This is a genomic window from Rhodopseudomonas faecalis (genome assembly GCF_003217325.1).
GTDB lineage: Bacteria > Pseudomonadota > Alphaproteobacteria > Rhizobiales > Xanthobacteraceae > Rhodopseudomonas > Rhodopseudomonas faecalis.
Map to the genome: position 1 here is coordinate 1 of NZ_QJTI01000001.1, position 56,996 is coordinate 56,996.

The window sequence follows — 56,996 nt, forward strand, 5'->3', positions numbered from 1 at the left end:
ACAACTTCAGACCTCACCAGGCCCTCGGCGGCAAAACCCCCAAGGACTTCGCCACCAACAAAACCATTCGATCAACGAATTAGTGAACTCGCACAATTGCGAGCGTAGCGAAGCAATCCAGGTGCCGGGCACTGGGTTTCTGGATTGCTTCGTCGCTGCGCTCCTCGTAATGACGGGTAGATGTCTGATTTCAGCAATGGATGTCATTTCTTGTTGCAGTGCTCGCCGCGCATTCACCTCTCCCCGCGTGCGGGGAGAGGTCGTCCGGCGAAGCCGGGCGGGTGAGGGGGCGCCTCAGCTCGTCGCAGCGCTGCTGATGTAGCAACGCCCCCTCATCCCGACCTTCTCCCCGCACGCGGGGAGAAGGAGCGCGCCGCCTTTGCGGAGACGCATCGAACTACCCCGATCGTCGCAAAGGGGCACGCGCGACCTTGATTGCACCGTCATGACGACCCCACTTTGTGTTAGCCTTCGGGTAACCGCAGGGAGGTCTGCATGCGATCCGTCGTTGTCACCGGCGCGTCCACCGGGATCGGGCACGCCACCACAAAGCTGCTGCTGCAGCGCGGTTTCCGCGTCTTTGGCAGCGTGCGCAAAGAAGCCGACGCCGAACGGCTGAGCCATGAGTTCGGCGCCGCCTTCACGCCGCTGATCTTTGACGTTACCGACGAAGCGGCGATCAGCGCCGCCGCCGATCAGGTGCGATCGGCGCTCGATGGCGAGCGGCTGGCCGGGCTGGTCAACAATGCCGGCATCGCGGTTGGCGGGCCGGTGCTAGAACTGTCCGCGAGCGAATTCCGCCGCCAGTTCGAGGTCAATGTGATCGGGCCGATCCTCGCCACCCAGGCGTTCGCGCCGCTGCTCGGCAGCGATCCGACGCTCTCCGGCGCCAAGGGCCGGATCGTGATGATGAGTTCGGTCGCCGGCCGGTTCGGCAATCCGCTGATGGCAGCCTATTCCGCCTCAAAGCACGCGCTGGAAGGGCTGTCGGACGGGCTGCGCCGCGAGCTGATGCTGTTTGGCATCGACGTCATCATCCTGGCGCCGGGCGCGGTCAAAACGCCGATCTGGGCCAAGGCCGAGCACGACGATATGGCGCGCTATGCCAACTCACTTTATCGGCCGGCGATGGAGACCATGCGGGCGCTGCTGCCGCAGATGGACGCCAGCGGCCTGCCGCCGGAGACGATCGCTGAGGCGGTGCTTGAGGCGCTGACCGCCGACAAGCCGAAGGTACGGCGCACGCTGACGCCGTCGCCGCTGTACCATCTGGTGATGCGCGTACTGCCGACCCGGCTGATCGACAAGCTGATCGCCAAGCGCATGAAGCTGCAGCCGCCGTCCCCATAGCCTGCGCGGGTGCGGCGCTGCTGCGCCTCGGCCCGCGACCTTGGCGGCACGCCTGGTCGCCGATAGGATCAAGGCGGGACAGGATGGGCTTGGATGGAGCGCCTCACAGCGAGCGAAACGGCAGTGCCCAAACTGCCGATCCGGATAGCGGCGGCGGCTTCGGTCGCCGCGCATCTGGCGTTGCTGGTGCTGGTGGTGTCCGCCGGGGTCTATCCCTATGATCAGGCCGGCTCGCAGGCCATCCTCGCCGAAATCGTGACGCCGGACGCCGCGCCGCCGCCTCAGGTCGCCGCGCAGCAGGACCAGCAGTCGCTGGCGCCGCCCGAGCCACAAGCACCCGCAGAGCCGCCGCCACAACAGCAGCAGGCGGCCGCACCTCCGCCTGAGGCGGCCCGCCAGCAGGCGCCACAGGCCGAGCAGCAGCCACCCAGCCCAGCTCCGGCGGCACCGGCGCAGGCGCCGCCCGAGACGCCGCCCTGGCCGCCGTTGGGCGCGCAGGCACCCGACATCACCGAGCGGTATCAGGTGATGCTCGGGCTGCCGAGCACCGAGCTGCCGCCAGAGCCAGCCGAGACCGGCGGCGGCGAGGCGGCCGAGAGCGCTCAGATCACGCGCAGCGTCGTCGACAAGTTGCGCGCCCATCTGCGGCGCTGCGCGACGCTGCCGGGCGGGGTGGCGCGATCCGACAAGGTGCGGATCGTGATGCGGATTGCGCTGACGCCAGACGGCCGGCTGGCGTCGCCACCCGCGCTGATCGAGGCCTCGGCTTCAACCAAGGGGCCGGCCTTGATGCAGGCTGCCAGCAAGGCGCTGCAGGACTGCCAGCCCTATGCGATGCTGCCGCGTGAAAAAAATCGGGAATGGCGGGTGCTCGATCTCAGCTTCACCCCGGCCGACTTCAATGGCTGAGCGCAGCTGGACAGCGCGCCGCGCCATTGTCGTTGCGAGTGTCGGGGCGTAGTTTCGGCGCTCGCGTCGCCGCGTCATGCACGCGATGCCAAATGTCTCGCCGCAGGAATCTTCCCATCATGCCGCTCGATCGTGGATTGGCTCCCAGCTCCAGCGCGGATCGCCAGGTCGCTGAGGCTGCGCCGCTGGCCATTCACCGCGTCGAGCGCGTCGAACTGCCGTTTCGCGCGTTTACATGGCCGTTTGCCGAGCAGCGCCGCGACGAGATCGCCGCGCATTTTGCCGAGCAGCAGAAGGCCAAGCCCAAAATGTGGAACGGCCGGGTGCTGTTCGGGCGCGACCCGGTGATCGCCGAGGGCTGCTTTCGCGCCGCCTGCTTTGAAACCGGCTTTGCCGATTTCCTGGCCTGGCGCGATTGGGGCTTTCCGGATCTGTCGGTGTTTAACGGCTTTGGCATGGGCGCGCTGCGCAGCCGGGATGGCGCGTTCGTGCTCGGTGAGATGGCGGCGCACACCGCCAATGCCGGACGATTGTATTTTCCGGCCGGCACGCCCGACCTCAATGATCTGCGCGACGGCGCGCTCGATATGGCCGGCAGCATCCGCCGCGAATTGCTGGAGGAGACCGGGTTCGGCGCCGACGACTATCAGGCGGCGCCTGGATTCGACTGCATCCCGGCGGGGCCATTGATCGCCTTCATCCAGCGGTTCGATGTCGATCTGCCGGGGGAGGCGCTGCGCGCCCGCATTCTGGACAATCTCGCTCGGCAGCGGCAGCCGGAGCTGAGCGACATCCGCCTAGTCCGTTCGCCCGCGGACTTCACCGCGGCGATGCCGCCGTTCGTCACCGCCTATCTCGCCGCGCAATTCGCCTGACGCCGCGTTCGGAAACGCTGGCATCGCCGCCGTGTGCCTTGTACCGTCAGGGCAGGAACCGGAGGCGTCCCGTCATGTCGGACACGCGCAAAACGTCGCTCGCGGCCAAGCTCAAACCCTATGTCGCGCCGTTTCGCGTCGATGGCTCGACGCGGTTCCATCTGAAAGCGCACAAGACCAATGAGAAGGGCGGGCTCGACAAGGAGCAAGCCGCGCGGATCATTGAGGCCAACCGCAAGCGGCTCAATGATTTTCAGGAGATGCTGTACGCCCAGGACCGCTGGTCGCTGCTGCTCATCTTTCAGGGCATGGATGCCGCCGGCAAGGACACCGCGATCAAGAGCGTGTTCGAGGGTGTCAATCCGCAGGGCTGCGAGGTTTATTCGTTCAAGACGCCGACCGTGCACGAACTCGACCATGATTTTATGTGGCGCGCGGCGATGAGCCTGCCGCAGCGCGGCCGGATCGGCATCTTCAATCGCTCGTACTACGAGGATGTATTGGTGGTGCGGGTGCATCCCAAAATCCTCGCCGGCCAGCATTTGCCGCCATCGCTGATCACCAAGAAGATCTGGCGCGAGCGCTTTGCCGACATCTCGTCATTTGAGCGCTACCTGACCCGTAACGGCACCGTGGTGCTGAAATTCTTCTTGAACGTGTCCAAGGAGGAGCAGCGCCAGCGCTTCCTCAGCCGGCTGGAAGACCCGGCCAAGAACTGGAAATTCTCGATGGCCGACGTCGAGGAGCGCAAGCTGTGGCACCGCTATCAGGCCGCTTATCAGGATGCGATCGCGCACACCGCGACGCCGGAAGCGCCGTGGTACATCGTGCCCGCCGATCACAAATGGTTTGCGCGGGTGGTGATCGGTTCGGCGATCGTGTCGGCGCTGGAAAAGCTCGATCTGCATTTCCCGAAAACCGATCACGGCGATCTGTTGGAATACCAGAAGGTGCGCGCAGCGCTCGAGCAGGAAGGGCGCAGCGTCAAGCGCAATGATAAGTGCAAAGAGCAGGGCGATAGCAGCCCGCCGCCGCGCAAAGTCGACAGCGCCGCGCCAGCGCAGGCTGCCTCGCGCCAGCGCAGCACTGCCAAAGTGGGGCGGGTGGCCAGCACGAAGGGCGCGGCTGCGGCCAAGCCGCGATCACGCGCGCGCAAAGACTGATACCAACGGAAATTGATACCAACCACTCCGCACGTCATGGCCGAGCGCCGTCCCGGCCATCCACGTCTTTGATCTTGCGGCGCTTTCAAGACGTGGATGTCCGCGACAAGCGCGGGCATGACGAGTCAATGGTAGGAGCCGTTGGTATAACGTCTCAGCACGTCGTGAGCGGCCCGCCGTGGCGGGCCGCAGATCAGGTCAGACGTCGCTGTGGGCGTGCACGCCGAGTTCGCCGCGCGCGGTGATGCCGAGCCGGGCGAACAACTGACGGTCCTTGCTGTCGCCCGGATTGGGCGTGGTCAGCAGCTGCTCGCCGATGAAGATCGAGTTGGCGCCGGCCAGGAAGCACAGCGCCTGCATCTCGTCGCTCATCGCGGTGCGGCCAGCGGCGATACGCACGTCGGACTTCGGCATCATGATGCGCGCCAGCGCGATGGTGCGCACGAATTCGAACGGGTCGATCGGCGTCGCGGTTTCCGCGATCGGCGTGCCTTCGATCGGGATCAGCATGTTGATCGGCACGCTCTCCGGATGCTGCGGCAGGTTGGCGAGGGTGCGCAGCATCTCGACGCGGTCGGTCGGCTTTTCGCCCAGGCCAAGAATGCCGCCGCAACACACTTTGATGCCGGCGTCATGCACCTTGTTTACGGTGTCGATCCGGTCGGCGAAGCTGCGGGTCGAGACCACGTTCGGATAGAATTCTTCCGAGGTGTCGATGTTGTGGTTGTAGTAATCGAGGCCGGCGTCTTTGAGTTGCTTGGCCTGGTCATCGGTGAGCATGCCGAGCGTCACGCAAGCTTCCATGCCGAGCGCCTTCACGCCCTTCACCATCTCGATCACCGGAGCCATGTCGCGCTCCTTGGGCTCGCGCCAGGCCGCGCCCATGCAGTAGCGGGTGGCGCCGGCGTCGCGCGCCGCCTTGGCGCTCTCGATCACCTTCTTCGGGTCCATCAGCTTGGAGGCGGGCAGGGCGGTGTCGTGATGGGCGGACTGGCTGCAATAGCCGCAATCCTCGGCGCAGCCGCCGGTCTTGACGTTGAGCAGCTGATTGCACTGCACTTCGTTCGGATTGAAGCTCTGGCGGTGAATGGTCTGCGCCCGGAACATCAGGTCCGCGAACGGCGCGTGATAGATCGCCGCGGCTTCCTCGCGGGTCCAGTCGTGGCGGATGGTCGGGGTGGCGTCGGCCAAGGCCGGCATGTCGATCGAGTTCAAGCGGGGCTCCCTCGCGGCGATGGTGCGGTTTACCGTCAGCCATAGTGGGTTTCCGGCCTCGGAGAAACCCCAATTCCCAAGGGAAATGGCCGCCCGGCGCATGGTTTAGGTCAGGTGTTCTGACGCTTTACCGCGCGCCAGCCGCCCGTTTTTGCCGTTGCGGATCGCTGCGATTGTCGTTTACAAGAATTGTTGAGGCGCATCGCGTCGGGCAACGAACCGTCAACGGTTCTGTCGGACGATGTGCCGTGAAGGTGTAGGCAATGCTGATTCGCAGCGCACAGACTGAATTCGACGCGGAGACGGTGACCACCGTCGGTTCCGGCGCGATTTCGGCTGCGACCCTGGCCTCCCTGCTGCTTGGCGGGCTGCTTCTTATTCGCCCCTGAGGGCCGTCTGGGCGATCACGCCTGGGCACTCAGGGGATTTGCACCATCCTCCATCCAGCCTGTTTTAGCGCCCGCCACGGTGCGCATCCGATCAAAGGAATTTTGCATATGACCGCCCAGACGACGTCATCGAACGACCGCGTCATCATTTTTGACACCACCTTGCGCGATGGCGAGCAGTGCCCCGGCGCCACCATGACTTTTGAAGAAAAGATGGAGGTCGCCAATTTGCTGGACACCATGGGTGTCGACGTGATCGAGGCCGGCTTCCCGATCGCCTCCGATGGCGACTTCGAGGCGGTTTATGAAATCGCCAAACGCACGAAGAATGCCGTGGTGTGCGGCTTGTCGCGCGCCGGCGCCAAGGACATCGACCGCTGCGCCGAGGCGATCAAGCCGGCCAAGCAAGGCCGCATCCATACCTTCCTGTCCACCTCGCCGTTGCACATGAAGTACAAGCTGCAGATGGAAGCAGCGCAGGTCTATGAATTGGTGATCTCCTCGGTGACCCGCGCCCGCAACCACACCGACAATGTCGAGTGGTCGAGCGAGGACGGCACCCGCACCGAATTCGACTTCCTGTGCAAGTGCGTCGAGGCCGCCATCAAGGCCGGCGCCACCACCATCAACATCCCCGACACCGTCGGCTACGCGGTGCCGGAGGAGTATTACAACCTGATCAAGAGCGTGCGTGAGCGGGTGCCGAACTCCGACAAGGCGGTGTTCTCGGTGCACTGCCACAACGATCTGGGCTTGGCGGTTGCCAACTCGCTGGCCGGCATCAACGCCGGTGCCCGGCAGATCGAATGCACCATCAACGGCATCGGCGAGCGCGCCGGCAACGCCGCGCTGGAAGAAGTGGTGATGGCGATCAACGTGCGCAACGACAAGTTGAAGTACTTCACCCAGATCGACACCACCATGCTGACCCGCGCCTCCAAGGTGATATCGGCGGCGACCTCGTTCCCGGTGCAGTACAACAAGGCGATCGTCGGCCGGAACGCGTTCGCGCATGAGAGCGGCATCCATCAGGACGGCATGCTGAAGAATGCGCAGACCTACGAGATCATGCGGCCGGAAACGGTCGGCGTGAAACAGACCTCGTTGGTGATGGGTAAGCACTCCGGCCGCCACGCCTTCATCCATAAGCTGGAGGAGCTGGGCTACAAATTGGCGCAGAACCAGTTGGAAGATGCCTTCGTGCGTTTCAAGGCTTTGGCCGACCGCAAGAAGGACATCTATGATGAGGACATCGAGGCGTTGGTCGATCAGGAGATCGCGCAGTCGCACGATCGCATCCGCTTGCAGTCGCTGACCGTGATCGCCGGCACCCATGGCCCGCAGCGCGCCACCATGAAGCTGAATGTCGAAGGTCAGGTGAAGATCGAAGAGGCCGAGGGCAATGGCCCGGTCGACGCGGTGTTCAACTGCATCAAGGCGCTGGTGCCGCATCAGGCCAAGCTGGAGTTGTACCAGGTGCACGCCGTAACCCAAGGTACAGATGCCCAGGCCGAGGTGTCGGTTCGGTTGTCTGATGACGGTCGTTCAGTTACCGCGCGTGGGTCCGATCCTGATACGCTGGTCGCCTCGGCGAAAGCCTATTTGGGCGCGCTGAACAAGATCGTCAGGAAGCGCCAGCGCGACCTGGCGGCGCCTGCGGCCGCGGCGAGCTGACAGTGTCGAATGGTCGCAGCAATAACTAGCGAGACGCAGCGCTTCGGCGCTGCGTTTTTTTTCTGCACTGCAGTAGGAACGAAAAGCCCCTGCTAACGGGCAATGGTATTTGCAAGCGAGTGTCTGTAAGAGTGCGAACGAGTTGGAGCGGGTAGGGCCGCTCCAAAGCTGACTGGGAGGTCAAATGCGCAAGTTGATTTTGGCCGCGGCGTCGGTCGCGGTTCTGGCCATGGTGGCGCCGGCGGCGGCGCAGCAGCCGATCGTAATTAAATTCAGCCACGTGACGGCACCGAACACCCCGAAGGGGCTGGCTGCCGACAAGTTCAAGGAACTGGCGGAGAAGTACACCGAGGGCAAGGTCAAGGTCGAAGTCTATCCGAACTCCCAGCTCTATAAGGACAAGGAAGAACTCGACGCGCTGCAGCTCGGTGCGGTGCAGATGCTGGCGCCGTCGATCTCGAAGTTCGGCCCCGCGGGCGTCAAGGAATTCGAGGTGTTCGATCTGCCCTATATCCTGCCGGACATTGCGGCGCTGCGTAAGGTCACCAACGGCCCGGTCGGCGCCAAGCTGTTCAAGCTGCTGGACGCCAAGGGCATGACCGGTCTCGCTTATTGGGACAACGGCTTCAAGATCATGAGCGCCAACAAGAAGCTGATCGCGCCGGACGACTACAAGGGTCTGAAGTTCCGCATCCAGTCGTCGAAGGTGCTGGACGCCCAGTTCCGCTCGCTCGGCGCGATCCCACAGGTGATGGCGTTCTCGGAAGTGTACCAGGCGTTGCAGACCGGCGTGGTCGACGGCCAGGAGAACACCCCGTCGAACATGTACACCCAGAAGATGCACGAGGTGCAGAAGTACACCACCGTGACCAACCACGGCTACATTGGCTACGCGGTGATCGTGAACAAGAAGTTCTGGGACGGCGTGCCGGCTGAGCTTCGCACCCAGCTCGACAAGGCGATGGCCGAAGCCACCGAATACGGCAACAGCCAGTCGCAGAAGGAAAACGACGAAGCGCTTGAGGAGATGAAGAAGTCCGGCAAGACCGAGATCATCACCCTGACCGCCGAGCAGAACGCCGCGATGCGCAAGGCGATGGCGCCGGTCTATGACGAAGTCGGCAATCGCGTCGGCAAGGCGCTGATCGAGGAATTCCTCAAGGAAAGCGGCGGCGGCCCGGCCAAGTAAGTCATCAACGACGGAACGCCCGCGGCTAACAGCGGGCGTTCCGGTCCTGGCACCGATCACTGCCTGATGGCTTTGCCATCCCGGCGTCCACGACCGTCATAATAAGCCGCTTCGCCTGCCGACCGGCCGATCCACACGGGGGGAATAAATGTTGATGCGCATCCTCGACCGGCTTGAGGAAATATTGATCGCCACCATGATCGGCGGCGCCACGCTGCTGATCTTCATCGCGGTGATGCACCGCTATCTGGTCGGTGTGCCGTTCCTCTATCCGATCCTGTTCCCGATCGACCTGTCCTGGGCGCAGGAACTGTGCATCTATATGTTCGTGTGGATGGCGAAATTCGGTGCCGCCTATGGCGTGCGCACCGGCATCCATGTCGGCGTCGACGTGCTGGTCAACATCATTCAGCCGCGCATCCGCAAAATGGTGATCCTGTTCGGATTGTTCTGCGGCGCGCTGTTTACTTCGATCATCGGTACTATGGGCGCCAAGTTCGTCTATGGCCTGATGGGCACCAACCAGACCTCGCCGGATCTCGAGGTGCCGAGCTGGATCGTCTATCTGTGCATTCCGCTCGGGTCCTATCTGATGTGCTTCCGCTTCCTGCAGGTCGCCTACCACTTCTGGCGCCACGACCATCTGCCGCATCATGATCACAGCCATGTCGAGGGGGTCGACGACCCGCATATGCCCGGTTCGGCAGCGGCGGCGGCGGAGGCGGTGCGATGAACACCGCAATCATTTTCGGGCTGCTGATTGCCCTGATGCTGACCGGGATGCCGATCTCGATCGCGCTCGGTCTCACGGTGCTGTCGTTCGTGTTCCTGTTGACCAATGTGCCGATCGAGGCGGTGTCGCTAAAATTGTTCACCGGCATCGAGAATTTCGAGATCATGGCGATCCCGTTTTTCATCCTGGCCGGCAGTTTCCTCACCCATGGCGGCGTCGCGCGCCGCATGATCAATTTCGCGACCTCGATGGTCGGCCATTGGCATGGCGGCCTCGGGCTTGCCGGCGTGATGGCCTGCGCGCTGTTCGCGGCGGTGTCGGGCTCATCGCCGGCCACCGTGATCGCGATCGGCTCGATCATGCTGCCGGCGATGGTGAAGCAGGGCTTTCCCAAGCGCTTTGGCGCCGGCGTCATCACCACCTCGGGCGCGCTCGGCATTCTGATTCCGCCCTCCATCGTGATGGTGGTCTATGCGGTCGCCACCGGCGGCTCGATCGCGCTCGATCCGGCCGGCAACCGCGTGTCGTCGGCCTCGGTCGGCCAGCTGTTCATGGCTGGCGTTATTCCCGGGCTGATGCTGGCTTCGCTGCTCGGCCTCACCACTTTCTACCGCGCCTGGAAGCATAATTATCCGCGGCTGCCGAAGGCGAGCTGGGCGGAGCGGTTCGATGCGTTCCGCAAGTGCATCTGGGGGCTGCTGCTGATCGTGATCGTGCTCGGCGGCATTTACGCGGGCCTGTTCACGCCGACCGAAGCGGCGGCGATCAGCGCGGTCTATGCGTTTGTGATCGCGGTGTTCGTCTATCGCGACATGGGCTTGCGCGACGTGCCGCGGGTGCTGCTCGGCTCCGCCAATATGAGCGCGATGATCCTGTACATCATCACCAACGCGGTCTTGTTCTCGTTCCTGATGGCCAACGAAAACATCCCGCAGCAGATCGCCAATTGGATGTCGTCCGCTGGCGTCAACTGGGTGGTGTTCCTGCTGGTGGTCAACGTCTTGCTGCTGCTCGCCGGCAACGTGATGGAAGCGACCTCGATCGTGCTGATCATGGCGCCGATCCTGTTCCCGGTGGCGGTGCAGCTTGGCATCCATCCGGTGCATCTCGGCATCCTGATGGTGGTGAACATGGAGGTCGGCATGTGCCACCCGCCGGTGGGGCTCAATCTCTATGTCGCCTCAGGCATCGCCAAGATGGGCATCACCGAGCTCACCGTCGCGGTGATGCCGTGGCTGTTGACCATGATCGCGTTCCTCGGCCTGGTCACCTATGTGCCAGAACTGTCGCTGTGGCTGCCGCGAACGCTGGGGCTACTCTAGCCCGTGGCACAACCTTACGAGGGACTGAACGGCGCATTACATCTTGGTAACAGTGCGCCGTCTGTCCAATCGTTAAGTTGAACGGCCCGGGCAGGGCGACCATCTTCGAAGCACCTTCAAAGGAGGTTTGCTATGAAGAAAGCTCTGCTCGCCGGTGTCGCCGCTGTGATGCTCGCCGGCTCCACCGCGGCGGTCTACGCTGAGCCGTGGTCTCACCGTCACCATTCCCGCATGTCCGTGGAAGATCGCGCGGCCTATGCCGATGCCCGCATTGCCGCGGTCAAGGCCGGGCTCAAGCTGACGCCGGATCAGGAAAAGCTGTGGCCGCCGGTTGAACAGGCTGTGCGTGATCTGATGAAGCAGCGCATCGAGCGCAGCAATGCCCGCATGCAAGCCCGCAGCGACGCCGAGCGCGACGGCAAGACCGTCGATCCGGTGGCGCGGCTGCGCGACCGCGCCGACGCCATGGCGGCCTCCGCCAGCGCGATGAAGCGCGTCGCCGATGCCGCCGAGCCGCTCTACAAAACCCTCGACGATGGCCAGAAGCGCCGTTTGGCGACGCTGACCCGCAAGGAGGGGCGGCAGATGTTCCGTGACCACTGGCATCACGGCGGCTGGTTTGATCGCGACAAGGACCGCGACAACGACCGTCGTCCGGGTCGCGACGAACAACGCGACGGCTCCGGCCGGCTGTAACGGCCGCGGATGCGTGGCGCTGGCGGCGCCGCGATTGTGATCGCAGCCGCGTCGCAATCGCCGCCGCCCGTGCCGATCGGCCATGACTGGCGCCGAACGTCTGGTTTTGCAGCGTTTTTCGCTGCTGCCTCCGCACCCGGCGCCGCTCGCCAAGCGGGCCGTCCACAGCACCGGACGGCTCCGCAATTTTTCTTCCGATTTTTGTCAGAAAAAGCGTTCGGCTTGCTGGACATCGGGGGGCACCTTTGTTACACGAACGCCGTCCCCGAACGGACTTCCGGACGTGGCTCCGGGCGCATAGCTCAGTTGGTAGAGCAGCTGACTCTTAATCAGCGGGTCCTAGGTTCGAGCCCTAGTGCGCCCACCAAATATCCCGCAAATCGACAATCCGATGAAAGTTAGTCCCCTCCAGGGGACGCTTGTCGTTTGTGCCATTGCGTGCCGCCTGGATCAGGCGGTGCGTGGCATTGTTGTTGGGCGATCGCTGCGACGGCGCTGATGTGAGGCATGCCGATCGTCATGCCGTGTTTGATGGCGGCTCGCGTTGACGAGGCGAGGGCGGGCAATGTCGCCCGTCATCCATCGCCTGAGCTTTAGTCATCAGCACCACCTCGCCACCTAAGCCGCGCTGCTAACAGCCCCGCACGCGCCGTCGGCGGCCATTGGCGGTCGGCACGGGTGTCCGCCGCGGCAACCGCGCGCGGCTATAGATTGCCTGATCTGCCGAGCCGCTGCCCGCTGCGCGCCGCTGTTCGGCCCGGGAACCCTCTTGTTCCGGTGCGGGTGGTCCGTCACAATGCCTCGTCTTCATGTGACGAGCGCCTCATGCCGACGCTTCGAGCTCTGTCGATCGCCCTGGTGCTGGCCTTAGGCGTGGCCGGGGCCGCGCGTGCCGGCGAGCGTCAGGTGTCGTTTGCCAAGGGCGCCACCACGGCGCTGGTGTCCGGCAAGATCGTCGGCCGCGATGACGCCAGCTATCGGATCAACGCCGGCACCGACCAGACGCTGCGCGTGCAATTGAAGGCGTCGAACCGGTCCTGCTACTTCAATCTGTTCGCTCCGGGCGCCGCGGAGGCCGCCCATATCGGCTCGACAGCCGGCGACCAATTCAGCGTCGATCGCACCAGGCCCGGCGCCTACCGCGCGCAGGTCTATCTGATGCGCAATGCCGCGCGCCGCCAGCAGAGCTGCAGCTTTCGGCTGACGATTGAGCTGACGCCCGCGATGTCACCAGGCGGGACCGGCAGCGATCATCGCAATTGCGGGCAGAGGCCGGCGACGCCGACCTGTCTCTGACCCCGACGGTGCAGCGCCGATGGTGATGGAAACCCCAAAACCCGGATCGCCCACCGTGCAAGGCGTGGCCGCGCTGTTTCAGATCGAGGGCGAGAGCTATCTCGACCGCGCGCAGACGCGGCAGGCGGTCGCGGCCGGCGCAAGGCTGTCGGTCAGCTATTTTTTGATGAACGCGGCGGCGACGCTGATCGCCGGCTATGGGCTGCTGGCCAATTCCGAAGCGGTGGTGATCGGCGCGATGCTGATCGCGATGCTGTATGGCCCGATCCTCGGCATCGGCCTCGCGCTCGCCGAACTCGATGTCCGGCTGCTGGTCGGCGCGCTGTTGACCGAAGTGCTCGGCGTGGTGTGGGTGGTCGCGATCGGCATCGGGGTCGGCTGGCTGCATAACAACGTGCCGATCAGCGAGCAATTATTGGCGCGCACCACGCCCAATCTGCTCGATATGATGATCGCGTTGGTTGGCGGCGCGGCCGGCGCTTACGCGACTGTGGCTAAGCGCATCAGCGGCGCGGTGGTCGGCGTCGCGATCGCGACCGCGCTGTGCCCGCCCTTGACCGCGTGCGGCATCCTGATCGCGCATGGCTATCTCAATCTCGCGGGCGGCGCGTTCCTGCTGTTCCTGACCAATCTCACCGCGATCGCCGCCGCGGCGATGGCGGTGTTCCTGATCCGCGGCCATCGTGCGCGGCCGAGCGGGGCGTCATTCGGCGCCACCTGGTCGGCGCGGTTGGTGCCGCTGGTGGTGCTGCTGATCCTCAGCGTCTATCTGGTCGATGCGCTGCGCAAGAACATTGATGACAGCTCGCTGCGCAGCAGCGTGCAGCGCGTGCTGGAAGAGGGCCTGCGCGCTCAGCCCGGCGCGCGCGTGATCGAAGTGCGGCTGACCACCGAATCCGGCAGGCGCAATGCGTTCGCGGTGGTGCGCTCGCCCGAAGCCCTGACGGCCGACATGGTGGCGCATCTCAACGACAAGCTCGACAGCATGACCGGGCGCCAGATCCTGCTGCATGTCCGCACCGTGCCGGTGCAGGAGATCACCCGCGACGGGCCGGTGTTCGTGCGCTCGCCGTCGATCAGATAGCGCGTGGCGCTCAGCGCCGCGCACGTTCAATGATGAATCGGGAACGCTGGCGGCGCGAGAGGCGCGAGAACAGAGCCGCAGTTCCGGTCCGGCGGCGCTGCGATGACAAAAATTGTTGTGCTGCCGGCCGCGCGGCCGCGAAAGAAATCTGCTGCCGCTTAAGCGCCATGGCAAACGGCTTTCCAAACTTCTCCCCCTGTATTGACGCTTGAGATCGCGCCCGCTCTGTTGCGCTGGAGCAGGCCGATTTCGCCTGCCGATGACAGAGAAGAGTGAGAGAGATTGTGAGCGTTGCGGAACTAATCGACTTTGACGAACGGCCGGCAACGGGCGTGATCGACTTGATCGGCAATACCCCGCTGATCGAGTTGACGCGGTTCGATACTGGCTGCTGCCGGCTGTTTGCCAAGCTTGAGGGCCAAAATCCCGGCGGCTCGATCAAGGATCGCGCGGCGCTTGCGATGATCAGCGCGTTTGAGCGTGACGGCCGGCTGCGGCCGGGCGGCACGCTGGTCGAAGCGACCGCGGGCAACACCGGGCTCGGGCTTGCGCTGGTCGCGGCGCTCAAGGGCTATCGCCTGATCCTGGTGATCCCCGACAAGATGAGCCGCGAGAAAGTGCTGCATCTGAAGGCGATGGGCGCCGAAGTGGTGATGACCCGCTCCGATGTCGGCAAGGGCCATCCGGCCTATTATCAGGATCTCGCCGCGCGTATCACCGCGGAGACCCCTGGCGCGGTTTATGTCAATCAGTTCGAGAATCCCGCCAATCCGCTGGCGCATGAGAGCGGCACCGCGCCGGAAATCTGGCGGCAGATGAACCAGCGCGTCGATGCCGTGGTGTGCGGCATCGGTTCCGGCGGCACCATGACCGGCATCGGCCGGTTCTTCGCGCGCGTGTCGCCGACCACCGAGATGGTGCTGGCCGATCCACGCGGCTCGGTGCTGGTCGATGTGGTCGAAGGCCGCGCGCCGGGTCCGGTCGGCAGCTGGCTGGTGGAAGGCATCGGCGAGGATTTTGTGCCGGACAACGCCGATCTTGAGTTGGTGTCGCGCGCTTATGCGATCTCGGACGCGGAGTCGTTTCATGCCGCGCGCGAATTGCTGCGGCGTGAGGGCGTGCTGGCCGGCTCGTCGTCCGGCACCATGCTGGCGGCGGCGCTGCGTTATTGCCGCGAGCAGAAGACGCCCAAGCGCGTGGTGACGTTGATGCCGGATGGCGGCAACAAGTACTTGTCGAAGATGTTCAACGACACCTGGATGTCGGATCAAGGATTTGTCGAGCGGCGCCAGCTAGGCGATCTGCGCGATCTGATCGTGCGCCGCCATGATGAAGGCGCGTCGATCACGGTCGGGCCGGACGACACGCTCAACCACGCTTATTCGCGCATGAAGCTCTATGAGGTGTCGCAGCTGCCGGTGCTGGCAGGCGATCAGGTGGTCGGCATCATCGACGAATCCGATCTGTTGCTTGCCACCATCGCCGATCCGGCGAAGTTTGCGGCGCCGGTGCATAGCGCGATGAGCGCACGGGTTGAGACCGTGCAGGCCTCCGAATCGTTCGAGAGCCTGATGCCGGTGTTCAACCGCGGCCATGTCGTGGTGGTGGTCGATGGCTCGCGCTTCCTCGGTCTGATCACCCGGATCGACCTGATCAATCATTTGCGGAACAAGGTTTCTTGAGATGGATAAGGCAATTCACATTCGGCCGCGTGGCATCAACACCAGGGCGGTGCATGGCGGTCAGCAACGCGACCCTTCGACCGGCGCGGTCACCACGCCGATCTATGCGACGTCGACCTTTGCGCAATCGGCGCCGGGCGTGCATCAGGGCTATGAATATGCTCGCTCGCAGAACCCGACCCGCGCGGCGTTCGAGGCGGCGATCGCCGACGCTGAGCACGGCCATGCTGGTTTTGCGTTTGCGTCCGGGCTCGCGGCGGAAGCGGCGCTGTTGGAACTGGCCGGGCAGGGCAGCCATATCGTTGCGTCCGAAGACGTCTATGGCGGCAGCTGGCGGCTGTTCCATCGGGTGCGCAGCCATTCGGCGGGGCTGAGCGTCAGCCATGTCGATCCGGCTGATCTCGATGCGCTGCGCGCGGCATTGCAGCCCAACACGGCGTTCATCTGGATCGAGACGCCGAGCAACCCGACGCTGCGGCTCGCGGATCTGGAAGCGATCGCCGCGATCGGCCGTGAGCGCGGCGTGCTCACCGTGGTCGACAACACCTTTGCCTCGCCCGCGGTGCAGCGGCCGCTCGATCACGGCATCGATATCGTGGTGCATTCGGTCACCAAATATGTCGGCGGTCACTCCGACATCGTCGGCGGCGCGATCGTGGTGCGCGATCCGGAATTGGCGCAGCGGCTGAAATTTTTGCAAAACGCCACCGGCGGCATTCTCGATCCGTTTTCCAGCTTCCTGGCGCTGCGCGGCATCAAGACGCTGCCGCTGCGGCTCGAGCGGCACAGCGCCAATGCGCTGGCGCTGGCGCGCTGGCTGGAGGCCCATCCCAAGATCGACCGGGTGGTCTATCCCGGGCTCGCCAGCCATCCCCAGCACGCGCTGGCGCGGCGGCAGATGCAGGGCGGCGGCGGCATGGTCGCGGCCTATCTCAAAGCCGATGATCAGCAGACCGCGGCGGTGCTGAGCCGGTTCCGGCTGTTCACGCTGGCGGAAAGCTTAGGCGCAGTCGAAAGCTTGGTTGGGCAGCCCTGGACCATGAGCCACGGCTCGCTGCCGGAGCAGGACCGGCGGCAGCGCGGCATTTTGCCCAATCTGATCCGGCTGTCGGTCGGCATCGAAGATGTCGAAGACCTGACCGACGATCTCGAACAGGCGCTATCGATCCTGTAATCGCGCTGTTCGCAGCGGCCGCGCGCTGATGCGCAGCCGCTGCGTTGTGCGGTCCGTCATGCGCTGCCGCAAATGATTGCGGCGGCGGTTGCCGTATAAGCTCGCAGGTCACAGACCTTGCTGAGGACCGCATTGTGCATATCGATCTCAACCCAAAACTGGATTTCCGCGACGTTCTGATCCGCCCGAAGCGGTCGGTGCTGTCGTCCCGGTTCGAGGCCAATATCACCCGCAGCTTTCGCTTCCGCTATGCCAGCTGCGGCTGGACCGGCTTTCCGCTGATCGCCTCCAATATGGATACCATCGGCACGCTGCAGATGGCCAAGGCGTTCCAGCCGTTCAATGCGCTGGTGGCGCTGCATAAGTTCTATCAGCCCGAGGCGCTGATCGCGGCGCTGCGCGAAACGCCTGAGCCGAATTTCTTCATCACGGTGGGTACCGCCCCCGGCGATTGGGAGCGGCTGGCGGCGGTGAAGAAAGAGATTGCGGTGCCGATGCTGAACATCGACGTCGCCAATGGCTACACCGAGAATTTCGTGAAATCGGTATCAAGGCTGCGCGACGACAATCCCGATGCCATCATCATGGCCGGCACGGTGGTCACCGCCGAGATGGCCGAGGCGCTGATCCTCGCCGGCGCGGATATCGTCCGGGTCGGCATCGGCTCGGGCTCGGTGTGCACCACGCGCGATCTGACCGGGGTCGGCTATCCGCAATTATCGGCGGTGATCGAATGCGCCGATGCCGCGCACGGGCTGAAGGGCCATGTCTGTTCCGATGGCGGCTGCACGGTGCCGGGCGATCTTGCCAAGGCGTTCGGCGGCGGTGCGGATTTCGTGATGCTGGGCGGCATGCTGGCCGGCCATGCCGAATGCGGCGGCGAAATCCAATATCAGCAGCAGGGCGGCGAGCGCGTCGCCAAGACCATGCTGTTCTATGGCATGTCCTCGGAAACCGCGATGAACAAATATCACGGCGGTGTCGCCGATTATCGCGCGGCCGAGGGCAAGACCGTCGAAGTGCCGTATCGCGGCGAGGTCAAGCGCACGCTCGACACCATCGCCGGCGGGCTGCGCTCGGCGATGACCTATATCGGCGCCGAAAACCTCAAAGAAGTGCCCAAGCGCACCACCTTTATTCTGGTCAATGCGCAGCGCAACACGGTGTTCGACCGCTAGCGCCGCGGGCGCCGACTCTCGGCTATGCGTCTGTAAATCAACAGGAAACGACCCGCGATTAGCCGCTTTCGCGCGGGCGGCGCATCGCCGGAGCCGGCCGGCTCTGCCGTGCAGGCCGTGCAGGGCGGCTGCGGCACCGAAGTCCTTGTTCTCGCCGCCGCCGCGTGGTTTGGGATGTGCAATCCCTTCACACGAGTTCATACCCATGCACACGCAAAAGCTCGGCACCTATGTGGCCGCGCTCCAGGATTTGGATAAGCAGGACCGGCTGCGGCGGCTGTCACCGCGCGCCGGGCTCGATTTTGGATCGAACGATTATCTGGCGCTGGCCAGCGCGCCGCGCATGCGCCAGGCGCTGCAAAGGGCGCTGGAGGCCGGCACGCCGGTCGGCGCCGGCGGCTCGCGGCTGCTCGGCGGCAATTGCCCGGAGCATGAGAGCCTGGAGGCCGCGGCGGCAAAATTCTTCGGCGCCGACACCGCGCTGTATTTCGGTGGCGGCTATGTCGCCAATTTCGCGGTGCTGACCACGCTGCCGCAGCGCGGCGACCTGCTGCTGATGGACGATCTGGTCCATGCCAGCATGCATGAAGGCGCGCGCGCCGGCCGTGCCGAGGTGCGGATGAGCCGGCACAATGATCCGGCCGCCGCCGAGGACAATATCCGCGACTGGCGCGCCAAGGGCGGCGTCGGCCGGGTCTGGATCGCGATCGAGAGCGTGTACAGCATGGACGGCGATCTCGCGCCGCTCGCCGACTATATCGAGCTGGCCGATCGTCACGATGCCTTTCTGATGGTCGATGAGGCGCACGCCACCGGCGTGTTCGGCGAGCAGGGCCGGGGCCTGACCGCCGGCTATGAGGGCCGCGAAAACCTGGTTGTGCTGCACACCTGCGGCAAGGCGCTCGGCGCCTCCGGCGCGCTGGTCACCGCCAACGGCGTGCTGCGCGACTTTTTGGTCAATCGCTGCCGGCCGTTCATCTTCGCCACCGCGCCGTCGCCGTTGATGGCGGTCGCGGTCGAGGAGGCGCTGGCGATCCTGCGCGAGGAGCCGGAGCGGCAGCAGCAGCTCGCGGCGCTGGTCGACTACACCCACCGCGAGTTCTTGAGCCGCTTTGGGCAACTGCCGTCGCAGTCGCAGATCGTGCCCTATATCGTCGGCGACAATGCGCTGGCGATGTCGCTGGCCGCGGCGTTGCAGCAGCGCGGCTTTGACGTGCGCGGCGTGCGGCCGCCGACCGTGCCACCCGGCACCGCGCGGCTGCGGCTGTCGCTGACGCTGAACGTCACCCAGCAGGATGTCGGCGCGTTGCTGGATGCGCTCGCCGAGGAAACCCGCGGGGCAGCGCAATGACCAAGCTCGTGGTCACCGGCACCGACACCGGCATCGGCAAGACCGTGTTCAGCGCCGGGCTGACGGCGCTGCTCGGCGCCGATTACTGGAAGCCGGTGCAATCCGGGCTCGATGAGGAAACCGACTCTGAGCTGGTGGCGCGGCTCGCCGCGCTCGCGCCCGGCCGCGTGTTGCCGGAGCGCTACCGGCTGCGCACCCCGGCTTCGCCGCATCAATCCGCGGCGATCGACGGCGTGCGCATCGATGTCGAAGCGCTGACGCCGCCGCTAGGCGGCGAGCGGCCGCTGGTGATCGAAGGCGCGGGCGGGCTGATGGTGCCGCTCACTGACCGCGATCTGTTCATTGATGTGTTTGCGCGCTGGCGCCTGCCGGTGGTGCTGTGCGCGCGCACCGCGCTCGGCACCATCAATCACACGCTGCTGTCGATCGAAGCGCTGCGCGCCCGCCAGCTTGAGCCGATCGGCGTCGCCTTCATCGGCGACAGCCATCCGGAAACCGAGCAGGCGATCTGCGATCTCGGCCAGGTGCGGCGGCTCGGGCGGCTGCCATGGCTGTCGCCGCTCGATCCGAGCACGCTGCGCACCGCCTTTGCCGCCGCCTTCAACAAGGATGATTTCGTCTCATGAGTGCCACCCGCTCGCCGATCTGGCACCCCTTCACCCAGCACGCGCTGCACGGCGCGATGACCAAGATCGTGCGCGGCGAGGGCGCCTATCTTTTCACCGAGGACGGCCGCCGCATCATCGACGCGATCTCGTCCTGGTGGGTGGTGACGCACGGCCATTGCCATCCAGCGATCGTCGCGGCGATCCAGCAGCAGGCGCCGCTACTCAACCAGATCATCTTTGCTGGCTATACCCACGAGCCGGCCGAGCAGGTGGCAAAACTGCTCCTGAAGCTGACGCCGCCCGGCCTCGACCACGTGTTCTTTTCCGACAGCGGCTCGACCAGCGTCGAAGTGGCGCTGAAAATGGCGCTCGGCTACTGGCACAATATCGGCAAGCCGCGCTCGCGCGTGGTGGTGATGCAGCATTCCTATCATGGCGACACCATCGGCACGATGTCGGTCGGCGAGCGCGGCGTGTTCAACGCGCCCTATGGACCGCTGCTGTTCGACGTCACCGCGATTCCGTTCCCGGAGGAGGGCTGCGAGCAGCAGACCTTGGCGGCGCTGCAACAGGCCTGCGAGCAGCACCAGCCGGCGGCGTTCATCGTCGAGCCGCTGATCCTCGGCGCGGGCGGGATGCAGATGTATTCGCCGCCGCTGCTGCGCGAGATGAAGCGGATCTGCGAGGCTGCCGATGTGCTGTTCATCGCCGATGAGGTGATGACCGGCTGGGGCCGCACCGGCGCGCTGTTCGCCTGCGAACAGGCCGAGGTGGTGCCCGATATCGTGTGCTACTCCAAGGGGCTGACCGGCGGTGCGGTGCCGCTCGCGGTCACGCTGTGCCGCAGCGCGATCTATGACGCGCATTATTCGACCGACCGCTCGCGCACCTTCTACCATTCCAGCTCCTACACCGCCAATCCGGTGGCCTGCGCCGCGGCGCGCGCCAATCTGGAGCTGTGGCAGGACCCGCAGCTCCGCCAGCGGCCGCAACAGGTCGCTGCCATGCAGGAGCAGCGCATCGCCGCGTTCCGCGACGATCCGCGCTTTGCCAATGTGCGCCGCACCGGCACGATCACCGCGCTCGATCTGAAAGTGCCGGATGGCGGCTATCTCGCCGGCGTCGGGCCGACGCTGCTGGCGTTCTTCCAGAGCCGGAACCTGCTGCTGCGCCCGCTCGGCAACACCATCTATGTGATGCCGCCTTATTGCGTCACCGAGGGCGATCTCGACGAGATCTACGACGCGATCAGCGCCGCGGCCGATCACGTGCGCGCGAAAACCGGCTAGCCGGAACCCATGACGCGGTGAGATGGCCGCGGTGACATCGCCGCGTCACGCTCCTGCGTTATCGGGGCGGCTGATGGCGCAGGCCCGCTGCGCTGCAATGTCAGAGCCTGTTGGCCAGAGAGTTGCATCGCATCCGGCGGGTGGGTGGGCCTTAGCAACTTAACGCCGTTGTCGGCGTTGAATGGCCTCACCGATGGGGAGTAGCCTGCATGACAAGAGTGCTGAGCCTGCGTGATCAGGAGGCGGTTTGCCGCGAGCGTGCGCAGCGTGATGGCGAGCGGCGGGCGTTCTGGTCCGCCGAGGCTGAAGCTTGGCAGCGCGTGGTGCGCGACGAGATCGCTGCGGCGTTTCGCGGCGGGCTGCGCCGCGGCCCGGAACTGGAGAGGATGGCGTGAGCACTGGCCGGATCGCAATGGCCGCCGCCGTGGTGGCGCTCGGGCTGCTGACCTCGCCCGCGATCGTGCGGGCGGCGCCGCCGACCGTGGTGCCGTCGCCGGGCTATGATCTGCGGCTGCAAGAATCGCGGCGGGCGCGCGCCGCCGAGCATTATGCACCGTCTTATTACGGCGCGCCGGTGCAGGTGGCGCCGCGCGCGACCCGGCCGCCGGATCGCTGGAAAAGCCGGCCGCGCCGGCTCTATTGAGAGATTTGCGGTAAGTTGGTAGGTTTGGGCGCCGCGTAGCGCCTGGCGTTGGCCGTCTTCGGCGCGCGATCGATGGCGTGCGCGCCACCGCCGCTCAATCTCCGAGACATCCCCGATTCCTGTCCTCGATTTCAGCCAGTAGCCGACGCCGTCGTGGCGATGCGGCTGGTACGCGCCTTGGCGGAGCGGCCTTGCGCCTATCGACCGCGGGAAACCAAGCGCTAATCACGATTGCGCGTAGCAGGGCGGGGATTTGCGCGATTCCACTCGCCTTTTGTTCCCATTTTGCGCCACGATCTCGGCCTAGCATGGTCACGAATGGTGCTTTGCAGGAAGCACCTGCAACCTTTGAAATCCGGTGCGGTTATTCGACAATCGGACTATCGAAAGGACATCGATCGAAAGGACTGCGCGATGTTGAAGAAAACTGCTGTTGTTGCGACCATGGTCGGTGCGCTGGCGCTGGTGACGCAGCCTGCCGAGGCGCGTCGCGGTTGGGGGCCGGGCCTCGCCGGCGGGCTCGCAGTAGGTGCGATCCTCGGGGCGGCGGCCGCGTCGAGCGCCTATGCCTATGATCCGTACTACTACCGTCCGCGCTACTATCGGCCGGCGTATTACGGCTATGGCCCGCGCTATTATCGCCCGGCCTATTCCGGCTATTATGGCGGCTATTATCGGCCGCGTTATTACCGGCCCGCTTACTACGGCTATTACGGCCCGCGCTACTATCGTCCGTATCGTCCGTCCTATGGCTATTACCGCTATGGTGGCGGCTATGGCTACTATGGCGGCGGCCCGGTGATCTCGGTCGGCTTCCCCGGTTACGGCTGGGGCTGGTGATTAGGCATCGTGATCAGGCCTCTTGATCAGGCCTCTTGATCAGGCCTTTTGATCAGGCCTTTTGATCAGGCCATGGCTGTGATGCCGCGCGGTGCGCCGGGCGGCATCAGCCGGATGACTTGATCCCTGCTGGCCTGATCTTGACGGCTTGATCCAGCAGCCGACCGAGGCCAAGTGAGGCGAGGGAGGGAGCGCGGCGCGCAGCCGCTGCGCTTACGCAGAACGCGCGCTGCCGGAAGCGGCACTGCCAGGCGGTTCGTTGCCACGGAGCGCCTGCGCAAGGCGCTCGCGCAGCGTCTCCAGCGAATAGGGTTTGGGCAGCAGCACAAAGCCTTCTTCCAGCGCCGTGGTGGAACGGTCGCTGTAGCCCGAGGTCAGCACCACGGGCAGCTGCGGATAGCGGCTGCGCACGATCCGGCCGAGTTCAAGGCCGCTCAAGCCCGGCATCACGATATCGGAAAACACCAGCTTGATATCGCCGCGGCTCTCCAACAGTTGCAGCGCGGCTTCGGCCGAGTTCGCCAGCACCACGGCATAGCCGCATTGCTCGGCATAGTCGGTCGCCACCGCCGCCACGTCGGGATGATCCTCGACCAGCAGCAGCGTGGCAACGGGCGCGCGCTGCGCCGGCACCGGCGGCGCGGCTGCCGGATCGTCACGCGCCGGCGGGTCATAGCAGATCGGGAAGGTCAGCTCGAAATGCGTGCCCATGCCGAGCTCGCTGCGCAGCGTGATCTGTCCCTTGGATTGCTGCACAAAACCGTAGATCTGGCTGAGTCCGAGTCCGGTGCCGCGATCGACCGGTTTGGTGGTGAAGAACGGCTCGAACACCTTGTCGCGGATCTCTGGCGAGATGCCGGTGCCGGTATCGCCAAATTGCAGCACCGCAAGCTCATCGCCCAAAATGTCGTCGCTCTCGGTCAGCGGCCGCCGCCGGCCGATCGAGATGGTGATGCGGCCGCCATCGGGCATTGCGTCGCGGGCGTTCAAGGTCAGGTTCAGCAGCGCGATCTCGAACTCGTTGGGATCGAGCCGCGCCACCACCGGCGCCGGCGGCTGCTGAATGATGATGGTGATATTGCTCGGCACTGATTGCCGCAGCACGTCGCTAAAGCGCTGCACCCGGTCGCCGAGATCGATCGGCACCGCGTCCATGGCGTTGCGCCGCGAGAACGATAGCAATTGCCGCGTCAGGCTGCTGCCTTTGCTGACCGACTGCTCGATCATATCGATCGCGCGCTGCTCCTGCGGCGAACTCGCGGTGCGGCGCAGCTTGCGGGCCGCGCCGCCGACCACCATCAGCAGATTGTTGAAATCATGCGCGACGCCGCCGGTCAGCCGGCCGAGCGATTCCAGGCGCTGCGATTGCTTGAGCGCGTCCTCCGCGCTTTGCCGCAGCCGGGCCTCCTCATACATGCGCCGGGTGCGTTTCAGCGCCAGCGCCACCAGCGCCAATAGCGCGGCGGTGGCCGGAATGCCGAAAATGAGCTGGTTGCCGATCACCGCCAGCCATTTGGCGCGGATCGCCTCGGTCTCGAGGCCCGCCACCACATAGACCGGCAGGTCCGGCAATTTGCGATAGGCCAGCTTGCGCTCGCGGTGATCGATCGACGAACGCACCGTCAGGATGCCTTCCAGACTGCCTGCGCGCATCAGTTGCGACAAGTCGGCGCTCGGGCGCAGCTGGCCATTGCCGTCGAGCGCCGGATAGCGCGCCAGAATGGCACCGTCCTGGTGGATCAAGGCGGCGTAGCTGCCGCGGTCGCCGCTGATCTTGGCGTAAAACCCTTCAAAATATTCCGGCAGCAGCGAGGCCTGCACCACGCCGGCAAACTCGTTGCCGGGCGCGATCCGGCGCCGGCTGACGCTGAAGAACGCCGCGCCGCCATAGGGCGCGCGTGGCTGCAATATCGGTCCGATAAAGGTGCCGACGTCGCGGTTGCGGTGAATGGCAAAATAGTCGCGGTCGGCGAGGCTGACCGAGGACGACGGGTAGCTGAGCGTATCGACCAGAGCGCGGCCATTGCGGTCCAGGATCCACAGCGACTTGACCTGTTCGGAGGAGGCCGCGATCCGCTTCAGGCGCTGATGCAGCAATTCGCCACGCTGCAAGAGCTCGTCGTCGCTGAGATCCCGGATCATTTCGTTGATCTCGGCGATGCTGTGTTCGACCGACTCGAACACTTTCAGCGCGTGTTCGGTGAGCACGTCCCGGGTCTGGGCGATCTCGCGATCATTGGTGGCTTCGTTGCTGCGATAGGTCAGCCAGGACGCATAAGCGAACAGCGCCACCGGCAACACCAGCGATGCCGCAAACACCACCCGCAGCAGTCGAATGGAATCCCGCTGCGCCTTCAGCATCGTCTACGCCGTTCGAAATACCTGACCATCAATCCCCGGCGAGCCACCGCCAGCCTGCGGCAAGCGGGCCTTTTTACAGTCGGGTGTGAGTCCCGGTTTGTCAACGCCGCGGTATTGACGGTCCCTCGGGATGGCGGCCGCGCGGCAAACGGCTCTATCGTTCCTGTTCCCCATGCATTACAAGCGATAGGCTGCTCCGTCAGCACACTAGGTTTGGCCACCAAAGGATTGACCATGCGCCGGTTTGCCTTCGTCCTGAGCCTCGCGCTCGTGCCCCTGATGAGCGGATCGCTAAAGGCCGCTGACGCCGACAAAGGCAAGATTATCGCGGAGCGCTGGTGCACGTCCTGCCATGTGGTGTCGGATACGCAGCGCAAGGGAACTGACGCCACGCCGTCATTTGCGGCGATCGCTGATCAATCCGGTTTTGACGCCGACAAGCTGGCGTTCTTCCTGCTCGATCCGCATCCGATCATGCCGAATTTCGCACTGAGCCGCGCCGAAGCTGCCAATCTCAGCGCCTATATCGCGACTTTCAAGCGCCGCTGATCGCGTCGGTCGCCGCCGCGCGACATAAGCGCGCGAGCCGCTCCAGCCGTTCCGCCGCCCTTGCGGAACGGCACGTCTCGAATCAGCCACTCGACGCAAGTGAGCCGGACGGTTTCCCGGCATCCTCCGCCCGCCAATGGCTGATTGCGGGTGCGAGCTTGTCCAAAAGTCCCTTCTATACCGCCGACCACAGCGCGTTCCGTGACGTGGTGCGGCGCTTCGTCCAAAACGAGATTGAGCCTTACGCCACCGAATGGGACGAGGCTGGCGGGTTTCCGCGCGAGCTGTACCAAAAGGCCGCGGCGATCGGTCTGCTCGGTCTCGGCTTTCCGGAGGAATATGGCGGCACCCCGGTCGATCCGTTCATGTGGATCGTCGCGGTGCAGGAACTGGCGCGGGCCGGCGCTGGCGGCGTCGCCGCCAGCCTCAATTCCAGTTCGATCGGCGCGCCGCCGATCGCGCGCGCCGGAACGCCGGAACTGAAAGCCAAGGTGCTGCCGGAAATTCTGTCCGGCCAAAAGATCTCGGCGCTGGCGATCACCGAGCCGTCTGGCGGTTCGGATGTCGCCAATCTGCGCACCACCGCTAAGCGCGACGGCGATCATTACATCGTCAACGGCGAGAAGACCTTCATCACCTCAGGGATGCGCGCCGACTACATCACCGTGGCGGTGCGCACCGGCGGCGAGGGGCCGGGCGGCGTCAGCCTGCTGCTGATCCCCGGCGACACGCCGGGCCTGACACGCACGCCACTGAAAAAGATGGGCTGGTGGGCGTCCGACACCGCGACGCTGCATTTTGACAATTGCCGGGTGCCGGTCGGCAATCTGCTCGGTCAGGAGGGCATGGGCTTCCTGATCATCATGATGAACTTTAACAGCGAGCGCATCTCGATGGCGGCCGGCTGCATCGCCGCGTCGCAAGTGTGCCTCGACGAAGCGATCGGTTACGCCAAGCAGCGCGTCACCTTTGGCAAGCCGCTGGTGAAGCATCAGGTGATCCGCCACAAGCTGGTCGATATGGCGCAGCGTATCAACGCCTCGCAGGCGATGCTGGAGTTGCTGGCGTGGCGGCTGTCGCAGGGCGAGAACCCGATCGCCGACATCTGCATGCTGAAGAACCAAGCCACGCAGACCATGGCGTTCTGCGCGTCCGAGGCGGTGCAGATTTTTGGCGGCACCGGCTACATGCGCGGCGTCAAGGTCGAGCGCATCTATCGCGACGTCAAGGTCAACGCCATCGGCGGCGGCGCCGAGGAGATCATGAAGGATCTCGCCAGCCGGCAGATGGGGCTTTAGCCCCAAGGGAGTCATTCCGGGGCGCGCGTGCAACGCGCGAACCCGGAATCCCGAGGTGAAGGACAACATCGAAGAAAGCTGAGATTCCGGGTTCGCGCGCCTTCGGCTCGCGCCCCGGAATGACAAGGGAAGAGACGCATGCTGTTCACCCAAGACCACGAAGAACCCCGCCGCATTCTGCAGAAATTCATCGCCTCGGAAATCAATCCGCATGTCGATGAATGGGAGAAGGCGCAGATCTTTCCCGCCCATGAGCTGTTCAAGAAGCTCGGCGATCTCGGCTTTCTCGGGCTGAACAAGCCGGTCGAATATGGCGGGCAGGGGCTCGATTACTCCTACGCGCTGATGATGGCCGAGGAGCTTGGCACCATCAATTGCGGCGGCGTGCCGATGGCGATCGGCGTGCAGACCGATATGGCGACCCCGGCGCTGGCGCGCTTTGGCTCCGACGAATTGCGTCGCGAATTCCTGGTGCCGGCGATTGCCGGCGATCAGGTGGTCAGCATCGGCGTGTCCGAGCCGAGCGCCGGCTCCGACGTCGCCTCGATCAAGACCAAAGCGGTGTCCGACGGCGATGATTACGTCATCAATGGCGGCAAGATGTGGATCACCAACGGCACCCAGGCCGATTGGATCTGCCTGCTCGCCAACACCAGCGAAGGGCCGAAGCATCGCAACAAGTCGCTGATCTGCGTGCCGATGAAGTCCAAGGGCGTCACGGTGGCGCGCAAGCTCGACAAGATGGGCATGCACTCATCCGACACCGCGCAAATCTTCTTCGACAATGTCCGGGTGCCGAAGCGCAACCGCATTGGCGAGGAAGGCTTTGGCTTCATGTATCAGATGGTCCAGTTCCAGGAGGAGCGGCTGTGGGGCGCCGCCGCCTGTATCAAGGCCCATGAAAAGACCATTCAGGAAACCATCGAATACACCCGCAACCGCAAAGCGTTCGGTCAGAGCCTGCTCGACAATCAGGTGGTGCATTTCCGGCTCGCCGAGCTGCAGACCGAGGTCGAGCTGCTGCGCTCGCTGGTGTACCGCGCCGGCGAAGCGCTGGTCGCCGGCAAGGATGTCACCCAGCTCGCCACCATGGCCAAGCTGAAAGCCGGCCGGCTCGGCCGCGAGGTGCCCGATGCCTGCTTGCAGTTCTGGGGCGGCATGGGTTTCATGAACGAAACGCTGGTGAGCCGGTCCTATCGCGACTCGCGGCTGACCTCGATCGGCGGCGGCGCCGACGAGGTGATGCTCGGTATCCTGTGCAAATTCATGGGCACGCTGCCGGACCCGCGGGCCAAGAAGGCCGAGAAGTGATCGAGCGACGACCGCGAGCGTAACCGAACCTCTCCCCGCAAGCGGGGAGAGGTCGGATTGCGCAGCAATCCGGGTGAGGGGGCGTTGCCATGGGGCTCGACCTCGCGGAGATGCCCCCTCATCCCTGCCTTCTCCCCGCAAGCGGGGAGAAGGAGCGCGCCGTGCGCCGAGGCTGCGGCCTCGGCTACTAAGACCAAGCGACAGACAGGGAACACCGCACCATGATCACGCTCTATCACTGCCAAGCCGCGCGCTCGTTCCGGCCGCTGTGGATGCTGGAGGAACTTGAGCTGCATTATGAGCTGAAAATGCTGCCATTCCCGCCACGGGTGTTCGCCAAGGATTATCTGGCGATCAATCCGCTCGGCACCATCCCGTTCATGATCGACGGCGACACCAAGATGACGGAGTCGACCGGCATCTGCCATTATCTCGGCACCCGCTATGGGCCGACGCCGCTCACGGTCGATCTCTCCGAGCCCGATTACGGCGCCTATCTCAACTGGCTGTTCTTCAGCGATGCGACCCTGACCTTCCCGCAGACCCTGGTGCTGCGCTACGGCGCGCTCGAGCCGGCCGACCGCCGCCAGCCGCAGGTGGTCGAGGACTACACCAAATGGTTCTTGGGCCGGCTGCGCGCGGTCGAGACCGCCACCGGCAATGCCGAATGGCTGTGCGGTGGCCGCTTCACTGCCGCCGATATTGCGATCGGCTATGCGCTGCGGCTCGCCGATACCATCGGCCTTGGCCAGCATTTTGGTCCGAATGTCGCCGCCTATTGGCAGCGGCTGCAGCAGCGCGACGGCTATCGCCGCGCGGTGCAGGCCGAGCAGAGCGAGGCAACGCGGCAGGGTGTCGCGCGCGGCTTCTGAACCGGCGCGGCTTTGCCCGGTGACAACGGGTCGGTTTTCTGTATTCTCAGCGGGCCCCACAGAGGGCCGCAGCAATACGGAGACAGGCGACAGCAAACGCCTTCCTGAGGGACGACCCATGAGCGAGATGTCATGCCCGGGCTCCGGGCATTTGATGCTGATCAGCCCGGAACGGCTGTTTTATGCCGGGCTGCTGGGCCGGCCGCGCCGCCGTGCGGTTGGCGGTTTTGGCATCTACACCGCGATTGCCGGCGAGTTGCGCGTCACCATCGAAGGTCTGCCGACCCAGACCGGCGTGATCGCGATCGTGCCGCCTTATCACGCGCACACCATCCAATCCGACCATCTCACCATCACCAATCTGGTGATCGAGCCCGAAACCATTGCGCCCGGCGCGATGGCGTCGCTGGCGGCCGCCGATCAGCACATGCAGCACAAGCTCGCGGTCCGGATTCGCGCCGCCTATAGCGAGCTCTTGGCCACCCGCCGCCGCGACGGCTTCACCACTGCGGAATTCGACGCGATCTTTTTTGGCGAGCCATTGCCGCGCCGCGATCTTGATCCGCGCATCGCGCGTGCGATCGCCTGCATCAGCGAATTTTCCGGCAATGCGGTGACCGCGGCCGATTGCGCGGCGCTCGCCAATCTGTCGCAGTCGCGCTTCCTGCATCTGTTCAAGGACGAAACCGGCATTGCGTTCCGCGCGTTCCGGGCCTGGAAGCGGGCGCGGCATATGCTGCATTTCGTCAATGAGGACATCAACCTTGCGCATCTGGCGCAGGACATCGGCTATCCGGACTCCACCCATTTCAGCCATTCGATTCGTCGCTTCTATGGGCTGAAGCCGCGCGCGATTTTCTCCGGCTCGCGCGACCTGGCGATCTATCGCGGGGGCCAGTCGGTGGCCGAGCGCGGCGCAATGCGGCAGGGGCGGGCGTAAGCGTCGCAGCGGGTAGCGGCTGAACGCAAGAAGCCGGCGGCGCGGCTTCGCATCATGCACGGGCAATCGAAACGGAGTGTTCCCGGCATGAGCGACAAAGCCGTCATCACCTGCTCGCTGAACGGCGTGCTGACCGACCCCAAGCAGCACCACGTGCCGGTGACGCCCGAGGAGATGGCGCGCGAGGCCAAGGCCGCGTTCGACGCCGGTGCCACCGTGATGCACATCCATCTGCGTCAGCAGGCGCCGAATATGGGCCATCTGCCGACCTGGGATTTGACGGTGTCGCGCGAGGTGCAGCAGGCGATCCGCGAAGCCTGTCCGGGCGTGATCATCAACCACACCACCGGCACGGTCGGGCCGCGCTTTGAGGGCGCGCTCGCTTGCGTGCGCGAAACCAAACCGGAGATGGCGGCCTGCAATGCCGGCTCGCTGAACTATCTCAAGGTCAAGGCCGACAACAGCTGGGCCTGGCCGCCGATGATGTTCGACAATCCGGTCGAGAAAGTGCAGCAGTTCCTCGACGTGATGAAGGAAGCCGGCACCATTCCGGAATTTGAATGCTTCGATGTCGGCATCGTGCGCTGCGTCGGCATGTATCGCCAGACCGGCATGTATTCAGGGCCGCTCGAGTACAATTTCGTGATGGGCGTCGCGTCCGGCATGCCGGCCGATCCCGAGCTGCTGCCGATCCTCTTGAAGCTGAAAGCGCCGGACGCGCATTGGCAGGTCACCGCGATCGGCCGCGCCGAGATCTGGCCGCTGCACCAGCGCTGCGCCGAACTCGGCGGCCATCTGCGCACCGGGCTGGAAGACACCTTCTATCAGCCGGACGGCACTAAGGTGACCTCCAACGGCCAGTTGATCGAAACCATGGCCAAGCTGGCGCGCCAGGCCGGCCGCGAGATCGCCAGCCCGACTGAGGCGCGGCAGATTTTTGGGCTGTTGCATTAGCGATCGCGCAACGCACCGTGATCGCCCAACCGCATCGATCACTCGGGCAGCCGCAAGAGCTGCCGGCAGCACAGGGGAAACGGACATGAGCAATCTCGAAGCGACCGGCGGTGTGCCGGGGCCAGGGCGGATCGGCCGGGTGGCGATCGGCGACATTTTGCGCAAATCAGCGCGCCGCTTTCCGGACCGGATCGCGCTGACCGAAGGCGCCCGCCAGGTCAGCTATCTTGAAGTCGAGCGCGACGCCAATCGCTTTGCCAATTATCTGGTGTCGCGCGGTCTGAAACCCGGCACCAAGATCGCGACCATCTGCAACAACTCGGTCGAGTTCGTCAAAGCGCTGTTCGGCATTCATCGCGCGGGGCTGGTGTGGGTGCCGATCAACACCATGCTCGGCACCTCCGATATCGAATACATCCTCGGTCATGCCGAGGTGAAATTCGCGCTGATCGACGATTATCTGTACGGCATCCCGGATCGCCGTGCGCTGCTGGAAAAGCTCGGCATCGACGCGGTCGGCATCGATCTTGCCGGCAAGGCCGCGGCGTTGCAGCTCGGCAGTTTTACCCAGCTGATCGAAGGTCAGTCAGAGATCGAGCCGGAGATCGCGTTCGACGAGCGTGATCTGGCGATGATCATCTACACCTCGGGCACCACCTCGCGGCCGAAGGGGGCGATGCACTGCCATCTCGCCGTCACCATGGCGGTGATGAGCAACGCCATTGAGCTGCATCTCGACCGCAATGATGGCATCACCGGGCAATTCCCGCTGTTCCACTGCGCCGCCCATGTCATGCTGCTGTCCTATTTCGCGGTCGGCGCCAAGGTCGCGCTGATGCGCGGCTTTGATCCGCTGGCGTGCCTGGAGGCGATCCAGCGCGACCGGCTCACGGTCTTCATCGGCCTGCCGCTGATGTATCAGGTGCTGCTCGATCATCCGCGCCGCAAGGATTTCGATTTGTCGTCGCTGCGCTGCTGCATCTACACCATGGCGCCGATGCCGCGGCCGCTGCTCGAGCGCGCCATTCAGGAGCTGTGCCCGAACTTCATGCAGCCGAGCGGCCAGACCGAAATGTATCCGGCGACCACGGTGTCGCAACCCGATCGACAGCTCAAGCGCTTTGGTAATTACTGGGGCGAGTCGACCATGGTCAACGAGACCGCGATCATGGACGACGAGGGCAATCTGCTGCCGCCCGGCCAGGTCGGTGAGATCGTGCATCGCGGCCCGAATGTGATGCTCGGCTACTACAAGGATATCGCCGCGACCGAAGCGTCGCGCAAATTCGGCTGGCATCACACCGGCGATCTCGCCTTGGTCGATGAACATGGCGAGGTGCTGTTCCTCGATCGTAAGAAGGACATGATCAAGTCCGGCGGCGAGAACGTGCCCTCGGTGAAGATCGAGGAAACGCTGCTGGCCCATCCTGCGGTGATGAATGCCGCGGTGGTCGGCCTGCCGCATCCGCAATGGGGCGAGGCGGTGTCGGCGTTCGTCAAGCTCAAGCCGGGGGCTTCCGCGACCGAAGCCGAGATCATTGAGCATTGCCGCGATCAGCTCGGCGGCTTCCAGGTGCCCAAGCTGGTGCGGATTGTCGCGGAGATGCCGATGACCGCGACCGGCAAGCTGCGCAAGGTCGAGCTGCGCAACGAATTCGCCGACTATTTTGCGACGGTGCAGGCGTGAGCACGATCACAGCGTCATTCGGGGGCGCGCTCTTTTCCCTCCCCCTTGTGGGGAGGGTGGACCGGCGTAGCGCAGCGAAGCCGGGCCGGGTGGGGGAGACCAGGCAGTGCCTTTGAACCCCCACCCCGGCCTCCGCGGAGCCTGTGCCCGGACGGCGCTAAGCGCCGATCCGGGTGCTCGGCCGACCCTCCCCGCAAGGGGGAGGGATGCCACGGTCGTCATGACAAGGACAATCCAATGGCACTGATTGAATCCACCATTGCTCCCGGCGGCGCCGCGTTCAAGGCGAACCGCGACGGCATGCTGGCGCTGATCGCGCGCATCCGTGATCTTGAGGAGCGGGCGCGCAAGGCCTCGGCGGCCTCGGCCGAGCGCTTTCACAAGCGCGGCCAGCTATTGCCGCGCGAGCGGGTGGCACTGCTGCTCGATCCCGGTACGCCGTTTCTCGAATTGTCGACGCTCGCCGGCTACATGTTCGACAATGGTGATCCGTCCAAAAGCGTGCCGGGCGGCGGCGTGATCGCCGGCATCGGCTTTGTGTCCGGCATTCGCTGCATGATCAGCGCCAATGATTCCGGCATCGATGCCGGCGCGCTGCAGCCGTTCGGGCTCGACAAATCGCTGCGCGTGCAGGAGATGGCGCTCGAAAACAAGCTGCCCTTCGTGCAACTGGTGGAAAGCGCCGGCGCCAATCTGATGCGCTACCGCGTCGAGGATTTTGTGCGCGGCGGCAACATCTTTCGCAATCTGGCGCGGCTGTCGGCGGCCGGGCTTCCGGTGGTGACGGTGACGCACGGCTCATCGACCGCGGGCGGCGCCTATCAGACCGGGCTGTCGGACTACATCGTGATGGTGCGCGGCCGCACCCGGGCGTTTCTGGCCGGACCGCCGCTGCTCAAGGCCGCGACCGGCGAAATCGCCACCGAGGAAGAACTCGGCGGCGCCGAGATGCACACGTCGATTTCCGGCCTTGGCGATTATCTCGCCGAGGATGATCGCGACGCGCTGCGCATCGCGCGCGACATCATGGCCGGGCTGAATTGGGACCGGCCGGAGCCGGGGCCGAGCGGATCGTTCAAGCCGCCGCGCTATGACGCCGAAGAACTGCTCGGCATCATGCCGATGGATCACAAGCGGCCGGTCGATATGCGCCAGGTGATCGCGCGCATTGTCGATGATTCCGATTTCACCGAGATGGCGCCGAATTATGGTCCGGCGACGGTGTGCGGCCAGGCACGCATCGAGGGCCACGCGGTCGGCATCATCACCAATAACGGCCCGCTCGATCCGGCCGGCGCCAACAAGGCGACCCATTTCATTCAAGCGTGCTGTCAGTCGCAAACGCCGTTGCTCTATCTCAACAACACCACCGGCTACATGGTCGGCAAGGCCTATGAGGAAGCCGGCATGATCAAGCATGGCTCCAAGATGATCCAGGCGGTGACCTCGGCGAACGTGCCGCAGATCACGCTGTATTGCGGCGCCTCGTTCGGCGCTGGCAATTACGGCATGTGCGGCCGCGGTTTCCATCCGCGGTTCTGCTTCTCCTGGCCCAATGCCAAGACCGCGGTGATGGGCGGCGAGCAGGCGGCGAAAACCATGGCGATCGTCACCGAGGCCGCCGCGGCGCGGCGCGGCGTGCCGGTCGAGCAGGATAAGCTCGAAAAGATGCAGAAGAGCATCACCTTCATGTTCGACGGGCAGATGGACGTGTTCGCCACCTCGGCGCGCGTGCTCGATGATGGCGTGATCGATCCGCGCGACACCCGCGCGGTGCTGGCGGAAACGCTGGCGATTTGTCGTGAAGCGGAAGCGCGCAGGCCGGCGCGCATGCAATACGCGGTGGCCCGGCCATGAGTGGTGCAGCCGTGACGAAACCTTCGCCCTTTCGCAAAATCCTGATCGCCAATCGCGGCGAGATCGCGCTGCGGGTGATGCGCACCGCGCGCCGGCTCGGCTATGGCGTGGTCGCGGTCTATTCCGATGCCGACGCCGGCGCGCTCCATGTGCGCGAGGCCGATGAGGCGGTGTGCATCGGCGGCGCGTTGCCGGCGCAGTCTTATCTGCGCATCGACGCGATCATCGCCGCCGCGCGCCAGGCCGGCGCTGATGCCGTGCATCCCGGCTACGGCTTTCTGGCCGAGAATGAGGACTTCGCCGCGGCGTGCCGCGACGCCGGGCTGGTGTTTATCGGGCCGTCGCCGCAAGCAATCGAGGCGATGGGCAACAAGGCCGGTGCCAAGGCGATCATGCTCAAAGCCGGGGTGCCGTGCGTGCCCGGCTATCAGGGCGAAGACCAGAGCGACGGCGCAATGCTGGCGCAGGCGCAGCGCATCGGCTTTCCGGTGATGATCAAGGCGGTCGCCGGCGGCGGCGGCCGCGGCATGCGGCTGGTCGCTGACGCTGCTTCGTTTCCGGACGCGCTGCGTAGCGCGCGCTCCGAGGCGCAGGGCGCGTTCGGCGATCCGACTGTCATTTTGGAGCGCGCGATCATCGAGCCGCGCCATATCGAAATTCAGGTGTTTGGCGATCGCTATGGCAACGCCATTCACCTTGGTGAGCGCGATTGTTCGGTGCAGCGCCGCCATCAAAAGCTGATCGAAGAGGCGCCATCGCCCGCCGTGTCGGCCGAGCTGCGCGCCAAGATGGGCGAGGTAGCGGTCGCAGCCGTTAAGGCGCTCGGCTATGAGGGCGCCGGCACGCTGGAATTTCTGCTCGATCAGCAGGGCGAGTTCTATTTCATGGAAATGAACACCCGGCTGCAGGTCGAGCATCCGGTCACCGAGGCGATCACCGGCCTCGATCTCGTTGAGCTGCAATTGCGGATCGCGGCCGGCGAGCCGTTGCCGCTAAAACAGCAGGACGTGCGCTTTCATGGCCATGCCATCGAGGTGCGGCTGTGCTCGGAAGATGCGACGCATGATTTCATGCCGCAATCGGGCACCATGGTGCGCTGGCAGATGCCGGGCGAACTGCGGGTCGAGCACGCGCTGCGCTCCGGCGCGGAGATCCCGCCTTATTACGACTCGATGATCGCCAAGATCATCGCCCATGGCGCGAGCCGTGATGAAGCGCGGCGCCGGCTGCTGCATGGCCTCGACACCACCATCGCGTTTGGCGTCGCCACCAACCGCGCGTTTCTGGCTTCCTGCATCCGCCACCCGGCGTTTGCGGCGGGCGAGGCCACCACCGGCTTCATCTCCAAACATCGCGCAGAACTGTTTGCGGCGGCGCCGGATGATGAGGTGCCGGCGAGCGCGGTCGCGGCCTTGCTCTGGTATCTCACCGATGGCCACGCGCCGCGCTGGCGCCAGGGCCGCTCGCTGGCCGCGACCTTTCCGGTGCGGCTGCGGCTTGAGATCGACGGTGACGCGATTGATCTCGCCGTGCATCGCGAGCGCGACGGCAGCTATCTGGTGCACAATGGCGAGCGCAGCGTCAGCTTTGATCTCGATGCCTGCAGCGATGGCGAGCTGCGCTTCCGCGCCCGCGGCCTGTCGGAATCGGCGGTGTTTTGCCGCGACGGTGATTGGCTCTATGTGCAGCGGCTTGGCGTCACCACCACGATCCGTGATCTGACGAGGGCGGCGCCGGCGCGCGCCAGTGCGGGCGGCGGCGATGGCCGGGTGCGTGCCGCGATGAATGGCCGGGTGGTTGCGGTGCTGGTCAAGGCCGGCGACCTTGTCAGCGCCGGGCAGCCGGTGCTGACGCTGGAAGCGATGAAGATGGAGCACGTGCACGCCGCGCCGATTTCGGGCATCATTTCGGCGATCGATGTCGCCGAGGGCGAGCAGGTCTCCACCGGACGGATCGTCGCGGAGATCGAGGCCGAGCCGTCGCGCGGCGAATCTGCGACGTCGCCTGCGGCGTGAATGAAGGCAATCAGCAAAAGCGAGCTCAGCATGAGTGATGAGACTGTGGTGATCGAAATGCGCGAGCAGGCGCTGTGGATCACCATCAACCGGCCCGACAAGCGCAACGCCATGAATGCCGCGGTGATCGAAGGCATCGCGCGCGGTTATCGGCAGGCGCATGACGATCCGTCGATCCGCGCCATCGTGCTGACCGGCGCTGGCGACAAGGCGTTTTGCGCGGGCGCCGATCTGCAGGCCTCAGGCGCGGCATTCGGTTTCGATTTCTCGCGGCCCAATGGCGACTACGCCGATCTGTTGCGGCTGACGCAAAACGCCACCAAACCGTCGATCGCGCGCGTCAACGGCACCTGCATGGCCGGCGGCATGGGGCTGCTCTGCATGACCGATATGGCAATCGCCGCCGATCACGTGCAGTTCGGGCTGCCGGAGGTCAAGGTCGGGGTGTTTCCGATGCAGGTGATGAGCTTGCTACAAAACATCGCGCCGCGCCGGTTGATCAATGAATGGGCGCTGACCGGCGAGCCGTTCGATGCCAAGGCGGCGCTGGCCGCGGGTCTGCTCAATTATGTAGTGCCGGCCGCCGAGCTCGACGCCAAGGTCGAATGGCTGACCAATCGGCTCACCGACAAATCGCCGACCGCGATCCGGCGCGGCAAATATGCCATGCGCGCGATCGCGGCGATGTCGTTCGACGAGAGCATTGCCTACACCGAAAGCCAGATCGCGATCACGGCGATGACCGAGGATGCCAAGGAGGGCATGCGGGCGTTTGTCGAGAAGCGCAAGCCGGTGTTTCCGGGCAGGTAGGCGTGGGCGCCAGGGCGGGCACGCGCTGAGATAGCAACGCCGGCCGGTCTCTTCGTCTTCGCCGCAACAGCGAGATTCCGGGTCTGCGCCGCGAGAACGGCGCATCCCGGAATGACCAGCGAAATCTTGCTGCTGATCGATCGGTTGCGCGGTGCGCCGGTCAATTGATGGCAGTAACTTCGAACGTCATGGCCGGGCTCGTCCCGGCCATCCACGTCTTTGAACATGCTGCCACGCTATTAAGTCGTGGATGCCCGCGACAAGCGCGGGCATGACGAAGTCCTCACAAATTACTATCGGTGATGGCGCTGTAGACCAGCGTGCGCAGCTCGCGGCGCACCGGGTATTGGCTCGAGGGCAACAGCTGCGTCATGAAGATGGTGATCAGCTCCTCGGCCGGATCGATCCAGAACGCGGTCGAGGCGGCGCCGCCCCAATAATATTCGCCAGGGCTGCCGGGCAGCAGCGTCTTGGCCGGGTCCATGGTGACCGCAAAGCCGAGCCCAAAACCGACGCCGGCATTGGTGGCTTCGGAAAACATCGAGCGCGACATTTCGGTGAGGTCGCGGCCTCCGGGCAGATGATTAGCGGTCATCAGCTTGAGCGTTTTCGGGGCGATCAGCCGCACGCCGCCAAGTTCGCCGCGATTGAGCAAGGCCCGGCAGAACACCAGATAATCGGCCGCGGTCGAGACCAGCCCGCCGCCGCCCGAGATAAACGACGGCGGTTCCAGGAACGAACTGGTGGTGGGGTCGTCCTGCAGCGTCATGCCGCCCTTGCCGTCGGCGGCGTAGCAGGCGGCGAGCCGGTGCGCTTTCGCGGCCGGCACATGAAAGCCGGTGTCGTGCATGCCGAGCGGATCAAAAATGCGCTGCTGCAAAAACTGATCGAATGGCTGGCCGCTGATCTTTTCCACCAGATAGCCGACGACGTCGGTCGAGACCGAATAGTTCCAAGCCTCGCCCGGCGAAAACTCCAGCGGGATCGACGCCAGATCGTCGATCATCGACTGCATCGTGCCGGATTTTTCGATCTCGCCGATTTTCTTGTCGCGATAGGCGGCATCGACATTGCTGCGGTTCTGAAAACCGTAAGTGAGGCCGGAGGTGTGGCGCAACAGATCGACGATCTGCATCGGCCGCACCGGCGGCCGGGTCAGGAACGGCGCGGTGATGCCGGCCTGGAACACGCCGAGATTGGCCCATTGCGGGATGTATTTGGCGACCGGCTCATCGAGCGCGACCCGGCCTTCCTCGACCAGCATCATGAACGCCACCGAGGTCAGCGGCTTGGTCATCGAATAGATGCGGAACAGGGTGTCGGGCTTCATTGGCACGCGCCGTTCGAGATCGGCAAAGCCCGCCACCTGATGATGGACGATCGCGCCGCGGCGATAGACCAGCACCTGCGTGCCAGCAAAGCGCCCGGAATCGAGATAGCGCCGCTGCAGATGATCGTCGATCCGTTGCAGGGCCGTGGCCGACATGCCGGCCGCGGCGGGCGAGGCGGTGGTAGCAAGCAGCGACGATGTCGGCATGGCAGCGTTCCCCCAAAAGACTGGCCGCGCGCGGGGCTGAGTTGGCCTGCAACTGCGCTCGCCAGTTAATCCCGATATCTTAGTTGTGGCCAAGGTTCCACGTCGCGCTGTGCGGCGCAACGGCGAAGTTTCGCAGATCGAAACGGCTCGCGCAGGAATGCATGACCTGGCCGCGGATTACGCTCTTGCGACAAATCGGCAAACATCGTTTGCTGACATGATTGTTTTCATCATCGCCGTTTTCGGAGTTTATCTTCCCTCCTAATCATCGGGCCGCCTGTTGACGACCACGACTCCTTCCGACTTGGCGCGCGCCACGCTGCGTCATGATGATCACCCGTTTCGCGGTATCGCTCTTCTGATCGGCGCGACCCTCTGTCTCGCCACTTCCGACTCGCTCGCCAAATATCTGTCGGCGACGCTGCCCTCGATCGAAATCGCCTGGATCAGGTTTGTGGTGTTCGTGCTGCTGCTGGCGCCGGTGGCCTTTGCCGGCGACCGCGCGCCGCTGCGCTCGCACAAGCCGGTGCTGCAGGTGTTTCGGGCGCTGGCGCTGGTGGTGTCGTCGCTGCTGTTCATCACCGCGCTGCGCTATCTGCCGATCGCGGAAGCCTCGGCGACCTCGTTCGTGGCGCCGCTATTCGTCACCGCGCTGTCGATCGTGGTGCTGGGCGAAGTGGTCGGCTTGCATCGCTGGGCGGCAACCTTGGTTGGGCTATGCGGCGTGCTGATCGTGGTGCGGCCCGGCACCGCGGCGTTCGATCCGGCCTCGATTCTGCCGGTCGCGTCGGCTTTTGCCTGGGCGATCACGCTGGTGATGACGCGCATGATCAGCGGCGCCGATCGCATCATCACCACCATGGCCTATTCCGCGGTGGTCGGGGTGCTGGCGTTGAGCGCGCTGGTGCCATTTGTCTGGGTGATGCCGAGCTGGCGCGATCTGCTGCTCGGCGTCGGGGTCGGCGTCGCGTCCAGCGCCGGGCACTGGCTGGTGGTGCTGGCATTCCGTCACGCGGACGCCTCGGTGCTGGCACCGTTCTCCTACGTGCAACTGGTGTGGGTCACGGTGATCGGCTTTGTGGTGTTTGCCGAACTGCCGGATCTGTGGACCTTCGTCGGCGCCGCGTTCATCATTGGCAGCGGGCTGTACACCGCGCATCGCGAACGGCGCCGCCACGCGAAAACGGTTCCGGCCGAGCCCAATCCCACGGCCTGACGGCGGCGTCGCTGTGGCATCGCCGCTCGCAGTTGCTATATCTTGCTGGCACAGTGCGGCCCCGGACGTTGGGTGCAGCCGCGCCACAGCCTTCATCCGCAAAAGAGGTACACGATGGTCAATCGCATGCAGTTCTACATCGATGGCGCTTGGGTCGATCCCACCGTCAAGAAGACGACGCCGGTGGTCAATCCCGCGACCGAAGAAGCGATGTACGAAGTTGCATTGGGATCGAAGGCCGATGTCGACAAGGCGGTCGCGGCCGCGCGCCGCGCCTTTGAGAGCTACTCACAGACCAGCCGCGAGGAGCGGGTGGCGCTGCTGGAGAAGATCATTGCCGTTTACAAGGCGCGGATGAAAGAAATTGGCGCGGCGATCTCGGATGAGATGGGCGCGCCGCTGCCGTTCGCTGAGCGTTTCCAGGCCGGCGCCGGGCTCGGCCACATCATGACCACGCTCGACGTGCTGAAGAACTACCCGTTCGAGGAGCCGCTCGGTTCAGCGCTGCTGGTGCGTGAACCGATCGGCGTGATCGGCATGATCACCCCCTGGAACTGGCCGCTCAATCAGATCGCCTGCAAGGTGGCGCCGGCGCTGGCCGCCGGCTGCACCATGATTCTCAAGCCGTCGGAATTCACGCCGACCTCGGCGTTGATCTTCGCCGAGATTTTGCACGAAGCCGGTGTGCCCAAGGGCGTGTTCAACCTCGTCAACGGCCTTGGCCCTGAGGTCGGCGCGGCGATGAGCGAGCATCCCGAGATCGATATGATCTCGTTCACCGGCTCAACCCGCGCCGGCATTGACGTTGCGCAGCGCGCGGCGCCGACCGTGAAGCGCGTCAGCCAGGAGCTGGGCGGCAAGTCGCCGAACATCATTCTGGAGGACGCCGATCTGCAGAAGGCGGTCACCGGCGGCGTCGCCCATGTGTTCAACAATTCCGGCCAGTCCTGCAACGCGCCGACCCGGATGATCGTGCCGGCCTCGAAGATGAAGGAGGTCGCCGAGATCGCCAAGGCGGTGGCCGACAAGACCAAGGCCGGCGATCCGCGCGCCGAGGGCACCACCATCGGTCCGGTGGTGAACCGTGCGCAGTGGGAGAAGATCCAGGCGCTGATCAACAAGGGCATCGCCGAGGGCGCGACGCTGGTGGCCGGTGGTCCCGGCCTGCCGGATGGCGTCAACAAGGGCTTCTATGTGCGGCCGACGGTGTTCGCCGATGTCACCAACGACATGACGATCGCGCGCGAAGAAATTTTTGGGCCGGTGATCACCATCATCGGCGCCAAGGATGAGGACGACGCGGTGCGCATCGCCAATGACACGCCCTATGGCCTCGCGGGCTATGTGTCGGCCGGTTCGGTCGAGCGCGCCCGCAAGGTCGCGCGCCAGATTCGCGCGGGTAACGTCAATCTGCAGGGCGCGTCCAATGAGCGCGCCGCGCCGTTCGGTGGCTACAAGCAATCGGGCAATGGCCGCGAATGGGGCAAGTTCGGCCTGGAAGAATATCTCGAGGTCAAGGCGATCGCCGGCTTCAACGCCGCTTAGCCACGTCCTTATGGTCTTGTGCTTATGGCCTCGTGATTCTGGCTCGGTGACTGTGCCAGATCGGGGCAGGGCACTACTTGCCCGACGACAATAGCAATCCGCCGGAGCGAATCAGTTTCGCCCCGGCGTTTTTTTGGTGAGGCAGGCCCGCGTCGTGTCCCGCAGCGCCATGCCGGTGCCACACTATTGCCATCAATCGGGGCCCTATGCAGCAGGCATGGATTGGCCCGCTTCGCTGAAGCGCGGCCGGTCGGGCGGTCCGTTGCCGCTCACTGCTGGATCCCTCGTGCTGCCGTAACCTCCATTGGTCGCGGCGGCCGCTGATGAAGGCCTATTATCTGTTATGAATGCTACACTGCCTCAAGCCACGGTACGCCATCTGCTGGTGATCGGAATCGGCGGCGTTGCCGTGTTTTGCGCGCTCTGCGTGGCCGCGCTGGTCTCCTGACCAAAACCCTCCTGCACCGCGCGCGGTCCTGATCCGCGCGCGGAGGTCACCGCCCCGCCGCCTAGCGGCCTTACATGCAGGTGACTTCCAAATCTTCAAGCAATTCCAAGGTTTCGAGATCGCCGCAATCTTCCAGCAGCTCGCGTAGCGTTGGCAGATAGTTGTGCAGCACGCGCAAATCGTCGAGCCCCTGCTTGGCGCGTAGTTCATCGCGCTTCTTCGCAAAATAGGCCCAGAACGGATTGTCGGCGGCGTCGATATGGCGCTGCAGCCGCGCCATCACCCGCTGCGATTTGCCTTCCCAATCGGCGTTCTTGAAGCTGACATAGCGATCGAACGGGACGGACATCCGGCACTCCCTAAGACAATAGCGCTGCTCTCAAGCAAACGTTGTGCCAGCGAGCAGGGCGTGCGTAGGGCGGACACTAATCGTGCGCCAATTCGTTAACTTTAAATCGTAATTAACTCAAATCCGCCCTAATGCCGCTGCGCAGTCCTGGCAAAACGCTGTCCGACGTGGTTGCCGAGGGTGTTGCGCAAGTCTGCCTCTTTGCTGCCATTAAACGCTGGTGCAAGGGGGCCATGGATGGGTGGCGTCAAGCGAATGCGTAATTCAACCGGCATGGCGAACACCGCAACGGGCCGCGCACGCGCGTCGCGGCCTTCGAGTCCGTTCAGCCGGATCGGTGTGGTCGCCGTCACCGGCCTGGTGCTGGCCTGTGCCAGCGCCGTCTATTCCAACGTCTTCAGCAGCGGCGCTTATCCCAGCGTGGGCGGTTTTGAGGATCGTTTCTCGGCCGCTCCCGTGCCGACCACCAATCTCTCCGCCGCCAGCCATGTCGTCGCCAAGACGCAGGGACGGCCGCATGTCGCGCTGGCGAGCCTCGCCCCGGCCTCCGCTCCCATGCAGGACATCGTCGCTGTAGCGCCCGCTGAGCCGGCTCAAGAGCCTTCGCGCGCCGGCCTGTCCCGCGAAGAATTCGCCGCCCGCTTTGCGCCGCGCTCTGTTTCGGTGGCGCCGGCTCCGGTGCCCGAGGCCGCTCCGCAGGTGGCTGCCGCGCCGCAACCGGCACGGCAACAGGTCGCCGCTCTGGTGCCGCTGCCGTCGGCGCGGCCGAGCGAGGCGTCGGCGCAGGTCGCCGCCCGCGGCAGCGACAAGGGGCCGTCGCTGCGTGAGATCGCCCAGGCTAACCGCCAGGCCAGCATTGCCGCCAACAACGCGCCCAGCAAGGCGGCCAGCATTTTTGAAAAACTGTTCGGCAAGTCGGAGCCGCTCGGCGCCGTGCTGGCCTTTGCCTCGCCCGATGGCGGCGTGCTCAGCGATGGCCGCGACGCGCCGCAAAATACCGGCCGCTATGACCGCTTCACCGCGGTGTACGACATCTCGGCGCGCAAGGTGTATCTGCCAGACGGCACGCAGCTCGAAGCCCATTCCGGCCTCGGCGCCCGGATGGACGATCCGCGCTATGTGCACGAGCGGATGCGTGGCGCCACCCCGCCGCATCTCTATGACCTGTCGATGCGTGAAGCGCTGTTCCACGGCGTCGAGGCGATCCGCCTCAACCCGGTTGGCGGCGCGGGCGCGATCCACGGCCGCACCGGCTTGCTGGCGCACACCTACATGCTCGGCCCGCGCGGCGACAGCAATGGCTGCGTGTCGTTCAAGGACTACCAAGCCTTCCTGCGCGCCTTCAAGAACCAGCAGATCAAGCGGCTCGCGGTGGTCGCCAGCCTCGACTAACACCGGCAATCCTCACTTTTGCTTCGTCATGCCCGCGCTGTCGCGGGCATTGGCGTTTTTTGAGGCTTAGCTGCGCCGCGTTTGCATGGGGCCTGCCGCGTTCAATGCTGATTGCGTTCAGACAACGGCGCGCTAGGCTGATCACGCCCGCGGCCGATGGCTGCGGCTGATAGCGAGGGAGGACCGATCATGGACGACCTCATTCGCAGCCTGACGGCGCTGCATACCAGCCTGATCGATGCCCGCAGCGGCTACCAAGAAGGGCTGAAGGACGCGCACGGCCAAGGGCTGACGCCGCTGTTCACCGAACTGATCGCGCAACATGACCAGGATGCCGAGGCGATCGCCGCGCAGCTGCAGCGCCTTGGTGCGCCGCCCGGCGAGGGCGGTTCCTATATGGGCATGCTCGATCGCGCGGTGATGAAGCTGACCTCGCTGGTCATCAATCTCGATGACAAGATTTTGCCGAACCTGATCGATGGCGAGCAGACTGTGCTGGCTCATTACGATCAGGCGATTGCGGCGTCATCGCCCAGCAATGCCGAATATCCGGTCCTGACGGCGCAGCGCGCGGCGCTGGTGCAGCGGATCGATGCGATGACGGCGCGGGCAGGGCAGGCGAGCTGAGCGCCTTGCAGCGACGCGCAGCGGCTGTGCGCGCAGTCAGCCGTGGGGCGACTGCGCTGTGCTTAGAGCGCTTCATGTTTAGCCAGAAGCGTATCAGGCAGCGAGGAGGCTTTGCTCCAGAGTCGTCGGGATGGACGCCACGCGCCCTCTTATCCCTCCGCCTTGCGGGGAGGGTGGACGGCCCGATGCCGATCGGGCCGGACGGGTGGGGGGCATCGGGTGAGCGGTCCGTCTGCGAGCAAAGCCAGTTGGCGTCGCGCGCGATGCGGTCGTCGAACCGGGCGGCGTCGAAGGCATCGAACCAAGCGCGAAACCGCGCCAGATCGCCGGGGGCGAGCGCTGCGATGGCTTTTTCGATGTCTTCGACGCTGCTCATCGGTGGAGATTAGCAGTTTGTGTGGGAGCGAGAAGTCGGAAGCGGCAGGGACGGTCGGCAAGCGCGGAATGACCGACGGAGGCGGCAGAGCGCAAGAGCGAAGCGTCTTGAGCACGCACGGCGCCTGCAGGATACGGCCCGGGAATCCCCAACGATTCCCTCAAGGCATGAAACGCTCTAGGAATGCACCTACGATGCGACCAGAGGTTGATGTCGTCGCGTGCGACAATTTTCGCGCTACCCAACGCTGCAAATTGGGATCAAACTGTCCTAACCATCACTCACATGTCTGATGGCTTCGACAACCTAATCTGAAAGGAGATTCGAAATGGGTCTCCGTGTATGGAATTTCAACGTCTTCTGTGACTACGCGACTCCTGACAAATACTCGGCGGTCGAGTTGCACATGGAACTGCCGATCCCACACGAGGACTTGCAGAAAGTTCAAGGCTGGCTTGGCCAAGGCGAGTGGGAAGCTGCCGAAAGCTATCTGGCGAGCAAGTACCCTCAGCACCGCGCTCTCTTGAGCGAGTGGCTCGCCGCGAGCAAGGCGCGTAATGAGGGCGCCTCAACGCCGGTCAAGCTCGCAGCTGTAGGCTGATTGGCATTGCCTTGAACGCTATTGAGCAAGGCATCGAGAAGACCAAATCGAGAGGTTTGGTATGGGCGGCCGTTACCCGTTTTGTAACGGTCGCCCTATTCTTCGATGCGCTGGCTCCGCTATTTCCTCAGATTGCCGCTAGTCATAGTCTATCAGACAACTTCTTTCAGGCTCTACTGGGAGGTTGTTACATTGCCTTTGCATGCTCACAACTGGCATCCGTTCCCGTAATTCGCGTCATTGGTCTCTATCGCACCTCGGCTCTTTCATGCATTTTCCTAGGTCTTGCCACTGCTCTGATTTTTATCAATGAGAATGCTCATCTCTTCGCGGCTGTCTTCATCTCTATGTTCGCAGTGAACAGTATCGGATCAAATGCAACCCGCGTAGTCTTACGAGACGCAACATCGGATGATGGATATAAGAGGCTACTCGCCTGGGCTAGCGGCGCGGTTGAAATCATGCAAATCGCAATGCCCCTCGTAGCCGGGGTATTGGTGGCCGCTTTCGGATGGCGCTGGGCTTTGGTAGCTCTTGTTGCGCCTGTGGTCATCGCTGGAGTCTGGATTGAAATCGTTGACCGAGGACAACTGGGGAGAGAGGATCGCATAAGATCGGACGCTTCCACGTCATCCGAAGGCTCAAGCTGGAAAGCCGTCTTGGCAAGGCCAGCCTTCATTATCCCAACTCTCATCGCGGCTTCATTCCAAGTGGCATTCAGCCCGCTCAGCGCCCGCCTGCCCTTCATCCTGAGCAATGAAGCGGAACTTTCCCCCGCGATGGTAGGCCTCGTCTTATCTCTGGCGAGCGGCGTGGTCGCCTTAGGTTTTTTCGTGAGCGGCTATTTGGTGGCTCATCTATCGAGCGAAAATCTAATACAGGTAGGAATAGCACTAATGACCGCCGGCCTCGCGTTCATGAGTGTTGGCTACATCTGGCACGTCTACTACACAATCTCTGGCATCATCCTTCTGCAAGCGGCGTTTGGATTCATAATTACCCCCTGTTCTGGCGATGCCTTGAACACACATGGACAACACAGGCCAATAGCCTCGGCTGTATTTGGCTTTGTACAGCCTATGGCTGGTGGTTTTTCCGTGGCAATGACTGGAGTGCTCGGGTTACCTCAAATCGGAGGTTCGATTGGCCTGACCGTTGTTTCAATCGGACTAATATTCATTACTATTATTGTTGCGCGTGGACAACGCCAAGCCAAAGATCATTGATCGGCAGTGCTTGCTCATCGATGATGCTACGGCAAATACCTCAAGCGAAATAATAGGTGTTTTGGGATTTCTGCGAGTGACCTCCAGAAATTATGGAGGACATGCGGATCTTCCTTAGTTTTCATGGCGCTGACGCGATCCCGTCCATTGACAAGGCTCACCTTGCGACCTTGCCGCCAAAGTCAAAAGTCCTGGACTTGGGATGTGGCGCCGGGATTCCTATCGCCGAACGATTGTGCCTCGCTGGTCACGCAGTGACTGGGGTGGACAGTTCTGCTCGGCAAATTGAGATCGCGAGGGAGCGAGTTTGCCGCGCCACTTTCCTGCAAAGCGATATGATGACGGTGGACTTGCCCGTCTCGTCAATTGATGGGGGTGCGGCGTTCTATTCGATCACGCACGTTGCGGCGACTGAGCAAGGGTTACTGTTGAGCCGAATTGGCGAATGGCTGAAACCGGCCGGGGTGTTTGTCGGCAGTTTTGGTACCGGGAGTGCGCATGACTGGGTGGGCAAATGGCTCGGCACAGAGATGTTCTTTAGTCACAACAGCGATGCGGTAACGTTCGATTTCGTGCGCCAGGCCGGTCTTCAGATGGTTCGCGCGGAGGTGGTTCAACAAGACAATGAAGATGCCCGTTTCCTATGGATCGTTGCTCGCAAGATGAATTGACTGATGGCGCGGGTCGGCCTTGAGCAGGGCGAAACTCTTGTCGGCGAGGTCGCGGATCGGCGCGGGGAGGCGGCGATAGGCCGACCAGAATTCCGGGCTGGCGAAATGCCTCACAGCTCGCGGGTTTGGCCGTCGCGGTGGTCGCTCAGCGCTCGCTCCGCCAGCGCGTCGAGCTTGCCGGAGGCGGCGTCGAAGGCATCGAACCAGGCGCGAAACCGCGCCAGATCGCCGGGGGCGAGCGCTGCGATGGCTTTTCGATGTCTTCGACGCTGCTCATCGGCGCAGATTAGCAGTATTGCGATTTATCGAAAAGTGGCTCTGGATGCCGCTGCTGCGGCGCGACAGGCTCTATCTTCGCTGCGGTGCTGCAAGTTGCGATGACGCACCGCCCGTCGCGATCCCGGGTCTGCGAAGCAGCACTGCGTGCTGCATCGCGCCCGGGATGACGAGATAATATCACCCAAACAAAAAGCCCGGGATTGCTCCCGGGCTTCGTTGTGTTTGCGATCGAAGGTGGCTGGATCAGAAATCCATGCCGCCCATGCCGCCGCCCGGAGGCATGGCGGGACCGCCGGCGTTCTTCTTCGGCAGCTCGGCCACCATCGCTTCGGTGGTGATCAGCAGCGAAGCCACCGAGGCGGCGTTCTGGATCGCGGTGCGCACAACCTTGGTCGGGTCGATGATGCCCTTCTTCACCAGGTCGGCATATTCGCCGGACTGGCTGTCGAAGCCGTAGTTGTACTGCTCCTTCTCCAGGACCTTACCGACGATCACCGAGCCGTCTTCGCCGGCGTTGATGGCGATCTGACGGGCCGGGGCGGACAGGGCGCGGCGCACGATCTCGACGCCGGTCTTCTGGTCGTCGTTCTTGGTCTTGAGGCCCTTGAGCTGCTCGGCCGCACGCAGCAGCGCGACGCCGCCGCCCGGAACGATGCCTTCCTCGACCGCAGCGCGGGTGGCGTGCATCGCGTCATCAACGCGATCCTTACGCTCCTTCACTTCGACCTCGGTCGCGCCACCGACGCGGATCACCGCGACGCCGCCGGCGAGCTTGGCCAGACGCTCCTGCAGCTTCTCACGGTCGTAGTCCGAGGTGGTCTCCTCGATCTGCGCCTTGATCTGCGCGACGCGGGCTTCGATGTCGGCCTTCTTGCCGGCGCCGTTGACGATCGTGGTGTTTTCCTTGTCGATCATCACCTTCTTGGCGCGACCCAGCATCTGCAGGGTGACGTTTTCCAGCTTGATGCCGAGGTCTTCCGAGATCGCCTGGCCGCCGGTCAGGATCGCGATGTCCTGCAGCATGGCCTTGCGGCGGTCGCCGAAGCCCGGAGCCTTGACGGCCGCGACCTTGAGGCCGCCGCGCAGGCGGTTGACCACCAGGGTGGCGAGCGCTTCGCCTTCAACGTCTTCCGCAACGATCAAGAGCGGCTTGCCGGTCTGCACCACGGCCTCGAGCAGCGGCAGCAGCTCGTTCAGCGACGACAGCTTCTTCTCGTTGATGAGGATGTAGGGGTCTTCCAGCTCAACGCGCATCTTGTCGGCGTTGGTGATGAAGTAGGGCGAGATGTAGCCGCGGTCGAACTGCATGCCCTCGACGACGTCGAGTTCGGTTTCCAGCGACTTGGCTTCCTCGACGGTGATCACACCCTCGTTGCCGACCTTCTTCATGGCGTCGGCCAGGAACTTGCCGATCTCCGCGTCGCCATTGGCCGAAATGGTGCCGACCTGGGCGATCTCGTCGTTCGAGGTGACCTTCTTGGAGTTTTTGACGAGGTCGGCGACCACGGCTTCCACCGCGAGGTCGATACCGCGCTTCAGGTCCATCGGGTTCATGCCGGCGGCAACGGCCTTGGCGCCTTCACGCACGATCGCCTGGGCCAGCACGGTCGCGGTGGTGGTGCCGTCACCCGCAGCGTCAGCCGACTTCGAGGCGACTTCGCGCACCATCTGCGCGCCCATGTTCTCGAACTTGTCGTCGAGCTCGATGTCCTTGGCGACGGTGACGCCGTCCTTGGTGATGCGCGGCGCGCCGAACGACTTGTCGAGCACGACGTTGCGGCCCTTCGGGCCAAGGGTGACCTTGACGGCGTTGGCGAGGATGTCGACGCCGCGCAGCATGCGGTCGCGGGCGTCAACGCCGAACTTTACTTCTTTAGCGGACATGGTTGTTTCCCTGATGAAATTGCGTTTGTCCCATCATCCTGAGCGCGGGGCGGGTGCCGGCCGCGCCTCCAAGGGCGAGGGGAACGGTGATCAGTGGACGGATGTTCGACCTGCGAGCCGTGGCCCGGCCGGTCGAACGGCGCAGGCTTAGGCAGCCTTCTTCTTGCTGCCGGCGTCGGTCAGCACGCCCAGGATGTCGCTCTCCTTCATGATCAGGAGTTCCTGGCCGTCGATCTTCACCTCGGTGCCGGACCACTTGCCGAACAGCACGCGGTCGCCAACCTGGATGTCGATCGGGATCAGCTTGCCGGTTTCGTCGCGGCCGCCCGGGCCAACGGCGACGACTTCGCCCTGCGAGGGCTTTTCCTTGGCGCTGTCAGGGATGATGATACCACCGGCGGTCTTCTCTTCGGCGTCGATGCGCTTGACCACGACGCGGTCGTGAAGCGGACGGAAGTTCATACAAGTCCTCCTAAGTTTCTGAAGTTATTCATGAAAGTGAATATAGCAGTCGCGCGGACAGAGTGCCAGCGCGCGTGGCCAGGACATAGGGCAGCGCATTCGGTTCAACAAGGGTCTGGCCCAAAAAAATTGGCACTCATCTGGAACGATTGCTAACGGCGCGGAAAGCGGCGGCTGAAGATCGCTGCCCAGGCTGTTAGCAGTCGGCGTAAGTCGCTGCTAATGCTCATGAATTCAACGGAACGTTAAATTTTTAGGCTTGAGATCAAGCGTTGTCGTGCGTCAGGATTTTCATGCAAGCAAAGGAGGTTGGCATGAGTTCGGTGGACGGCGTTTCCAGCGACTTTCGCAAGATGGTGCTGGGTTATGGGTTGACCACGGCGGAGATCTTGTACCGCCGGCCGGATCGCGATTGGCTGCTGCAGAGCTATGTCTGGCAGCAATACGACCTGTATCCGCATTTCCCGGCGCTGAAAGAGTTTCTCAGTTTTTGGGAAAGCAAGCTGGACGGCAAGCTGTTCGCCGTGACGGTCGCCCACTCCAAGCTGGTCAAGCCGGCCGAAATGCGCGCCGTGGACGGCGTGTTCCGGCTGCATTGACGGCGGTGCCGGCCGGCGCCTGATGCGCCGGTCGGGTGTTTTCGGACGAAGTTAGGGCCAGGTCAGCACGCCGACCACGGCGCCGATCAGGCAGGTGGTCAGGGTGCCGGACACCAGCGATTTCAGGCCGAGGCTGGCGATTTCCTCGCGCCGCTCCGGCGCCATCGCGCCAAGGCCGCCGATCATGATGCCGAGGCTGCCGAAATTGGCAAAGCCGCACATCGCATACAGCATGATCAGCTTGGAGCGCGGATCGAGCGCGTCGGCCGGCAATTTTGCAAAATCGAGATAGGCGATCAGCTCGTTGAGCACGGTCTTGATGCCCATCAGCGAGCCGGCGGTGACCGCCTGCTGCCAGGGCAGGCCGAGCAGCCAGCACACCGGCGCCATCACATAGCCAAGCAGCCGTTGCAGCGTGACCGGCTCGCCGCCCAGGTTCGGCAGCAGACCGAGCCCGGCATTGAGCAGGTACACCAGCGCTACCAGCACGATCAGCATCGCCACGATATGCAGCAGCAGTTCCAGGCCAGCCACGGTGCCCTTGGAAATCGCGTCCATGGTGCCGTGGCATTCGGCGGCGGGATCGACGCTGCCGCCGGTGCGATAGGTTCCGGTTTCGGGAACCATGATCAGGCTGATCAGGATCGCCGCCGGCGCACCGATCACCGAGGCGATCACGAAATGCGCGGCGGCATCGGGGATCACCGGCGCCAGCAGCGTGGCATAGAGCGCCAGCACCGTGCCGGCGATGCCGGCCATGCCGCCAGTCATTACCAAGAACAGCTCGCTGCGGGTCAGCTTGGCGAGATAGGGCCGGATGAACAGCGGCGCTTCGACCATGCCCAGAAACACATTGGCGGCGGTCGACAGTCCGACCGCGCCGCCGACCCCAAGTGTGCGGCCGAGCAGCCAGGACAGGCCGCGCACGATCGGCGGCAGGATGCGCCAGTAGAACAACAGCGTGGTCAGCACGCTCATCACCAGCACGATCGGCAGCGCCTGCAGGGCCAGGATGAAGGTGGCATTGGGATTGGTGACGTCGAACGGCAGCGCGCCGCCGCCGAGATAGCCGAACACAAAGCTGGTGCCGGCGCGGGTCGCGCTGGAGATCGCCCCGACCGCGTCGTTGACCACGTCAAAGGCATGGGCCACGCCCGGCAGCTTGAGCAGCACGAGCGCGGTGGCAAACGTCGCCAGCACGCCGATCGCGACCTGTCGGAACGACACCGCACCACGGTTTTCGCCGAACGACCACGCAATCATGAGCAAAGCGAAAACGCCGAACGCAGACTGTAGTTGAAGCATGATCACCCCAAAACCCTTGCGACGAGTAGGCCACCGCGGCGTGCGAAGCAAGTCAGCCGAAATGCTGTGGTGTCGTAGTGGGGAGGGCGGCCGGCGGCGGGCCCTGGGTTAATCGGTGGTGAATGAAATCGGGTGTTTCCGTAGGGATCATTCACGCACCAGTTATTGGTCTGTTCTATAGCCTTGAGCTCACGCGTCGGGCACACAGATGGCTGTTGTCAGGGATTTTGTCGCCAACCTATTCCGTCGTCTGAAGGGCGGTCCTGCGCTATTGGTGCGGCTGCTGCGACCTTATGCCAGCCTGCTGGTGGCGGCCTCGGTGATCGGCACGGTGTGGGCCGGCATTCTGTACAGCATTTCGGTCGAGCGCGCCCGCACCGAGCGCGCGGTGCTGAAGGACAACAACAATCTTGCCCGGGTGTTCGAGGAGCAGATCATCCGCTCGATCAAGGCGGCCGACCAGACCCTGCTCTATGTCCGCGACTCCTATTCCAAGAACCCCGACCGCTTCGACATGTCACTGTGGTCGAAGAACAGCCAGTTTCTCTCGGACTTCTCATTCCAGGTGGTGGTGATCGGCAAGGACGGCATCATGCTGGCCAGCAATATCGATCCCAATCTCAAGGGCGTCGATCTGCATGATCGCGAACATTTCCGGGTCCATGCCGATGGCACCGACGACTTCCTGTTCATCAGCAAGCCTGTGTTCGGTCGCGTCTCCAACAAATGGTCGATCCAGCTGACGCGCCGCATCATCCTGCAGGACGGCTCGTTCGGCGGCGTGGTGGTGGTGTCGCTCGATCCGGATTATCTGGCGCGGTTCTATGGCTCGGTCGAGATCGGCAAAAAAGGCGCGGTCACTGTGGTCGGGCTGGACGGCATCGTTCGCGCCCGCGGCGCCTCGGGTACGGCGGTGATCGGGACATCGATCCGCAATGGCCGGCTGATGTCGGAACTGGCGGCGCAGCGCCGCAGCGGAACGTTCACCGCGCCGAGTGCGTTCGACGGCATTGAGCGCGTCTATTCGTTCCGCCAAGTCGCCGATTATCCGCTGGTTGTCACCGTCGGCCAGGCCATTGACGAAGTGTTCGCCACCTATCGCAGCGACCGCGACAAGAACCTGATGGTCGGCGCGCTGCTGACTTTGGTGATTGTTGTGGTGTCGGCGCTGATCATCCGCTACCAGACGGGGCTCGCCAAATCCCGCGATGCCGCCGAGCGTGGCACCCGGGCGCGCTCGGAATTTTTGGCGATGATGAGCCACGAAATCCGTACGCCGATGAATGGCGTGATCGGACTAGCCGACCTGCTGGTGACCGCCAACCTGCCGCCCGAGCAGAAGAAGATCGCGATCACGCTGCGCGAGTCCGCCGACTATCTGCTGCAACTGCTCAACGACGTGCTGGATTTCTCAAAGCTCGACGCGCACCGGCTGGAAATCGAGCGCGTCGAATTCAACCTGCATCGCTCGGTACAGGCCACCATCGACCTGCTGTCGCCGCGCGCTCATGAAAAGGGCCTGACGCTGACCGCGAGCTTCGGGCCGAGCGTGCCCGAGCTTATCCGCGGCGATCAGGCCCGGATTCGCCAGGTGCTGTTCAATCTGGTCGGCAACGCCATCAAATTCACCGAAACCGGCTCGGTGAAGGTCATGGTCGAAGCCGCGCCCGCCGGCCTTGCGCCAGCGAGACTGGTGTTCAAGGTGATCGATACCGGCGTCGGTATTCCCCGGGAGGCATTCGGCCTGCTGTTTCGCGAATTCTCGCAGGCCGATAGCTCGATTTCGCGGCGCTTTGGCGGCACCGGCCTTGGCCTTGCGATCTGCAAGCGGCTGGTAACGTGCATGGGCGGCGAGATCTCGGTGCAGAGCACGGTCGGCCAGGGCAGCACGTTCCAGTTCTCGGTGCCGATCGAGCCAATCATCGAAGAGGATATCGCGGCACGCGGCGATCAGCCCGCCGCCGCCTATGTCGATGAGGCGCAGCCCGAGGCGGCCGCGATCACACCGCCGCTGCGGGTGCTGGTCGCCGAAGACAACGTCACCAATCAGTTCGTGATCCGCAAACTTTTGGAAAGCCTCGGCCACGAGGCTGATCTGGTCGACAATGGCGTGCATGCGCTCGAAGCCGTTCAGAACCACCATTACGATCTGGTGCTGATGGACATCATGATGCCGGATATGGACGGGCTGGCCGCGACCCGCGCCATCCGCCGGCTGCCGCCGCCGCTGCGCGATATCTACATCGTGGCGCTGACCGCCAATGCCAGCGCCCAGGACCGTCTCACCTGTCTGGCCGCGGGCATGAATGATTTCGTCAGCAAGCCGGTGACGGGAAAACCGCTCGCCGCGGCGTTGCAGCGTGCCACCGCGGCCATGCAGCACGAGCGAATGATCGCATGACCACGCCCGATCTCGCGCAAGACGAAGCGGCAGAAACAGGAGCGAGTTGAATGATCGGCGATGTGATTGAGATCGAGCGCGTCAAATACATGCTGGCGCGCTCCGGCCTGGGCGAGGCCGCGCCCGAGCAGCAACAACTGACCGATCCCATGCTTGCGGTCACCGACGCGCCGTCGATCGTGAGCGAGCTGCCTGAAGGTGAGACCGCACAGGCCGCGTCACTGCAGCCGTTCGAGCGCAGGCTTTTCGGCTTGAAGCCAATGGTCGGGATCGGCCGGGTGCATGAGCGCTGCGAAGCCGGCTAGTTGCCTAAGCACGGCGAGGCGTGTGCTCAGCCGCGCCCGACAAACGGCATCTGGCTGGCCATCACCGTCATGAACAGCACGTTGGCGTCGAGCGGCCGGGTTGCCATATAGACCAGCGCTTCGGCGACATTGCTGACATCCATCCGTGGCTCAATCAGCGTGTCGCCCGACGGCTGCAAAATGCCGGCTGCCATCCGTTCGGTCATCTCGGTGGCGGCATTGCCGATGTCGATCTGGCCGCAGGCGATATCATAGGCGCGGCCATCGAGCGCGGTGGCTTTGGTCAGGCCGGTGATGGCGTGTTTAGTCGCGGTGTAGGCCGCCGAGAACGGCCGCGGCGCGTGCGCCGAGATCGAGCCGTTGTTGATGATGCGGCCGCCGCGCGGGCTCTGCTGCTTCATGATGCGGAACGCATGCTGGCTGCACAGAAACGGCGCGGTCAGATTGGTATCAACCACCGCCTGCCACTGCGCCAGCGACACATCCTCGAACGGTAGCGGCGGCGCGCCGATCCCGGCATTGTTGAACAGCAGATCGAGCCGGCCAAAGGTCGCGACCGTGCGCTCGAACAGCGCGGCGATCGAGGCCGGATCGGTCATATCGGCCGGCACCACCAGCGTGCGGCCGCCGGCGGCGCTGGCGGCCTCTGCGGTGTCGTTGAGCGTTTCGATGCGGCGCCCGGTCAGCACCACGATGAAGCCGACCTTGATCAGCGCCAGCGCGCAGGCGCGGCCGATGCCCGAGCCGGCGCCGGTGACGATCGCGATTTTGTTGGTGTTGGCCGTCATGCTCTTGATCGCTAGCTCGCGCGCGCCGCTCAGGCTGCGTTCAGCTCGCGCAGCATGTAGCAGGCTTCGGCGTCATAGCTTGCCAGTTTGTCGGCCAACGCCTGATCCTGCAATGGGCTAAAACCCTGGCGCCGCCAGAACGAGGACGAGTTGTTGACCGCCACCAGCGAGAGGTTGCGATGCTGCTGCGCGCTCGCGTGCTGCACCAGCCTGGTGACGATGCGGGGGCCGGCCCCCAGGCCGCGCGCCTGCGGCAGCAGTGCCAGATCGTGCAGATAATAGGTCGAGGCCGGCGCGGGCAGGGTGCCGAGCATGATGTTGAGTGCGGGCGGCTGCCCAAGATGCCAGGGGTGGCTGATCATGTAGCCGAGCGGTCCGGACTGGCTGTCGAGGATGAAGCAGCCGTCGGGATAGAGCGTCAGCCGTTCGGCAAACACCGCGTCATCCTCAGGGTATGCGACATGTACGCGCGCGGCGATGCTGGCCACGGCGCCGAGGTCGCCTTCGGTCATGGCGCGCCAGGTGGCGGAAGATTGCGGCGGAGTGGAATTTGCGGGAGTGTCGGTCATGGTCGGTGATTTCGGGGACAGGAACTAAGCGCCCGGCGGCCTGCAAGGCTGCTCCGGGAACGGCAGGCCACACGCGGATCGGCATTGTGGCGCGACCCAGAACCTAGCAGCTCTCAGCTCGCGATGGCCACCGCAAATCGTCGCTGCGGCAATCAGCTCTGCGACTGGGTTTTGTAGGGCGGCAGCGGGATGTTTTTGTGCGCGGCGCGCAGCGCCGCCGACCAGCGTGAGCGCAGATCGTGGAAATAGGGCTCGCCGGCTTCGACGCGGTGATGCAGATCGGCATCGCACACGCCATCACGCACCACCAGCACGTCGAGCGGCAGGCCGACGCCGAGATTGGAGCGCATGGTCGAGTCCATCGAGATCAGCCCGGTCTTGAGCGCCTCATAGAGCTCGATATCGTAGTGCATGGCGCGGTCCAGCACCGGCTTGCCGTATTTGTGCTCGCCGATTTGCAAGTACGGCGTATCGATGGTGCATTCGATGAAGTTGCCGGCCGGATAGACCATGAACAGCCGCATCTTCTCGCCCTTGATCTGGCCGCCGAACAGAAACGACACCTCGGCCAAAATGTCCTCGGCGCGCAGGGCCGGGCCTTCGGTGGCGTTGATATGGCGGATGGCGCGGCCGATGCGCTGCGCGGCCTTGAACATGCTGGGGGCGTTCATCAGCGTTTCCGGCTCGCCCTCGGGGGAGTCGGGCAGGCCTTCATTCAGCGTGCTGAGCACCGATTGGCTGATCGCGAGATTGCCGGCGGCGGCCACCGCCAAGATCCGCTCGCCCGGCTTGCTGAATACGTGCAGCTTGCGGAACGTCGAGACGTTGTCGAGCCCGGCATTGGTCCGGGTGTCGGCAATCATCACCAGCCCTTCGCGCACCAGCAATCCGCAACAATAGGTCATCGAAAATCCCCCGATCTGCGGCGCGTTGCTACACAGCTGCGGCGCGGACGGCAACAATCACTTCGCGAAGAGAGCGGCCAATCACCTCAGGACCCGGGTGTGATTCGGCCGACCGACCGGCTCGACCTTGACCTCGACCGCCAGTGTTTCAGTGCCGCCGCCAAAACGGGTGCCGCGCACCGGGGCCGCGCCGAGAT

53 protein-coding genes and 1 tRNA gene (1 of these 54 running past the window's edge) are annotated in these 56,996 nt (G+C 64.2%); 43 read left to right on the forward strand and 11 right to left on the reverse strand.

The window, feature by feature from the left end; genetic code table 11:
• Positions 1-495: 495 nt before the first annotated feature.
• From BJ122_RS00005 to BJ122_RS00020, 4 genes are all read left to right on the forward strand, one after another.
• Entirely contained in the window at positions 496-1,350 is an 855-nt protein-coding gene (locus BJ122_RS00005) for an SDR family oxidoreductase (RefSeq protein ID WP_110779165.1), read from the forward strand.
• Between the two features lie 93 nt (positions 1,351-1,443).
• Complete coding sequence (locus BJ122_RS00010; protein WP_110779166.1) at positions 1,444-2,259, forward strand: hypothetical protein; 816 nt, start codon at positions 1,444-1,446, stop codon at positions 2,257-2,259.
• Positions 2,260-2,378: 119 nt separating this feature from the next.
• Positions 2,379-3,134 (forward strand): NUDIX hydrolase, encoded by a 756-nt coding sequence (locus BJ122_RS00015; RefSeq protein WP_245407544.1) that lies wholly within the window; start codon positions 2,379-2,381, stop codon positions 3,132-3,134.
• Positions 3,135-3,208: 74 nt separating this feature from the next.
• Complete coding sequence (locus tag BJ122_RS00020; protein ID WP_110779167.1) at positions 3,209-4,297, forward strand: polyphosphate kinase 2 family protein; 1,089 nt, start codon at positions 3,209-3,211, stop codon at positions 4,295-4,297.
• Between the two features lie 198 nt (positions 4,298-4,495).
• On the opposite strand, the gene bioB is transcribed toward BJ122_RS00020, so the two are convergent.
• The gene (bioB, locus tag BJ122_RS00025) at positions 4,496-5,512 is read right to left on the reverse strand and encodes a biotin synthase BioB (protein WP_110779168.1); all 1,017 of its coding nucleotides are present in this window, start codon (positions 5,510-5,512) and stop codon (positions 4,496-4,498) included.
• A 263-nt stretch (positions 5,513-5,775) separates the two neighbouring features.
• On the opposite strand from bioB, the gene BJ122_RS19740 reads away from it, so the two are divergent.
• The 18 genes from BJ122_RS19740 to BJ122_RS00110 all read left to right on the forward strand — a co-directional run bounded on the left by BJ122_RS19740 (position 5,776) and on the right by BJ122_RS00110 (position 22,660).
• Positions 5,776-5,901, forward strand: coding sequence for a hypothetical protein (locus tag BJ122_RS19740; RefSeq protein ID WP_283808398.1), 126 nt, complete (start codon positions 5,776-5,778; stop codon positions 5,899-5,901).
• Between the two features lie 108 nt (positions 5,902-6,009).
• On the forward strand, positions 6,010-7,575 hold the full coding sequence (locus BJ122_RS00030) for a 2-isopropylmalate synthase (protein WP_110779169.1): 1,566 nt from the start codon (positions 6,010-6,012) through the stop codon (positions 7,573-7,575).
• Positions 7,576-7,759: 184 nt separating this feature from the next.
• The gene (locus BJ122_RS00035) at positions 7,760-8,764 is read left to right on the forward strand and encodes a TRAP transporter substrate-binding protein (protein ID WP_110779170.1); all 1,005 of its coding nucleotides are present in this window, start codon (positions 7,760-7,762) and stop codon (positions 8,762-8,764) included.
• A 148-nt stretch (positions 8,765-8,912) separates the two neighbouring features.
• Positions 8,913-9,497 (forward strand): TRAP transporter small permease, encoded by a 585-nt coding sequence (locus tag BJ122_RS00040; protein ID WP_110779171.1) that lies wholly within the window; start codon positions 8,913-8,915, stop codon positions 9,495-9,497.
• On the forward strand, positions 9,494-10,819 hold the full coding sequence (locus BJ122_RS00045) for a TRAP transporter large permease (protein ID WP_110779172.1): 1,326 nt from the start codon (positions 9,494-9,496) through the stop codon (positions 10,817-10,819). Before BJ122_RS00040 ends, BJ122_RS00045 begins: the two co-directional genes overlap by 4 nt.
• 132 nt (positions 10,820-10,951) lie before the next feature.
• Entirely contained in the window at positions 10,952-11,515 is a 564-nt protein-coding gene (locus BJ122_RS00050) for a Spy/CpxP family protein refolding chaperone (protein ID WP_110779173.1), read from the forward strand.
• A 291-nt stretch (positions 11,516-11,806) separates the two neighbouring features.
• Positions 11,807-11,882 (forward strand) — tRNA-Lys (locus BJ122_RS00055).
• 458 nt (positions 11,883-12,340) lie between these two features.
• Positions 12,341-12,811, forward strand: a complete 471-nt coding sequence (locus BJ122_RS00060) for a hypothetical protein (protein WP_146227121.1) — start codon at positions 12,341-12,343, stop codon at positions 12,809-12,811.
• Between the two features lie 19 nt (positions 12,812-12,830).
• Positions 12,831-13,895 carry a DUF389 domain-containing protein gene (locus tag BJ122_RS00065; protein ID WP_110779175.1) on the forward strand — a complete coding sequence of 355 codons (1,065 nt, stop codon included), beginning with the start codon at positions 12,831-12,833 and terminating at the stop codon, positions 13,893-13,895.
• Between the two features lie 284 nt (positions 13,896-14,179).
• The gene (locus BJ122_RS00070; RefSeq protein ID WP_110779176.1) at positions 14,180-15,577 is read left to right on the forward strand and encodes a pyridoxal-phosphate dependent enzyme; all 1,398 of its coding nucleotides are present in this window, start codon (positions 14,180-14,182) and stop codon (positions 15,575-15,577) included.
• A 1-nt stretch (position 15,578) separates the two neighbouring features.
• Positions 15,579-16,751 carry a trans-sulfuration enzyme family protein gene (locus tag BJ122_RS00075; RefSeq protein ID WP_110779177.1) on the forward strand — a complete coding sequence of 391 codons (1,173 nt, stop codon included), beginning with the start codon at positions 15,579-15,581 and terminating at the stop codon, positions 16,749-16,751.
• 134 nt (positions 16,752-16,885) lie between these two features.
• Positions 16,886-17,929 (forward strand): GMP reductase, encoded by a 1,044-nt coding sequence (locus tag BJ122_RS00080; RefSeq protein WP_110779178.1) that lies wholly within the window; start codon positions 16,886-16,888, stop codon positions 17,927-17,929.
• Positions 17,930-18,134: 205 nt separating this feature from the next.
• Positions 18,135-19,280: an 8-amino-7-oxononanoate synthase gene (locus BJ122_RS00085; RefSeq protein ID WP_110779179.1), complete on the forward strand. Its 1,146-nt coding sequence runs from the start codon at positions 18,135-18,137 to the stop codon at positions 19,278-19,280.
• Positions 19,277-19,906 carry a dethiobiotin synthase gene (gene bioD / locus BJ122_RS00090; protein ID WP_110779180.1) on the forward strand — a complete coding sequence of 210 codons (630 nt, stop codon included), beginning with the start codon at positions 19,277-19,279 and terminating at the stop codon, positions 19,904-19,906. The genes BJ122_RS00085 and bioD overlap by 4 nt, the downstream gene beginning before the upstream one ends.
• The gene (locus BJ122_RS00095; RefSeq protein WP_110779181.1) at positions 19,903-21,177 is read left to right on the forward strand and encodes an adenosylmethionine--8-amino-7-oxononanoate transaminase; all 1,275 of its coding nucleotides are present in this window, start codon (positions 19,903-19,905) and stop codon (positions 21,175-21,177) included. The genes bioD and BJ122_RS00095 overlap by 4 nt, the downstream gene beginning before the upstream one ends.
• 209 nt (positions 21,178-21,386) lie before the next feature.
• Positions 21,387-21,572 carry a hypothetical protein gene (locus BJ122_RS00100; protein ID WP_110779182.1) on the forward strand — a complete coding sequence of 62 codons (186 nt, stop codon included), beginning with the start codon at positions 21,387-21,389 and terminating at the stop codon, positions 21,570-21,572.
• On the forward strand, positions 21,569-21,820 hold the full coding sequence (locus tag BJ122_RS00105; protein WP_146227122.1) for a hypothetical protein: 252 nt from the start codon (positions 21,569-21,571) through the stop codon (positions 21,818-21,820). The genes BJ122_RS00100 and BJ122_RS00105 overlap by 4 nt, the downstream gene beginning before the upstream one ends.
• A 414-nt stretch (positions 21,821-22,234) precedes the next feature.
• Positions 22,235-22,660 (forward strand): hypothetical protein, encoded by a 426-nt coding sequence (locus BJ122_RS00110; protein WP_110779184.1) that lies wholly within the window; start codon positions 22,235-22,237, stop codon positions 22,658-22,660.
• Positions 22,661-22,873: 213 nt separating this feature from the next.
• On the opposite strand, the gene BJ122_RS00115 is transcribed toward BJ122_RS00110, so the two are convergent.
• Entirely contained in the window at positions 22,874-25,021 is a 2,148-nt protein-coding gene (locus BJ122_RS00115; RefSeq protein WP_110779185.1) for a hybrid sensor histidine kinase/response regulator, read from the reverse strand.
• Positions 25,022-25,300: 279 nt separating this feature from the next.
• Here BJ122_RS00115 and BJ122_RS00120 point away from each other — a divergent pair, with 279 nt between their 5' ends.
• From BJ122_RS00120 to BJ122_RS00165, 10 genes are all read left to right on the forward strand, one after another.
• Positions 25,301-25,570, forward strand: coding sequence for a c-type cytochrome (locus BJ122_RS00120; RefSeq protein WP_245407545.1), 270 nt, complete (start codon positions 25,301-25,303; stop codon positions 25,568-25,570).
• Positions 25,571-25,728: 158 nt separating this feature from the next.
• On the forward strand, positions 25,729-26,868 hold the full coding sequence (locus BJ122_RS00125; RefSeq protein ID WP_110779186.1) for an acyl-CoA dehydrogenase family protein: 1,140 nt from the start codon (positions 25,729-25,731) through the stop codon (positions 26,866-26,868).
• 138 nt (positions 26,869-27,006) lie between these two features.
• A complete protein-coding gene (locus BJ122_RS00130; RefSeq protein WP_110779187.1) occupies positions 27,007-28,179 on the forward strand; it encodes an acyl-CoA dehydrogenase family protein in 1,173 nt (390 codons plus the stop codon).
• Positions 28,180-28,400: 221 nt separating this feature from the next.
• The gene (locus BJ122_RS00135; RefSeq protein ID WP_103012862.1) at positions 28,401-29,051 is read left to right on the forward strand and encodes a glutathione S-transferase family protein; all 651 of its coding nucleotides are present in this window, start codon (positions 28,401-28,403) and stop codon (positions 29,049-29,051) included.
• A 118-nt stretch (positions 29,052-29,169) separates the two neighbouring features.
• Positions 29,170-29,991 carry a helix-turn-helix domain-containing protein gene (locus tag BJ122_RS00140; RefSeq protein ID WP_110779188.1) on the forward strand — a complete coding sequence of 274 codons (822 nt, stop codon included), beginning with the start codon at positions 29,170-29,172 and terminating at the stop codon, positions 29,989-29,991.
• Between the two features lie 87 nt (positions 29,992-30,078).
• On the forward strand, positions 30,079-30,945 hold the full coding sequence (locus BJ122_RS00145) for a beta-keto acid cleavage family enzyme (RefSeq protein WP_110779189.1): 867 nt from the start codon (positions 30,079-30,081) through the stop codon (positions 30,943-30,945).
• An 85-nt stretch (positions 30,946-31,030) separates the two neighbouring features.
• Positions 31,031-32,632 (forward strand): AMP-binding protein, encoded by a 1,602-nt coding sequence (locus BJ122_RS00150; RefSeq protein ID WP_110779190.1) that lies wholly within the window; start codon positions 31,031-31,033, stop codon positions 32,630-32,632.
• Positions 32,633-32,869: 237 nt separating this feature from the next.
• Entirely contained in the window at positions 32,870-34,489 is a 1,620-nt protein-coding gene (locus BJ122_RS00155; RefSeq protein WP_110779191.1) for an acyl-CoA carboxylase subunit beta, read from the forward strand.
• Positions 34,486-36,504 (forward strand): acetyl/propionyl/methylcrotonyl-CoA carboxylase subunit alpha, encoded by a 2,019-nt coding sequence (locus tag BJ122_RS00160; protein ID WP_110779192.1) that lies wholly within the window; start codon positions 34,486-34,488, stop codon positions 36,502-36,504. The genes BJ122_RS00155 and BJ122_RS00160 overlap by 4 nt, the downstream gene beginning before the upstream one ends.
• A 30-nt stretch (positions 36,505-36,534) precedes the next feature.
• Complete coding sequence (locus BJ122_RS00165) at positions 36,535-37,314, forward strand: enoyl-CoA hydratase/isomerase family protein (RefSeq protein WP_110779424.1); 780 nt, start codon at positions 36,535-36,537, stop codon at positions 37,312-37,314.
• A gap of 283 nt (positions 37,315-37,597) precedes the next feature.
• Here BJ122_RS00165 and BJ122_RS00170 read toward each other — a convergent pair whose 3' ends face one another.
• The gene (locus tag BJ122_RS00170) at positions 37,598-38,851 is read right to left on the reverse strand and encodes a serine hydrolase domain-containing protein (RefSeq protein ID WP_110779193.1); all 1,254 of its coding nucleotides are present in this window, start codon (positions 38,849-38,851) and stop codon (positions 37,598-37,600) included.
• 280 nt (positions 38,852-39,131) lie between these two features.
• On the opposite strand from BJ122_RS00170, the gene BJ122_RS00175 reads away from it, so the two are divergent.
• Together BJ122_RS00175 and BJ122_RS00180 are read left to right on the forward strand one after the other, a co-directional pair.
• Positions 39,132-40,067 carry a DMT family transporter gene (locus BJ122_RS00175; RefSeq protein ID WP_110779194.1) on the forward strand — a complete coding sequence of 312 codons (936 nt, stop codon included), beginning with the start codon at positions 39,132-39,134 and terminating at the stop codon, positions 40,065-40,067.
• 114 nt (positions 40,068-40,181) lie between these two features.
• Positions 40,182-41,612 (forward strand): aldehyde dehydrogenase family protein, encoded by a 1,431-nt coding sequence (locus BJ122_RS00180; RefSeq protein WP_110779195.1) that lies wholly within the window; start codon positions 40,182-40,184, stop codon positions 41,610-41,612.
• 518 nt (positions 41,613-42,130) lie between these two features.
• Here the strand turns inward: BJ122_RS00180 and cowN are convergent.
• Entirely contained in the window at positions 42,131-42,409 is a 279-nt protein-coding gene (gene cowN / locus BJ122_RS00185; protein WP_110779196.1) for a N(2)-fixation sustaining protein CowN, read from the reverse strand.
• A gap of 255 nt (positions 42,410-42,664) precedes the next feature.
• Here cowN and BJ122_RS00190 point away from each other — a divergent pair, with 255 nt between their 5' ends.
• The 6 genes from BJ122_RS00190 (at position 42,665) to BJ122_RS19380 (ending at position 47,592) form a co-directional block, all read left to right on the forward strand.
• Positions 42,665-43,801: a DUF2778 domain-containing protein gene (locus tag BJ122_RS00190; RefSeq protein ID WP_110779197.1), complete on the forward strand. Its 1,137-nt coding sequence runs from the start codon at positions 42,665-42,667 to the stop codon at positions 43,799-43,801.
• 189 nt (positions 43,802-43,990) lie between these two features.
• Positions 43,991-44,428: a DUF2383 domain-containing protein gene (locus BJ122_RS00195; protein ID WP_181418835.1), complete on the forward strand. Its 438-nt coding sequence runs from the start codon at positions 43,991-43,993 to the stop codon at positions 44,426-44,428.
• Positions 44,429-45,132: 704 nt separating this feature from the next.
• The gene (locus BJ122_RS00200; RefSeq protein WP_110779199.1) at positions 45,133-45,405 is read left to right on the forward strand and encodes a hypothetical protein; all 273 of its coding nucleotides are present in this window, start codon (positions 45,133-45,135) and stop codon (positions 45,403-45,405) included.
• An 11-nt stretch (positions 45,406-45,416) separates the two neighbouring features.
• Positions 45,417-46,631 carry an MFS transporter gene (locus BJ122_RS00205; RefSeq protein WP_181418836.1) on the forward strand — a complete coding sequence of 405 codons (1,215 nt, stop codon included), beginning with the start codon at positions 45,417-45,419 and terminating at the stop codon, positions 46,629-46,631.
• 101 nt (positions 46,632-46,732) lie between these two features.
• Positions 46,733-47,302: a class I SAM-dependent methyltransferase gene (locus BJ122_RS00210; RefSeq protein ID WP_181418837.1), complete on the forward strand. Its 570-nt coding sequence runs from the start codon at positions 46,733-46,735 to the stop codon at positions 47,300-47,302.
• 125 nt (positions 47,303-47,427) lie between these two features.
• Positions 47,428-47,592 carry a hypothetical protein gene (locus tag BJ122_RS19380; RefSeq protein ID WP_210205418.1) on the forward strand — a complete coding sequence of 55 codons (165 nt, stop codon included), beginning with the start codon at positions 47,428-47,430 and terminating at the stop codon, positions 47,590-47,592.
• A gap of 232 nt (positions 47,593-47,824) precedes the next feature.
• Here BJ122_RS19380 and groL read toward each other — a convergent pair whose 3' ends face one another.
• Positions 47,825-49,465 (reverse strand): chaperonin GroEL, encoded by a 1,641-nt coding sequence (groL, locus tag BJ122_RS00215; RefSeq protein WP_110779202.1) that lies wholly within the window; start codon positions 49,463-49,465, stop codon positions 47,825-47,827.
• A gap of 147 nt (positions 49,466-49,612) precedes the next feature.
• The gene (gene groES, locus BJ122_RS00220) at positions 49,613-49,927 is read right to left on the reverse strand and encodes a co-chaperone GroES (protein ID WP_027277602.1); all 315 of its coding nucleotides are present in this window, start codon (positions 49,925-49,927) and stop codon (positions 49,613-49,615) included.
• 314 nt (positions 49,928-50,241) lie between these two features.
• On the opposite strand from groES, the gene BJ122_RS00225 reads away from it, so the two are divergent.
• Entirely contained in the window at positions 50,242-50,526 is a 285-nt protein-coding gene (locus BJ122_RS00225; RefSeq protein WP_027277601.1) for an usg protein, read from the forward strand.
• A 51-nt stretch (positions 50,527-50,577) separates the two neighbouring features.
• Here the strand turns inward: BJ122_RS00225 and BJ122_RS00230 are convergent, their stop codons facing one another.
• A complete protein-coding gene (locus BJ122_RS00230; protein ID WP_103012944.1) occupies positions 50,578-51,831 on the reverse strand; it encodes a NupC/NupG family nucleoside CNT transporter in 1,254 nt (417 codons plus the stop codon).
• Positions 51,832-52,039: 208 nt separating this feature from the next.
• Between BJ122_RS00230 and BJ122_RS00235 the strand changes: the two genes are divergently transcribed.
• Positions 52,040-54,232: a hybrid sensor histidine kinase/response regulator gene (locus tag BJ122_RS00235; protein WP_110779203.1), complete on the forward strand. Its 2,193-nt coding sequence runs from the start codon at positions 52,040-52,042 to the stop codon at positions 54,230-54,232.
• Between the two features lie 50 nt (positions 54,233-54,282).
• Entirely contained in the window at positions 54,283-54,537 is a 255-nt protein-coding gene (locus tag BJ122_RS00240; protein WP_110779204.1) for a hypothetical protein, read from the forward strand.
• 26 nt (positions 54,538-54,563) lie between these two features.
• Here BJ122_RS00240 and BJ122_RS00245 read toward each other — a convergent pair whose 3' ends face one another.
• From BJ122_RS00245 to BJ122_RS00260, 4 genes are all read right to left on the reverse strand, one after another.
• The gene (locus BJ122_RS00245) at positions 54,564-55,325 is read right to left on the reverse strand and encodes an SDR family oxidoreductase (protein ID WP_110779205.1); all 762 of its coding nucleotides are present in this window, start codon (positions 55,323-55,325) and stop codon (positions 54,564-54,566) included.
• 29 nt (positions 55,326-55,354) lie between these two features.
• Positions 55,355-55,894, reverse strand: coding sequence for a GNAT family N-acetyltransferase (locus tag BJ122_RS00250; protein ID WP_245407546.1), 540 nt, complete (start codon positions 55,892-55,894; stop codon positions 55,355-55,357).
• A gap of 152 nt (positions 55,895-56,046) precedes the next feature.
• On the reverse strand, positions 56,047-56,799 hold the full coding sequence (locus tag BJ122_RS00255) for a proteasome-type protease (protein WP_110779425.1): 753 nt from the start codon (positions 56,797-56,799) through the stop codon (positions 56,047-56,049).
• 81 nt (positions 56,800-56,880) lie between these two features.
• A protein-coding gene (locus BJ122_RS00260) for a transglutaminase family protein (protein WP_110779207.1) crosses the window boundary here: on the reverse strand, positions 56,881-56,996 show its end. The gene runs 721 nt beyond the window's last position; the window shows 116 of its 837 coding nt (coding positions 722-837); its start codon lies off the right edge, out of view; its stop codon occupies positions 56,881-56,883.

Excerpts from the sequence above, each read along its gene's own strand:
- BJ122_RS00060 (WP_146227121.1), top strand. The coding sequence starts at position 12,341 with ATGCCGACGCTTCGAGCTCTGTCGATCGCCCTGGTGCTGGCCTTAGGC.
- BJ122_RS00100 (WP_110779182.1), top strand. The coding sequence starts at position 21,387 with ATGACAAGAGTGCTGAGCCTGCGTGATCAGGAGGCGGTTTGCCGCGAG.
- cowN (WP_110779196.1), bottom strand. The coding sequence starts at position 42,409 with ATGTCCGTCCCGTTCGATCGCTATGTCAGCTTCAAGAACGCCGATTGG.
- BJ122_RS00095 (WP_110779181.1), top strand. The coding sequence starts at position 19,903 with ATGAGTGCCACCCGCTCGCCGATCTGGCACCCCTTCACCCAGCACGCG.
- BJ122_RS00075 (WP_110779177.1), top strand. The coding sequence starts at position 15,579 with ATGGATAAGGCAATTCACATTCGGCCGCGTGGCATCAACACCAGGGCG.
- groL (WP_110779202.1), bottom strand. The coding sequence starts at position 49,465 with ATGTCCGCTAAAGAAGTAAAGTTCGGCGTTGACGCCCGCGACCGCATG.
- BJ122_RS00065 (WP_110779175.1), top strand. The coding sequence starts at position 12,831 with ATGGTGATGGAAACCCCAAAACCCGGATCGCCCACCGTGCAAGGCGTG.
- BJ122_RS00130 (WP_110779187.1), top strand. The coding sequence starts at position 27,007 with ATGCTGTTCACCCAAGACCACGAAGAACCCCGCCGCATTCTGCAGAAA.
- BJ122_RS00250 (WP_245407546.1), bottom strand. The coding sequence starts at position 55,894 with ATGACCGACACTCCCGCAAATTCCACTCCGCCGCAATCTTCCGCCACC.
- BJ122_RS00160 (WP_110779192.1), top strand. The coding sequence starts at position 34,486 with ATGAGTGGTGCAGCCGTGACGAAACCTTCGCCCTTTCGCAAAATCCTG.
- BJ122_RS00240 (WP_110779204.1), top strand. The coding sequence starts at position 54,283 with ATGATCGGCGATGTGATTGAGATCGAGCGCGTCAAATACATGCTGGCG.
- BJ122_RS00030 (WP_110779169.1), top strand. The coding sequence starts at position 6,010 with ATGACCGCCCAGACGACGTCATCGAACGACCGCGTCATCATTTTTGAC.
- BJ122_RS00050 (WP_110779173.1), top strand. The coding sequence starts at position 10,952 with ATGAAGAAAGCTCTGCTCGCCGGTGTCGCCGCTGTGATGCTCGCCGGC.
- BJ122_RS00135 (WP_103012862.1), top strand. The coding sequence starts at position 28,401 with ATGATCACGCTCTATCACTGCCAAGCCGCGCGCTCGTTCCGGCCGCTG.
- BJ122_RS00150 (WP_110779190.1), top strand. The coding sequence starts at position 31,031 with ATGAGCAATCTCGAAGCGACCGGCGGTGTGCCGGGGCCAGGGCGGATC.
- BJ122_RS00225 (WP_027277601.1), top strand. The coding sequence starts at position 50,242 with ATGAGTTCGGTGGACGGCGTTTCCAGCGACTTTCGCAAGATGGTGCTG.
- BJ122_RS00230 (WP_103012944.1), bottom strand. The coding sequence starts at position 51,831 with ATGCTTCAACTACAGTCTGCGTTCGGCGTTTTCGCTTTGCTCATGATT.
- BJ122_RS00010 (WP_110779166.1), top strand. The coding sequence starts at position 1,444 with ATGGAGCGCCTCACAGCGAGCGAAACGGCAGTGCCCAAACTGCCGATC.
- BJ122_RS00235 (WP_110779203.1), top strand. The coding sequence starts at position 52,040 with ATGGCTGTTGTCAGGGATTTTGTCGCCAACCTATTCCGTCGTCTGAAG.
- BJ122_RS00115 (WP_110779185.1), bottom strand. The coding sequence starts at position 25,021 with ATGCTGAAGGCGCAGCGGGATTCCATTCGACTGCTGCGGGTGGTGTTT.
- BJ122_RS00195 (WP_181418835.1), top strand. The coding sequence starts at position 43,991 with ATGGACGACCTCATTCGCAGCCTGACGGCGCTGCATACCAGCCTGATC.
- BJ122_RS00110 (WP_110779184.1), top strand. The coding sequence starts at position 22,235 with ATGTTGAAGAAAACTGCTGTTGTTGCGACCATGGTCGGTGCGCTGGCG.
- BJ122_RS00155 (WP_110779191.1), top strand. The coding sequence starts at position 32,870 with ATGGCACTGATTGAATCCACCATTGCTCCCGGCGGCGCCGCGTTCAAG.
- bioD (WP_110779180.1), top strand. The coding sequence starts at position 19,277 with ATGACCAAGCTCGTGGTCACCGGCACCGACACCGGCATCGGCAAGACC.
- BJ122_RS00255 (WP_110779425.1), bottom strand. The coding sequence starts at position 56,799 with ATGACCTATTGTTGCGGATTGCTGGTGCGCGAAGGGCTGGTGATGATT.
- BJ122_RS00170 (WP_110779193.1), bottom strand. The coding sequence starts at position 38,851 with ATGCCGACATCGTCGCTGCTTGCTACCACCGCCTCGCCCGCCGCGGCC.
- BJ122_RS00210 (WP_181418837.1), top strand. The coding sequence starts at position 46,733 with ATGCGGATCTTCCTTAGTTTTCATGGCGCTGACGCGATCCCGTCCATT.
- BJ122_RS00145 (WP_110779189.1), top strand. The coding sequence starts at position 30,079 with ATGAGCGACAAAGCCGTCATCACCTGCTCGCTGAACGGCGTGCTGACC.
- BJ122_RS00245 (WP_110779205.1), bottom strand. The coding sequence starts at position 55,325 with ATGACGGCCAACACCAACAAAATCGCGATCGTCACCGGCGCCGGCTCG.
- BJ122_RS00035 (WP_110779170.1), top strand. The coding sequence starts at position 7,760 with ATGCGCAAGTTGATTTTGGCCGCGGCGTCGGTCGCGGTTCTGGCCATG.
- BJ122_RS00180 (WP_110779195.1), top strand. The coding sequence starts at position 40,182 with ATGGTCAATCGCATGCAGTTCTACATCGATGGCGCTTGGGTCGATCCC.
- BJ122_RS19740 (WP_283808398.1), top strand. The coding sequence starts at position 5,776 with ATGCTGATTCGCAGCGCACAGACTGAATTCGACGCGGAGACGGTGACC.
- BJ122_RS00190 (WP_110779197.1), top strand. The coding sequence starts at position 42,665 with ATGCGTAATTCAACCGGCATGGCGAACACCGCAACGGGCCGCGCACGC.
- BJ122_RS00085 (WP_110779179.1), top strand. The coding sequence starts at position 18,135 with ATGCACACGCAAAAGCTCGGCACCTATGTGGCCGCGCTCCAGGATTTG.
- BJ122_RS00015 (WP_245407544.1), top strand. The coding sequence starts at position 2,379 with ATGCCGCTCGATCGTGGATTGGCTCCCAGCTCCAGCGCGGATCGCCAG.
- BJ122_RS00120 (WP_245407545.1), top strand. The coding sequence starts at position 25,301 with ATGAGCGGATCGCTAAAGGCCGCTGACGCCGACAAAGGCAAGATTATC.
- BJ122_RS00040 (WP_110779171.1), top strand. The coding sequence starts at position 8,913 with ATGTTGATGCGCATCCTCGACCGGCTTGAGGAAATATTGATCGCCACC.
- groES (WP_027277602.1), bottom strand. The coding sequence starts at position 49,927 with ATGAACTTCCGTCCGCTTCACGACCGCGTCGTGGTCAAGCGCATCGAC.
- BJ122_RS00140 (WP_110779188.1), top strand. The coding sequence starts at position 29,170 with ATGAGCGAGATGTCATGCCCGGGCTCCGGGCATTTGATGCTGATCAGC.
- BJ122_RS00005 (WP_110779165.1), top strand. The coding sequence starts at position 496 with ATGCGATCCGTCGTTGTCACCGGCGCGTCCACCGGGATCGGGCACGCC.
- BJ122_RS00165 (WP_110779424.1), top strand. The coding sequence starts at position 36,535 with ATGAGTGATGAGACTGTGGTGATCGAAATGCGCGAGCAGGCGCTGTGG.
- BJ122_RS00020 (WP_110779167.1), top strand. The coding sequence starts at position 3,209 with ATGTCGGACACGCGCAAAACGTCGCTCGCGGCCAAGCTCAAACCCTAT.
- BJ122_RS00200 (WP_110779199.1), top strand. The coding sequence starts at position 45,133 with ATGGGTCTCCGTGTATGGAATTTCAACGTCTTCTGTGACTACGCGACT.
- BJ122_RS00045 (WP_110779172.1), top strand. The coding sequence starts at position 9,494 with ATGAACACCGCAATCATTTTCGGGCTGCTGATTGCCCTGATGCTGACC.